This window comes from Brachyspira innocens ATCC 29796 (genome assembly GCF_000384655.1).
Classification (GTDB): domain Bacteria; phylum Spirochaetota; class Brachyspiria; order Brachyspirales; family Brachyspiraceae; genus Brachyspira; species Brachyspira innocens.
The window spans coordinates 1-57,671 of record NZ_ARQI01000126.1 but is presented as its reverse complement, the minus strand read 5'-3'; the positions used below and the strand labels follow the sequence as shown (position 1 = coordinate 57,671).

Annotated in this window: 57 protein-coding genes and 1 pseudogene (1 of these 58 running past the window's edge); 29 read left to right on the top strand and 29 right to left on the bottom strand. The window is 27.2% G+C overall.

Annotated features, from left to right (window positions below; genetic code table 11):
* Both pnp and F811_RS0112845 read left to right on the top strand, forming a co-directional pair.
* Positions 1-157, top strand: the 3' end of a protein-coding gene (gene pnp, locus F811_RS0112855) for a polyribonucleotide nucleotidyltransferase (protein WP_020005644.1). It extends 1,994 nt beyond the left edge of the window; 157 of the gene's 2,151 nt are visible here — the last part of the coding sequence; the start codon falls outside the window, past its left edge; it ends in the stop codon at positions 155-157.
* 121 nt (positions 158-278) lie between these two features.
* Positions 279-1,208, top strand: coding sequence for an Rpn family recombination-promoting nuclease/putative transposase (locus F811_RS0112845; RefSeq protein ID WP_020005642.1), 930 nt, complete (start codon positions 279-281; stop codon positions 1,206-1,208).
* A 145-nt stretch (positions 1,209-1,353) separates the two neighbouring features.
* Here the strand turns inward: F811_RS0112845 and F811_RS0112840 are convergent, their stop codons facing one another.
* From F811_RS0112840 to F811_RS0112825, 4 genes are all read right to left on the bottom strand, one after another.
* Positions 1,354-2,280, bottom strand: a complete 927-nt coding sequence (locus F811_RS0112840) for a pseudouridine-5'-phosphate glycosidase (RefSeq protein ID WP_020005641.1) — start codon at positions 2,278-2,280, stop codon at positions 1,354-1,356.
* Between the two features lie 23 nt (positions 2,281-2,303).
* Positions 2,304-3,251: a carbohydrate kinase family protein gene (locus tag F811_RS0112835; RefSeq protein WP_020005640.1), complete on the bottom strand. Its 948-nt coding sequence runs from the start codon at positions 3,249-3,251 to the stop codon at positions 2,304-2,306.
* Between the two features lie 277 nt (positions 3,252-3,528).
* Entirely contained in the window at positions 3,529-4,134 is a 606-nt protein-coding gene (gene recR, locus F811_RS0112830; protein ID WP_020005639.1) for a recombination mediator RecR, read from the bottom strand.
* Between the two features lie 5 nt (positions 4,135-4,139).
* On the bottom strand, positions 4,140-4,571 hold the full coding sequence (locus F811_RS0112825; protein ID WP_020005638.1) for a YbaB/EbfC family nucleoid-associated protein: 432 nt from the start codon (positions 4,569-4,571) through the stop codon (positions 4,140-4,142).
* A 296-nt stretch (positions 4,572-4,867) separates the two neighbouring features.
* Between F811_RS0112825 and F811_RS0112820 the strand changes: the two genes are divergently transcribed.
* Both F811_RS0112820 and F811_RS0112815 read left to right on the top strand, forming a co-directional pair.
* Positions 4,868-6,340 carry a CsgG/HfaB family protein gene (locus tag F811_RS0112820; RefSeq protein WP_020005637.1) on the top strand — a complete coding sequence of 491 codons (1,473 nt, stop codon included), beginning with the start codon at positions 4,868-4,870 and terminating at the stop codon, positions 6,338-6,340.
* A complete protein-coding gene (locus tag F811_RS0112815) occupies positions 6,340-6,936 on the top strand; it encodes a hypothetical protein (RefSeq protein WP_020005636.1) in 597 nt (198 codons plus the stop codon). The genes F811_RS0112820 and F811_RS0112815 overlap by 1 nt, the downstream gene beginning before the upstream one ends.
* On the opposite strand, the gene F811_RS0112810 is transcribed toward F811_RS0112815, so the two are convergent.
* A complete protein-coding gene (locus F811_RS0112810) occupies positions 6,924-7,418 on the bottom strand; it encodes an FtsB family cell division protein (RefSeq protein WP_020005635.1) in 495 nt (164 codons plus the stop codon). The genes F811_RS0112815 and F811_RS0112810 overlap by 13 nt on opposite strands.
* Before the next feature lie 324 nt (positions 7,419-7,742).
* Between F811_RS0112810 and F811_RS0112805 the strand changes: the two genes are divergently transcribed.
* The 3 genes from F811_RS0112805 (at position 7,743) to csrA (ending at position 9,779) form a co-directional block, all read left to right on the top strand.
* Positions 7,743-8,996: a flagellar hook-associated protein 3 gene (locus F811_RS0112805; protein ID WP_020005634.1), complete on the top strand. Its 1,254-nt coding sequence runs from the start codon at positions 7,743-7,745 to the stop codon at positions 8,994-8,996.
* A 71-nt stretch (positions 8,997-9,067) separates the two neighbouring features.
* Positions 9,068-9,526, top strand: coding sequence for a flagellar assembly protein FliW (gene fliW / locus F811_RS0112800; protein WP_020005633.1), 459 nt, complete (start codon positions 9,068-9,070; stop codon positions 9,524-9,526).
* A 1-nt stretch (position 9,527) separates the two neighbouring features.
* Positions 9,528-9,779: a carbon storage regulator CsrA gene (csrA, locus tag F811_RS0112795; protein WP_013113141.1), complete on the top strand. Its 252-nt coding sequence runs from the start codon at positions 9,528-9,530 to the stop codon at positions 9,777-9,779.
* 454 nt (positions 9,780-10,233) lie between these two features.
* Here csrA and F811_RS0112790 read toward each other — a convergent pair whose 3' ends face one another.
* Positions 10,234-11,136 (bottom strand): hypothetical protein, encoded by a 903-nt coding sequence (locus tag F811_RS0112790; RefSeq protein ID WP_020005632.1) that lies wholly within the window; start codon positions 11,134-11,136, stop codon positions 10,234-10,236.
* Between the two features lie 211 nt (positions 11,137-11,347).
* Between F811_RS0112790 and F811_RS0112785 the strand changes: the two genes are divergently transcribed.
* The 6 genes from F811_RS0112785 (at position 11,348) to F811_RS0112755 (ending at position 18,228) form a co-directional block, all read left to right on the top strand.
* Positions 11,348-12,433, top strand: a complete 1,086-nt coding sequence (locus F811_RS0112785; RefSeq protein WP_020005631.1) for a hypothetical protein — start codon at positions 11,348-11,350, stop codon at positions 12,431-12,433.
* A 162-nt stretch (positions 12,434-12,595) separates the two neighbouring features.
* Positions 12,596-13,750: a double-cubane-cluster-containing anaerobic reductase gene (locus F811_RS0112775; RefSeq protein WP_020005629.1), complete on the top strand. Its 1,155-nt coding sequence runs from the start codon at positions 12,596-12,598 to the stop codon at positions 13,748-13,750.
* 204 nt (positions 13,751-13,954) lie between these two features.
* Positions 13,955-15,106 (top strand): double-cubane-cluster-containing anaerobic reductase, encoded by a 1,152-nt coding sequence (locus F811_RS0112770; protein ID WP_020005628.1) that lies wholly within the window; start codon positions 13,955-13,957, stop codon positions 15,104-15,106.
* 117 nt (positions 15,107-15,223) lie between these two features.
* Positions 15,224-16,369 (top strand): aminotransferase class V-fold PLP-dependent enzyme, encoded by a 1,146-nt coding sequence (locus tag F811_RS0112765; RefSeq protein ID WP_020005627.1) that lies wholly within the window; start codon positions 15,224-15,226, stop codon positions 16,367-16,369.
* Positions 16,370-16,423: 54 nt separating this feature from the next.
* A complete protein-coding gene (locus F811_RS0112760) occupies positions 16,424-17,494 on the top strand; it encodes an acyl-CoA dehydratase activase (RefSeq protein ID WP_020005626.1) in 1,071 nt (356 codons plus the stop codon).
* A gap of 293 nt (positions 17,495-17,787) precedes the next feature.
* Entirely contained in the window at positions 17,788-18,228 is a 441-nt protein-coding gene (locus F811_RS0112755; RefSeq protein ID WP_020005625.1) for a MarR family winged helix-turn-helix transcriptional regulator, read from the top strand.
* A gap of 14 nt (positions 18,229-18,242) precedes the next feature.
* On the opposite strand, the gene F811_RS0112750 is transcribed toward F811_RS0112755, so the two are convergent.
* Together F811_RS0112750 and F811_RS0112745 are read right to left on the bottom strand one after the other, a co-directional pair.
* On the bottom strand, positions 18,243-19,319 hold the full coding sequence (locus F811_RS0112750) for a tetratricopeptide repeat protein (RefSeq protein ID WP_020005624.1): 1,077 nt from the start codon (positions 19,317-19,319) through the stop codon (positions 18,243-18,245).
* A gap of 4 nt (positions 19,320-19,323) precedes the next feature.
* On the bottom strand, positions 19,324-19,983 hold the full coding sequence (locus F811_RS0112745) for an HAD family hydrolase (RefSeq protein ID WP_020005623.1): 660 nt from the start codon (positions 19,981-19,983) through the stop codon (positions 19,324-19,326).
* A 213-nt stretch (positions 19,984-20,196) separates the two neighbouring features.
* Here F811_RS0112745 and def point away from each other — a divergent pair, with 213 nt between their 5' ends.
* The 4 genes from def to F811_RS0112725 all read left to right on the top strand — a co-directional run bounded on the left by def (position 20,197) and on the right by F811_RS0112725 (position 23,743).
* A complete protein-coding gene (gene def, locus F811_RS0112740; RefSeq protein ID WP_020005622.1) occupies positions 20,197-20,766 on the top strand; it encodes a peptide deformylase in 570 nt (189 codons plus the stop codon).
* Between the two features lie 17 nt (positions 20,767-20,783).
* Positions 20,784-21,437, top strand: coding sequence for an HAD family hydrolase (locus F811_RS0112735; RefSeq protein ID WP_020005621.1), 654 nt, complete (start codon positions 20,784-20,786; stop codon positions 21,435-21,437).
* A 115-nt stretch (positions 21,438-21,552) separates the two neighbouring features.
* Positions 21,553-22,791, top strand: a complete 1,239-nt coding sequence (locus F811_RS0112730) for a M23 family metallopeptidase (protein WP_020005620.1) — start codon at positions 21,553-21,555, stop codon at positions 22,789-22,791.
* Positions 22,792-22,915: 124 nt separating this feature from the next.
* Positions 22,916-23,743 carry a GGDEF domain-containing protein gene (locus tag F811_RS0112725; RefSeq protein WP_020005619.1) on the top strand — a complete coding sequence of 276 codons (828 nt, stop codon included), beginning with the start codon at positions 22,916-22,918 and terminating at the stop codon, positions 23,741-23,743.
* On the opposite strand, the gene F811_RS0112720 is transcribed toward F811_RS0112725, so the two are convergent.
* Entirely contained in the window at positions 23,727-24,815 is a 1,089-nt protein-coding gene (locus tag F811_RS0112720) for a class I SAM-dependent methyltransferase (RefSeq protein ID WP_020005618.1), read from the bottom strand. The two genes, F811_RS0112725 and F811_RS0112720, sit on opposite strands and share 17 nt — an antisense overlap.
* A gap of 202 nt (positions 24,816-25,017) precedes the next feature.
* Positions 25,018-26,613 (bottom strand): potassium/proton antiporter, encoded by a 1,596-nt coding sequence (locus F811_RS0112715; RefSeq protein WP_020005617.1) that lies wholly within the window; start codon positions 26,611-26,613, stop codon positions 25,018-25,020.
* 321 nt (positions 26,614-26,934) lie between these two features.
* Between F811_RS0112715 and F811_RS0112710 the strand changes: the two genes are divergently transcribed.
* Positions 26,935-28,299, top strand: a complete 1,365-nt coding sequence (locus F811_RS0112710) for an NAD(P)H-dependent oxidoreductase (protein WP_020005616.1) — start codon at positions 26,935-26,937, stop codon at positions 28,297-28,299.
* A gap of 84 nt (positions 28,300-28,383) precedes the next feature.
* Here F811_RS0112710 and F811_RS0112705 read toward each other — a convergent pair whose 3' ends face one another.
* The 3 genes from F811_RS0112705 to F811_RS0112695 all read right to left on the bottom strand — a co-directional run bounded on the left by F811_RS0112705 (position 28,384) and on the right by F811_RS0112695 (position 30,761).
* The gene (locus F811_RS0112705) at positions 28,384-29,013 is read right to left on the bottom strand and encodes an NAD(P)-dependent oxidoreductase (RefSeq protein WP_020005615.1); all 630 of its coding nucleotides are present in this window, start codon (positions 29,011-29,013) and stop codon (positions 28,384-28,386) included.
* Between the two features lie 116 nt (positions 29,014-29,129).
* Entirely contained in the window at positions 29,130-29,972 is an 843-nt protein-coding gene (locus F811_RS0112700; RefSeq protein ID WP_020005614.1) for an SIR2 family NAD-dependent protein deacylase, read from the bottom strand.
* A 15-nt stretch (positions 29,973-29,987) separates the two neighbouring features.
* Positions 29,988-30,761, bottom strand: coding sequence for a protein-ADP-ribose hydrolase (locus tag F811_RS0112695; protein WP_020005613.1), 774 nt, complete (start codon positions 30,759-30,761; stop codon positions 29,988-29,990).
* Positions 30,762-30,918: 157 nt separating this feature from the next.
* Here F811_RS0112695 and F811_RS0112690 point away from each other — a divergent pair, with 157 nt between their 5' ends.
* The 7 genes and pseudogenes from F811_RS0112690 (at position 30,919) to F811_RS0112650 (ending at position 37,129) form a co-directional block, all read left to right on the top strand.
* Positions 30,919-31,332, top strand: coding sequence for an Rrf2 family transcriptional regulator (locus F811_RS0112690; RefSeq protein ID WP_020005612.1), 414 nt, complete (start codon positions 30,919-30,921; stop codon positions 31,330-31,332).
* 150 nt (positions 31,333-31,482) lie between these two features.
* On the top strand, positions 31,483-31,773 hold the full coding sequence (locus F811_RS0112685) for a hypothetical protein (RefSeq protein ID WP_020005611.1): 291 nt from the start codon (positions 31,483-31,485) through the stop codon (positions 31,771-31,773).
* Between the two features lie 30 nt (positions 31,774-31,803).
* Positions 31,804-33,066: a glycosyltransferase N-terminal domain-containing protein gene (locus tag F811_RS0112680; RefSeq protein WP_026364456.1), complete on the top strand. Its 1,263-nt coding sequence runs from the start codon at positions 31,804-31,806 to the stop codon at positions 33,064-33,066.
* Between the two features lie 237 nt (positions 33,067-33,303).
* Entirely contained in the window at positions 33,304-33,981 is a 678-nt protein-coding gene (locus F811_RS0112675; RefSeq protein WP_020005609.1) for a hypothetical protein, read from the top strand.
* A gap of 333 nt (positions 33,982-34,314) precedes the next feature.
* Positions 34,315-35,019, top strand: a pseudogene (locus tag F811_RS16125) (hypothetical protein).
* A gap of 547 nt (positions 35,020-35,566) precedes the next feature.
* Positions 35,567-36,253: a hypothetical protein gene (locus tag F811_RS0112655; RefSeq protein WP_020005605.1), complete on the top strand. Its 687-nt coding sequence runs from the start codon at positions 35,567-35,569 to the stop codon at positions 36,251-36,253.
* Between the two features lie 183 nt (positions 36,254-36,436).
* A complete protein-coding gene (locus F811_RS0112650) occupies positions 36,437-37,129 on the top strand; it encodes a hypothetical protein (RefSeq protein ID WP_020005604.1) in 693 nt (230 codons plus the stop codon).
* Positions 37,130-37,437: 308 nt separating this feature from the next.
* Here the strand turns inward: F811_RS0112650 and F811_RS0112645 are convergent, their stop codons facing one another.
* Positions 37,438-38,748 (bottom strand): bifunctional folylpolyglutamate synthase/dihydrofolate synthase, encoded by a 1,311-nt coding sequence (locus tag F811_RS0112645; RefSeq protein ID WP_020005603.1) that lies wholly within the window; start codon positions 38,746-38,748, stop codon positions 37,438-37,440.
* A 307-nt stretch (positions 38,749-39,055) separates the two neighbouring features.
* On the opposite strand from F811_RS0112645, the gene F811_RS0112640 reads away from it, so the two are divergent.
* On the top strand, positions 39,056-39,436 hold the full coding sequence (locus F811_RS0112640) for a PepSY-like domain-containing protein (RefSeq protein ID WP_020005602.1): 381 nt from the start codon (positions 39,056-39,058) through the stop codon (positions 39,434-39,436).
* A gap of 88 nt (positions 39,437-39,524) precedes the next feature.
* Here F811_RS0112640 and F811_RS0112635 read toward each other — a convergent pair whose 3' ends face one another.
* The 5 genes from F811_RS0112635 to F811_RS0112615 all read right to left on the bottom strand — a co-directional run bounded on the left by F811_RS0112635 (position 39,525) and on the right by F811_RS0112615 (position 44,272).
* Complete coding sequence (locus tag F811_RS0112635) at positions 39,525-39,854, bottom strand: PTS lactose/cellobiose transporter subunit IIA (protein WP_013113207.1); 330 nt, start codon at positions 39,852-39,854, stop codon at positions 39,525-39,527.
* Between the two features lie 94 nt (positions 39,855-39,948).
* Complete coding sequence (locus F811_RS0112630) at positions 39,949-41,334, bottom strand: glycoside hydrolase family 1 protein (protein ID WP_020005601.1); 1,386 nt, start codon at positions 41,332-41,334, stop codon at positions 39,949-39,951.
* Between the two features lie 22 nt (positions 41,335-41,356).
* Entirely contained in the window at positions 41,357-42,694 is a 1,338-nt protein-coding gene (gene celB / locus F811_RS0112625) for a PTS cellobiose transporter subunit IIC (RefSeq protein ID WP_020005600.1), read from the bottom strand.
* Between the two features lie 128 nt (positions 42,695-42,822).
* Entirely contained in the window at positions 42,823-43,905 is a 1,083-nt protein-coding gene (locus F811_RS0112620; RefSeq protein ID WP_020005599.1) for a DUF871 domain-containing protein, read from the bottom strand.
* 58 nt (positions 43,906-43,963) lie between these two features.
* Positions 43,964-44,272 (bottom strand): PTS sugar transporter subunit IIB, encoded by a 309-nt coding sequence (locus F811_RS0112615; RefSeq protein ID WP_020005598.1) that lies wholly within the window; start codon positions 44,270-44,272, stop codon positions 43,964-43,966.
* A 109-nt stretch (positions 44,273-44,381) separates the two neighbouring features.
* Here F811_RS0112615 and F811_RS0112610 point away from each other — a divergent pair, with 109 nt between their 5' ends.
* Positions 44,382-46,274, top strand: coding sequence for a BglG family transcription antiterminator (locus F811_RS0112610; RefSeq protein WP_281167087.1), 1,893 nt, complete (start codon positions 44,382-44,384; stop codon positions 46,272-46,274).
* 4 nt (positions 46,275-46,278) lie between these two features.
* Complete coding sequence (locus tag F811_RS0112605; RefSeq protein WP_020005596.1) at positions 46,279-46,548, top strand: HPr family phosphocarrier protein; 270 nt, start codon at positions 46,279-46,281, stop codon at positions 46,546-46,548.
* A 410-nt stretch (positions 46,549-46,958) separates the two neighbouring features.
* Here the strand turns inward: F811_RS0112605 and nifS are convergent, their stop codons facing one another.
* The 10 genes from nifS to galT all read right to left on the bottom strand — a co-directional run bounded on the left by nifS (position 46,959) and on the right by galT (position 56,401).
* A complete protein-coding gene (gene nifS, locus F811_RS0112590; RefSeq protein ID WP_020005593.1) occupies positions 46,959-48,125 on the bottom strand; it encodes a cysteine desulfurase NifS in 1,167 nt (388 codons plus the stop codon).
* Between the two features lie 15 nt (positions 48,126-48,140).
* Complete coding sequence (gene nifU / locus F811_RS0112585; RefSeq protein WP_020005592.1) at positions 48,141-48,974, bottom strand: Fe-S cluster assembly protein NifU; 834 nt, start codon at positions 48,972-48,974, stop codon at positions 48,141-48,143.
* Positions 48,975-49,072: 98 nt separating this feature from the next.
* On the bottom strand, positions 49,073-49,249 hold the full coding sequence (locus F811_RS0112580; RefSeq protein ID WP_020005591.1) for a (2Fe-2S)-binding protein: 177 nt from the start codon (positions 49,247-49,249) through the stop codon (positions 49,073-49,075).
* A 237-nt stretch (positions 49,250-49,486) separates the two neighbouring features.
* The gene (locus tag F811_RS0112575) at positions 49,487-49,933 is read right to left on the bottom strand and encodes a hypothetical protein (protein WP_020005590.1); all 447 of its coding nucleotides are present in this window, start codon (positions 49,931-49,933) and stop codon (positions 49,487-49,489) included.
* Positions 49,934-49,980: 47 nt separating this feature from the next.
* The gene (locus F811_RS0112570) at positions 49,981-51,108 is read right to left on the bottom strand and encodes an MGDG synthase family glycosyltransferase (RefSeq protein ID WP_020005589.1); all 1,128 of its coding nucleotides are present in this window, start codon (positions 51,106-51,108) and stop codon (positions 49,981-49,983) included.
* Positions 51,109-51,317: 209 nt separating this feature from the next.
* On the bottom strand, positions 51,318-52,982 hold the full coding sequence (locus F811_RS0112565) for a S1 RNA-binding domain-containing protein (RefSeq protein ID WP_020005588.1): 1,665 nt from the start codon (positions 52,980-52,982) through the stop codon (positions 51,318-51,320).
* Between the two features lie 49 nt (positions 52,983-53,031).
* Positions 53,032-53,703 carry a (d)CMP kinase gene (gene cmk, locus F811_RS0112560; protein WP_020005587.1) on the bottom strand — a complete coding sequence of 224 codons (672 nt, stop codon included), beginning with the start codon at positions 53,701-53,703 and terminating at the stop codon, positions 53,032-53,034.
* A 139-nt stretch (positions 53,704-53,842) separates the two neighbouring features.
* A complete protein-coding gene (locus F811_RS0112555; protein WP_245555870.1) occupies positions 53,843-54,274 on the bottom strand; it encodes a hypothetical protein in 432 nt (143 codons plus the stop codon).
* A 156-nt stretch (positions 54,275-54,430) separates the two neighbouring features.
* The gene (locus F811_RS0112550; RefSeq protein ID WP_020005585.1) at positions 54,431-55,426 is read right to left on the bottom strand and encodes a glycosyltransferase; all 996 of its coding nucleotides are present in this window, start codon (positions 55,424-55,426) and stop codon (positions 54,431-54,433) included.
* Positions 55,427-56,401 carry a galactose-1-phosphate uridylyltransferase gene (gene galT / locus F811_RS0112545; RefSeq protein ID WP_020005584.1) on the bottom strand — a complete coding sequence of 325 codons (975 nt, stop codon included), beginning with the start codon at positions 56,399-56,401 and terminating at the stop codon, positions 55,427-55,429. It lies immediately after the preceding gene.
* Positions 56,402-56,600: 199 nt separating this feature from the next.
* Here galT and F811_RS0112540 point away from each other — a divergent pair, with 199 nt between their 5' ends.
* Complete coding sequence (locus F811_RS0112540; RefSeq protein WP_020005583.1) at positions 56,601-57,512, top strand: glycosyltransferase; 912 nt, start codon at positions 56,601-56,603, stop codon at positions 57,510-57,512.
* The last annotated feature ends 159 nt before the right edge of the window (positions 57,513-57,671 follow it).

Genomic DNA, 57,671 nt, shown 5'->3' with positions numbered 1-57,671 from the left:
AGGTGATGAAGTAAAAGTAAAAATCATAGATATAAAAGGCGGAAAATATTCTTTAAGCAGAAGAGCTTTGCTTGAAAAACCTGCCGATTATGTAGAAGAAGAGCATGCAAGAAAAGAAAGAAAGCATGATAAACATGACAGAAAAAAAAGATTTTAATAATTTTTAATTGATAATTAAGGCTGCCATTAAATAATGACAGCCTTTTATTTTATTAACTATATAAATAACAGTTTTATAAAACTTTACTTTTATAATTATTTTTTGTATAATAAATATTATGAAAGATTTAGAAAAATTAAAACAGATATTAAATGAACCTATTACTGTTAATAATTTAAATAGAATTAATGACTATTTTATACGTTACTTATTTTCGCATACAGGTAATGAAAATATAGCTTTAAATTTTATTAATGCCGTATTTAAAGATTTAAACTTTGAAACTTTTAATAAAATAGAAATATTAAACCCATTTAATATAGCTGAAAACTACGATGAAAAAGAAAGTATTGTAGATATAAAAGCAACAACAGAAACAGGTATAACCGTTTTAATAGAAATACAGTCAAGAGGAAATGAAGATTTTATAAAAAGGGCTTTATACTATTGGGCCTATAATTATAGTTCTAGTTTAAATAGAGGTTCTTTTTATGATGAATTAAAACCTACTGTAAGTATTAATATCACAAACTTTATACTTACAGATGAAGATAAAATTCATAGCTGTTATGTATTAAAAGAGTTAAACAATAATAAAATTCTAACAGAGCATTGTCAATTGCATTTCATTGAACTTCCTAAATTCAGTTTAAAAAATATTTCTACAATAGAAAGTTTAGATAATATACATAAAGAATTCATTTCTTGGGTAAAATTTTTCAAGGGGGAAGATATGTCTATTTTAATGAAAGAAAATACAATATTTGAGGAAGTAGAAAAGAAATGCCGTACATTTATTAATGATAGTCCAGTAATGGATAAGTACAAAAAGCGTGAAGTGGATACTTATTTTTTCAATAAAAGTATTGAGTTAGATATAAAGAAAGCTAAAGAAGAAGGTAGAGAAGAAGGTAGAGAAGAAGGCATAGAACAAGGTAAAAGGCAACAGCAAATATCTATAGCTAAAAGTTTCAAAAATGCAGGTATAGATATAAAAATTATAAGCGAGAATACAGGCTTAAGTATAGAAGAAATAGAAAATTTATAATATACTTGTTTAAAAACTATTTTTGTAATGATTTATAATAATTTGAAATCTGCTAATTTATAACTGGTATTTAATATGCAGTTCTCTTATTATACCTAAAGCATTATAAAACTGTAAAACAAAAGAACTGCATTTTGAAATAAAATTATCTAATCAAATTAGAATACTCATATGCAATATTAGCAGCTGTTCTGCAATTATTATAAACCAACTCTTTATTAGCTTTCAAACTTTTATTTTCTGTTACACTATGAAGTTTGGCAAGTATAAAAGGAGTTACATCTTTTCCTGATATTTTTTTATCTTTAGCCTCTTTTACAGTATCATCTATTATTTTATTAATATAATCTTTATCCATTTCATATTCTTCAGGTATAGGATTGCATACCAATACTCCGCCTTCTAAACCTAAAGACCATTTTGTATTAAGAATATTAGCTATATCTTTGGCAGTATCTACTTTATAATCAACATTATAACCGCTGTCTCTAGTATAAAATGCAGGAAATTTATCTGTTTTATACCCAAGCACTGGAACCCCGAAAGTTTCAAGATATTCTATAGTAAGTGCCAAATCCAGTATAGATTTTGCTCCAGCACATACAACAGCAACATTTGTTTTGCTTAATTCCTGTAAATCTGCTGATATATCAAAAGTCTCCTGAGCATATCTATGAACACCTCCTATACCTCCAGTGGCAAAAACATTTATGCCTGCAAGAGAAGCTCCTATCATAGTAGTTGTTACAGTAGTGGCCCCATCTTTTTTTAAGGCTAGCATGGCTGCTAAATCTCTTCTGCTTGATTTTGCTATACTGCTGTTAGAACCCATATACTCAAGTTCTTCTTTATTCAGTCCTACTTTTATTTTGCCTTTTATAATTGCTATTGTGGCAGGAACTGCATTATTATCACGTATATTTTTTTCAGAGTTCAAAGCACTTTCAACATTTTCTGGATAAGGCATGCCATGTGATATTATGGTGCTTTCTAATGCAACAACTGCCCTCTTTTCATATAATGCCTCTTTTACCTCTTCACTAATATCTAAAAATTCATTTAAATTATTCATTAAATACCCCTTTATTTTAATAATTAATTATTAATACTTGTACCAAATATATCTTTTATTCTTTTTTCTACTGTATACAAAGTTATATTATCATTAACAGTGTATTCACTCTCTAATGCAAGCATTGACATAATAGCAGCAAATTTTACCTTATAATCTAAACTATAATTATGAAATAGGCAATAAGCAATACCAGCCATAAAAGCATCTCCAGCACCAGAAGCATTAACAATATTAACCTTTGGAGCTTCTAAATGATACGCTTTATAATCTTTGTTTATACCGTAACATATTCCTAAAGCCCCAAATGTTATGTATATCTCCTTAACTCCCCTATCAAGAAATATTTTTACAGCTTCTTTTCCTTCATCTATAGTGTTTATATCTCTGTCAAGCAGAAATGACGCTTCATTTGAATTGATTTTTAAGGCATAAATATTATTTTCAAGCCCCTTTATATGCTCTGCCTTTTTTATCGATACCGCATCGCTTATCAATTTTTTATTAGGAAAATTATTTATTAAATACTCAAATATATCCCTTCCCATAACGGCATCTATAGTGATTAATTTTGCATTCTCTATTGTTTGATAAATACTTTCTAAATATTTGATATCAATATTTTTATCAAGAGAATCCATATCTGATACGGCTATCTCCATATCTTTATCATTATTCATAATAGCTATATATGAAGTAGAGCTTCCTTTTCTTACAATATACGAAGTATCTATTCCTAGTGATTTTATATTATCAAAAAGAATATCTCCGAAAATATCATCGCCAATAGAAGTAACAAATTTTATATTTTTAAGCCCAATATTTGATAAATTATTAACAATATTTCTTTCAACTCCGCCTGCACATACATTTATCTTACCCGGATTTGATTCTTTTAAAAGTATTCTTCCTTTAGAAAAGCCTTGTATATCAATATTTGACCCGCCAATAGATAATATATAATCTTCCATTCAATGCCCTTATATTAATATATACTTAAACAATTATAATTTGTCAAAAATTAATTTTTTTAATTAAAAATATTTGCAGGGCTTTGCCCCGCACCCCACTTCTTTTGGTGACCCAAAGAAGCAAAAGGACTGCATATTTATATACTAAAACAACAAATTACACAACATATAAAACATATAATTTATATAATAATTAATATTATATAAATTAGCATAAAATAATAAACTATTAAAATTATTTGTCAAGTACTTTTGAAACAAGTCTATTTTATTATTATTAACTCATTTCCACTCTGTCTAAAATACTTCTAGCCAAAGACCTAGAATCGGCATTTTCTATATCACTTGATAAAGATATTCCATAAGTAATTCTTGTCACTCTGCCTGTATAATTATTATCTTTTAATAATTTGAATATATATCCAGCAGTGGTATCTGCTTCTAATGAGGCACTGAAAGCTATCATTATTTCATCAATATTTTCAGTATTAACTCTCTCAATAAGTTCTTTTATTCTTATATCACTTATACCTATACCTTTAAGAGGTGCTATAAGACCGCCTAATACATGATACACTCCGTTATACTCTTCTGTTTTTTCTATTGCAAGCATATCTGGATAAGTCTCTACAACACATATTTTATTATGCTCTCTTTTATCATTAGAACATATATAACAAATATCATTATCACTCAAACTATAGCATTTACTGCATAATTTTATATTGTCATGAAGCGTATATAATGTATCTGCAAACTCTTTTAAATACTCTTCATCGCAGTCAAATAAATATAAAGCAAGACGCATAGCGGTTCTGCCCCCTATTCCCGGAAGCCTTGATATAATTTGAGTAAGTTTATCCAATGACTGTATATTATTCAAATTGATTATTCCTTATTATTATTTTCATCGTCTTTATCATTCATCTTATTCATCATATCATTCATTTTTGAAATCATATCTGGTGTTATTGAATCTAAAGATATATTTAATTTACCGTCTTTATATTCTACAGATGTCATTTTACTGATATCATTAAACATTTGACCCATATCTCCCCAATTCATATTAAAAGGATTAGCATGTTTAGGTTTTTCTTCTATACTATTATCTTCTTCTTCATCTAATTTTTTATTTAATTCTTTTACTTTATGAGAAGCCTCATTAATACTTGAAACTATCATCTCTTCCAATAATTCTTTTTGGTCTTTTGAAAGAAGGCTCTCATCTATATTAAAATTAGATATTTTATATGATTTGTCCATATTAAAAGAAACCAAATTTCCAGCTGAGCTGTATTTTATAGTATTTTCATTCATAATTTATACTCCATTAAAATAAAATCATTACTATAATATATATTCTTTTTAATAATTTATCAATAAAAATTAAATATAGTGCTTATTGATAATTAATTATTATTTTTTATATTATTCACAGTTATTTTATAATTCAATGTTCAAATCAATTTATGCATAATAATATAACAAAAATATAACAAATATTAATATTTAATCATTGTAAATAAGTATATCATATAAATTTGACTTTTTTAGTTTATAATATATTATTTTAAAGAGGTTTACAAAAATTGTATTAAAGGATATACATATTAATGAAAAAGATTATATTTACTGTATTTTTTCTTATATGTTCATTTTCATTATTCTCACAGCAAATGAATAGAGAAATAGGTGAAACTTATACTAAAGAAAATATTGCCGTTTTTGAAATAGAAGATAGTTCAAGCGGATATTCTCAAGGCTTAGGCAAACAGATAACAGCGTTAATAGAAGATTCATTAACCAAAATGAATAGATTTAATATTGTAGACAGGAAAAATTTAGATAAATACCTAAAAGAAATGGAGCTTCAATTAACAGGCATAACAGAAAGTCAGGTTATTGAAGTGGGAAAGATATACGGATATTCAAAAGCTATAAAAGGAAATATAGTAAATGCTGATGTAAGTTATAATTATGACAGCGATACTGGAAGCGGAAGTATTTACGGACAAGTAGAAATGGTGCTTCAGATAGTTGATGTAGAGACTACTAAAATTATGTATTCTTCAAAACTTCAGGGAATAAGCTACTACTCTACTACTTCATATCCTTCATATTCTTTGAGAAAAACTGCTATTAATGATGCCTGCAATGATTTGGCGGCTAAAGTAGAAGATAAAATGAGAGAGATATTTAAGATAACATTGACAATATCTGATATTATTGGAAAAGATGTTATAATATTAGCAGGGCGAAATCAGGGAATTGATTCAAAAACTAGATTTAAAGTATATTCAAAAAAAGATAATATAACTTTACCTTCTGGAAATGTTATAAACGGAGGATATGATTATAAAGGAACTTTAAGAGTAAAAGAGTTAGGAAGTGATTATTCGGTATTAAAAATATCGAGAGGAAGAAATATACAGGCAGGTGATATTGCAAGAGAAACTATTATAGGAGATTTTATAGCTGGCATATCATTAAATTATGCTTCATATAATATTAACGCTTTTAACACTACATATGAAAGTACAGTAAGACCAAGTAACGGAAAATTAAAAATATCATTAAATGAAAATAAATATGCTTTGGGGCTTCATTTAAAAATTGGATATAACGGTATTAGATTTTCTCCAAATATTAGTATCGGATTATTATTTGGTGATTTTTTTAAGTCTAGTTATGCTGTAGATACTAGATTTAATTTTGATATTAATATAAATTTATATCAGGAAGTTTTGAGATTGGTTATTACACCATATGTTGGTATGGGCATATCTTTTACAACTATAGGAGAAGTTTACGGCGGAAATTATTTTATAGACAACTATACTTATCTTAAAAATGGTGCTAAAATAGATTCAAGAGATATTATGTTTGGTATAGGGGCTATAGCTTCAATACAATATAATATTACCGATACTATAGGTGTTAATTTAGGAGTTGGATACAGATTTTACACCAATCCTATAAACTTAGGTGTATTTAGCGATAAGACGGAAGTTACTTTGCCTGAAAAAATCAAAACGGTTAATCTTACGGGATTAGAATTTACACTAGGAGCATATTTGTTACTATAATGGGAATAAAAATTATTACTATACTGCTTATTATTTCAAACACATTCTTCGGAGCTTTTTATTTTTCTGACATTTCAAAGGAATATAATACCAATGATAATACAGCAAAAAAAGAAATAACAGAAACTAATGAACAATTAAAGTCTGAATATAATATTGATACTAACAGTATTAATTCTATATTCACAATGGAAGGCGATAAAATTATAAATCAAAAAGGCGTAAGCAGTTCTCCCGTTATGATAGATGAACCATATAAAAGCAATCCTTTCAGATATACAGAAGTTACATTTTTACTTACAGCATTTTTCTCATATACATATGCAACATATTTGGTATTTGGATTAGATTCTTTAGAAACTGCCAATGTTGCCCCTTCTACCACTGGAAGGAACAGGTACAAAAGTCTATGGATATCGGCTACAATATTTGAAATAACAGCTGCTGTATTTTGCGGGGCTGCAGTTGCTTATGACAGTTATCAAAGAGTTTATGGTAAAAAGAAAAATGAGGGATTTAGTTTTAATTTTATGCCTTATTATGAACCTTTCTATAAAGATGCAGGATTTGTATTTTCTTTAAGTCACCCTTTATAAAAAGCAGCTTTTTTTCTTTTTAGTTTTGGAAGTATGTTCTTATTTAAAAGTATTAAATAAAATATAAAGCATAATACAATCATTAATGCAAGTATTAAAGCACCTTTTATATTAATATAATTATCATTGTCATATGATTTTTTAATATTATTGTCTGAAACAGAGGAGTCTGATGCGTCCTCTTCATCTTTTATTATCTTAATAATTTTTTCATTTTTAGTGCCGTCTAAATAACCGAAAGTTTTGGCATATGATAAAATATATTCTCTATCTGTTTTTAATCTAACTATATTATTAGAAATTTGGCTTTTTCTTCTATTAAGTTCTTCCACTTTCTCTTTTTTATTCTCTATAAGAACTTTTTGAGCATCTAATGTAAGAAAACCTTTAGAACTAAAAACAAATACATATACCGTAAAAGCAATACCTGCTAATATGATACAATAAAATATTTTAGAACTTATTCTTACATTAAAATACATAAACTATAACCTTATTAAGATACAAATTATTATCGGGAAGTAGTCTATTAAAATTAATATAGTTTTTATACAATAGGCGGTTTTATGTTTTTACTATGCATAATAATATTATATAAATAATTTTCATTAATTAGTCATCATAATCTAATAATACAATTTTTAATAATCATAATATTTTTTATAATTGCAGTTTCCGATAATAAATAAAGAATACAAACTGGTATACAAAAAACTATATCATAAAAAAATAATAAAAGAATTTATAATTATTACGAGAATAGAAACGATATAATCACTTCTATATAAAAACAGGAGATATAAATTATGAGAGTTACTGAACAAGCCCAATTTAATAGAACAGTTAGTACAATAAAAAGAAACTACAGCGAGATGGAAGCTTCTCAGACTAGATTATCTACTGGTCAAAGGGTTCAGTACCCTCACCAGAATGTTACTGCCACTATCAATTCTATATACTATAAAACTAGAATGTCATCAGTAGACAGATATCAGAATAATATAGTTGACGGTAAAGAAAGATTAAGCGTAGCACATGATTCTATGTCAGCAATAACAGAAGCATTAAACAGAGCTAGAGATTTAGCAGTACAGGGAGCAAACAGTACATACGGTGCTGATGACAGAGCAAAAATGGCTATGGAAGTTGAGGAGATGATAGAAAGAATATACGATATATCAAAAACTCAAAGCAAAGGCGAATTTGTATTTTCTGGTACAAGTATAAAGACTGCACCGTTCAGAGCATTTTACGGACATGATGAAAAAGCAGGACGCTCTATCATAAAATCAGTTATGTATGAAGGCGATGGAAATCCTCAAAACAGAGAAATAGAAAATGGTCAGCTTATAAATGTTGCTACACCTGGTAATTATGCATTTTGGGGTACTGATATGGAAATAATATCTACAACTGATGCTTCTACTTATGTAGTTGCTGAAAATCAAGATATTATGATAGATGATATGGTTATTAATATTAAACAAGGTGATAATATAGAAGCCATTGTTCAAAGAATAAATGATGCTAACGGCAATGTAAGTGCAAGTATTGGAGATTTAAAAGGCGGACAAAAAGTTATACAATTAAAAACAGGAACACCTCATAAAATATTATTACAGGATTTGGCAGGCGGTACTGTTTTACAGGATATAGGCTTGGTAAGAGTGGGAGCTGCTAATACCCCAGAAAATAACTATGAACCTAGTGCTTTGGTAACAGGAAAAAGTGTATTTGAAAGTTTAATATACTTAAGAGATGCTATGCTTAATGATGATGTAAGAGCTATAGGAAGTGAGGCTTTAGGTTATATTGACAGTTCATTAGATAATGTTGCTACTGTTCAGGCTAATGCTTCATCTAAAGTAACAAGACTTGATATGGGATATACTAGCTTTGAAGATCAAAAATTAGCTATTGAAGAGGCTTTGGCTAAAAATGAAAATATTGACTATGCTGAAGAAATAATAAACTTCAATATGTGGCAGTACGCTCATAATGCTTCACTTCAAACAGCTGGAAGATTATTGGGAAGAACTTTGATGGATTATTTAAGATAATTAAAATATAAAATGCTTACAATTGTAAAAGTTTATTCTTTATTAAAGAAAGTATAAAAGGAAATTATTTTATGCCAGAAATAGAATCTAGGATATTAGGAAAAATAGAGGTTTCTGATAACTCATTATATCATCTTAATGGTACTATACTAGCATTTGAAGATTATGATGAGTTCTATCTCGTTAATATGGACGAAGAGGGGACTTTTAAGATACTTCAGTCTAAAGATGATAAAAATGTATGCTTTATACTTATAGATCCATTCTTAGTATTCAAAAATTACGAACCTGATGTTCATGATGATGACATAAAATATTTAGGTATAGAAAATAAAGAGGATTTATATCTTCTTACAATAGTCAGCATTCCAAACAGTGATTTAAAAACTATGAGTGCTAACTTAGTAGCACCTGTAGTTTTTAATATAAGAAATCATAAAGCTAAACAATGCACTGTTTCTGGAGATAAATACACTACCAGACACTCTATCCTATTAGAAGATAATGATTCTTCAGAAAGGAGTTCATAATATGCTTGTACTTTCTAGGAAAATCAATCAAAGCATAGTCATAGGCGACAATATAGAAATAATGCTGGTAGATATAAGAGGCGATCAAATAAAATTAGGAATTAATGCCCCTAAAAATGTAAAAATATTCAGAAAAGAAGTTTATGAAGAAATAGAAAGCCAAAACTTAGAAGCTTCTAAAGAGGCTACAGCTGATAAATTAAATATATTAAGTAATTTTGTTAAAAATAAATTCGGAAATAACAAAAAATAACTTTTATTTATCATACAATAAACTTATTTCATAATTAATTTTTTATATTTATATCTGTAGTTTTCTTCATATAAAATATATTGTTATAATTAATTCAATATATAAAACAAATATAATTTGTCAAAATTAGTTTTTATGTTTTTATTATTTTCGGGGACTAGCCCCCGAACCCCCACTTCTTTTGCGACCGTAGGAAGTCCTGTGGATTGCCACAAAGAAGCAGGCACAGCCCGCAGTCGCGAAAGGCTAAATTTCAGTCTGAATTTAGTAATTTATTCTACATGTAAAACATAAATTAGTACTATTTAGTATTATTTTTATACTTGCACTTTCGCGAAGCGTATCCGAGCTTGTCGAGGATATAAGGTTCTTTTGGCGAAGCCCGCAGAGCTAAGGCGGGAAAAAGAACAATAAAAAAAATTGACAAACTTAAAAATTTTCAGTATATACCCTATTAAAAAGGGTTAATTAATTTTCCATTTCTTATAAGATTAATAGGTGTCAAAATGATATATGATATTATAAAATTAAATAATGATATTATAGCTGAAAATATTAAAAGCATATTATAAGTTTCAAGTATTCTATTTATAAAAATATAAACAGAATCTGGAATTTCTAATTTCAAAAATACTTTTATTAAAATCAAAAACGTATTTATAATCAAAGACAATGCAAATATAACAATAATACCCTTCCAAGCATGTGAAATATCGGCAGGACTTAATTCCATATGAGAAGCTATAGAAATAGATAAATACAAAAATATCCAAAATGTTATACTTTTAAAAGGAGAATAAATAGCAAAATTTCTTATTATATTCATAAAAATATTGTATGTATAAATAAATATATTAGAAACACTATAATATATGATAGATAAAATTTCTGAATTAAACATCTGCTTATATTTTAAATTAGGCATTTCAAATATATTATTTTTAAGTTCTGGAGCCAATAGCATAAAAAGCAAATATACTATAAAAGTGCCAATTATAATTGGGGCAACACCTATAAAAAAATTACCCATCTGCTGATACCAGCTTCTTGAATCGTAACTATGAAGAACATATCCTATAGTATCCGACTTACTATTAAAAAGTTTTATATCATTTATTTTATGTCTGAAAATAATACAGAATAAAGCATGAGAAAGCTCATGTATAGGCGTTCCTATCCACCCTGTTATATAAACTTCTGTTTTAGAGCCTAATGTTTTAGCAAATATTCTTCTTGTTACAGATGATAGAACATACAGTATAAATCCGAATATTATAATGCTTCCAAATAATCTGAATAAGTCTATTATAGTTTTGGATAAAATAATAACTACAAAATAAATAAAATCTCTTATCATAACTAAATACTCATATATTTAGAAATATATCGGAAGAAAACAGCATTTAATTTAATAGTCTATATAACTATATTTTATATAAAATCGGTACTTGAAAAAATAAGATTTCTGCTATACACTATTGGATAATATTATAAAAAAATTGTAAAACTATTACATTATTGAATAATATCTGTTTTTAAGAACATAAAATATGATAAGTGGAGAAAAAATGAAAAAAATTGTATTTATGCTGTTATTACTGAGTTCTTTTGCATTTGCTATAGATGATATAGTAGACAAAGACAATATGCATAATTTGATAGAAGGAGTAACATCAACAAGATTCGGTTCTGATAGGGTGAGTACAATATACGATTTTGCTCCGCTTATGAACAGCAATACGCCTTTAAAATTGGGAGTATCTATATTAGATTTATCACATATAGTTGATAACAGCTACAGAGATCAGGACGGAAAAAGAAAATTAGCATTTCTGCCTAAAGCATTTGTCGGTTTAAGTTACGGAATGTTTGCTTTCGGATATCAGTTTAATTTATATAATGATCTTACAGATAAAAACAGACCTATCGCTCACAGCCATTCATTTTCATTCGGACTTGCTAATGACAGATACAGGCTCTCTCTTCCTATATCATTTTCTTTCGGAGATAAGAACTATTACGGCGGAAAAGTATCTATAAGTACAACTCCGAAATTTAGTTTTATGTTCAGAGGCGGATTATTAGATGAGTTTACAATATCTCTTCATTATGGTATTCAATTATCTTCAGTTACAAATACTACTGTAACAGGAACTAATATAGCACCTATGGTTATAGGAGGTTCTTTATACGGAAATATTATGCTTACAAGATTTGATAATTTCCCAGTACAGATAAGCATGCCTTTAAAGGTAGCATTTTACTATGGTATAGGAGCCAGATGGGCTACAATAGATGCTGGATATGCTGAAGATGCTTTAAACAATTATTTATATGATGATGATGGGAAACGTGCCACTGACAGTATGAGATTCTATGTATTAGTACCTGCCAAATTTGAAACAAAACTTGGTGCTTTTTATGCCTATATTATGCCTAGACTTATGTTTGAAGGAAATATATTTAAAACAGACGGGCATTATAATATGCATTATGGTATAGAAGGTGAAATGAGAATGACGCTTATAGAAAACCTCACATTCGGTCTTACTGCATATGCTGAAGGTCAGGGAATCATGAGAAAAAGTACTGACTTTGAAATTAATAATGCATTCGCAGGCGGTATAGATGTATGGGGAATTTGGAGATACTAAAAATAATTATAAAGTAATTATATAATGATAAGCAATTTTTCTAAATCAAAAATAATAGCTGCTGTAGGTTATTTATCAAAAAAATATACCAGACATAATATATTCTTTCTATAGTATATAGAATAATAATTAATTTTTAATTTTATTTTAAAGGATATAATTATGTCTAATAATAACGATTTACCAGAAATTTTTGAAACATTTGCAGATGCCCGCAAAAAAGGCTTTCTTACTATGAAAGAAGAAAAAGATAAAGGAAGAAAAGTAGTAGGAACATTCTGTACATATACCCCTAAAGAAGTAATATATGCTGCTGATGCTATAAGCGTATCATTATGCTCTACAAATGATGAAACTATACCTGAAGCCGAAAAGTATCTGCCTAAAAATTTATGTCCGCTAATAAAATCAAGCTACGGATTTGCTATTAGTGATAAATGCCCTTATATGTATTTTTCTGATATTATAATAGGCGAGACTACCTGTGACGGTAAAAAGAAAATGTATGAGCTTTTAGGTGAAATAAAAGATACTCATATTATGCAGCTTCCGCATTCTCAAAATAAGTTATCATTAGAAATTTGGAAAAATGAGATAAAAGAACTTATAAAAAGATTGGAAGAAAAATTTAATATAAAAATTACAGAAGAAAAATTAAGAGAAGCAATAAAATCATGCAATGAAGAGAGAAAAATAATAAAAGAGTTTTTTGATTTGGGAAAATTAGTACCCTCCCCTATTAAAGGAAGTGAAATGCATGAAGCTTTGCAGTCATCTAATTATAAATTTGACAGAAAACTTTATGTAAAAGAAATAAAAAAACTAGTAGACAATTTAAAAGAAAAATACAATAACGGAGAATATCCTTTTGATGAAAATACTCCTAGAATTTTAATAACAGGCTGCCCTACTGGAGGACTTGTTGAAAAAATAATAAAGCAAATAGAAGAAGCAGGTGCAAGCGTAGTATGTTTTGAAAATTGTGTGGGTACAAAAAGTTTTGAAATGCTTGTTGATGAAGAAAATAAAGATACTATAGAAGCTATAGCAGAGAGATACTTAAATATACCATGCTCTGTAATGACGCCTAATGATGAAAGAATAAACAGAATAAAACAATATATAGACGAATATAAAATAGATGGTGTTGTAGATGTTACACTTACAGCATGCCACACCTATGCTGTAGAAACGGAAAAAGTAAGAAGAGCTACAGAAGAACTAGGAAAATCATACCTTCAGATAGAAACTAACTACTCAAACAGCGATGCTCCTCAGTTAAGAACTAGATTAGAAGCATTTGTTGAAATGTTATAAATTATTTGTATATTTTAATTGACAAACAAAGTTATTTTGATTATAATTTTAATTATGATTACTGATTTTGCTGTAAACAAATTGATAGTAGCCATTTCTTACCTATCCAATAAATATACAAAACATACATTATAATCTTTTAATTCTATAGGATATAGAATCCATTTCTATTTTTATAAACAAATATATTTAGGGAGTAATAATATGTCTAACAACAATTTACCAGAAATTTTTGAAACATTTGCAGATGCACGCAAAAAAGGCTTTCTTACTATGAAAGCTGAAAAAGACAAAGGAAGAAATGTAGTAGGTATTTTCTGTACTTATACGCCTAGAGAAATAATATATGCTGCTGATGCTTTAAGCGTATCATTATGCTCTACAAGCGAAGAGACTATACCTGAAGCAGAAAAACGTCTGCCTAAAAATTTATGTCCTCTTATAAAATCAAGTTACGGATTTGCTATTACAGATAAATGTCCTTATATGTATTTTTCTGATTTAATAGTTGGAGAAACTACCTGTGATGGTAAAAAGAAAATGTATGAACTTTTGGGAGAGGTAAAAGATACTCATGTTATGCAGCTGCCTCATACAAGAAACAGCTATTCCTTTGAACTTTGGAAAAATGAAATAAAAGAACTTATAAAAAAATTAGAAGAAAAGTTTAATGTAGAAATAACAGAAGAAAAATTGAAAGACGCTATAAAATTATGTAATGAAGAGAGAAATGTTATGAAAGAATTTTTCTCGCTTGCAAAATTAGTACCTTCTCCTGTTAAAGGAACTGAAATGCATGATGTTATGAACTCTTCTAATTTCAAATTTGATAAAAAAGAATTCTTTGAAGAAATCAGAAAAACTACACAAAATATGAAAGAAAGATATGATAAAGGCGAAACTCCTTTTACCAAAGATACTCCTAGAATACTTATAACAGGCTGCCCTACTGGAGGCGTTGTTGATAAAGTAATAAAACAGATAGAAGAAATTGGCGGAAGTGTTGTATGTATTGAAAACTGTGTGGGTACTAAAAACTTTGAAATGCTTGTTGATGAAGAAAATAAAGACCCTATAGAAGCTATAGCAGAAAGATACATAAATATACCTTGTTCTATTATGACTCCTAATGACGGCAGAATGGAGAGAATAAAACAGTATATAGAAGACTATAAAGTTGACGGTGTTGTAGATGTTACACTTACAGCATGCCACACATATGCTATAGAAACTGAAAAAGTAAGAAGGACAGTAGAAGGATTAGGAAAATCATATTTGGCTATAGAAACTAACTACTCAAACAGCGATGCTCCTCAATTAAGAACTAGATTAGAAGCGTTTGTTGAAATGCTTTGATTATATTATTAAACATTTAAATAATATTAAATAATAAAAAACATTTTTTAAAATAGGTAAACTAGTATTAATTAATATATTAGTTTACCTAGAATAAAAAATCTATCGGATACTTTTATGATTTATTTTGATAATGCTGCAACCACATTAAAAAAACCTGATACTGTTGCAAAAGCGGTTTTTGAAGCTATAAATAGTTTTGCTAATGCATCAAGAGGTTCTTATGAAGCATCATTAAGCAGCGAGAGAATAATACTTGAAACAAGAGAAAGAATTGTAAAACTTTTTAACGGATACACTCCAAACTATACAGCATTTACAAGTAATTCTACAGAAGCATTAAATACTGCAATTAAAGGTATAATACAAAATCATAAAGATACTCATATTATAACAACATCATTAGAACATAACAGCGTTTTGAGACCTCTTTATGAAATGCAGGAACTTGGGACTGAACTTACAATAATAAATGCTGATATCAAAGGCCAAATAAATTATAATGATATAGAAAAAAATATAAAACAAAATACAAAAGCAATTATATGTACTCATGCCTCTAATGTTATAGGCGATGTTTTGGATATAGATTTTATAGGCAGTTTATGCAAAAAACATAATATACTTTTTATATTGGATGCTTCTCAAAGTGCAGGAAGTATAGATATAGATATGAAAAAAAGTAATATTGATATTGTATGCTTCACTGGTCATAAGGGGCTTATGGGACCTCAGGGAACTGGCGGGCTATGTATAAAAAAAGGCATAGATATAAAACCTCTAAAAACTGGTGGTTCTGGAATTAAAACTTATTCAAAAACTCAGCCTGAAAATATGCCAGTAAGACTTGAAGCAGGTACTTTAAATAGTCATTCTATAGCGGGACTTAATGCTGCATTAAAGTTTATAGAAGAAGAGGGCGTAGAAAAAATAAGAAATCATGAAAGACAATTAGCAAAATATTTTTATGATGAGATAAAAAATATAGAAAATATAAAGTTTTACGGTAATTATGACACTGATAAAAGAACATCAATAGTATCTTTAAATATTGCAGATATTGATTCTGCTAAAATATCTGATATACTTTCATCTGAATACGATATAGCTACTAGGTCTGGAGGACATTGTGCACCTCTTATGCATACTTCTCTTAATACTGTTAATCAGGGTATTGTAAGATTTAGTTTTTCTTACTTTAATACAATAGAAGAAATAGAAAAAGGTATTAATGCTGTAAAAGAAATAAGCAGGCGTTTTTAAACTTTTTAATAAAAATATTAATAAATGATAAATAAAATATAAAGGAAAAATAAAATGTATTATATTGGTATAGATATAGGCTCAACTGCTTCAAAGGTGGCAGTTTTTGATGATGAAAAAAATGATTTGACAGAATTATTTATGATTCCTACAGGCTGGTCTGGTGTAGAAGCGGCTTCAAAAATATTAGAAATGCTTAAAGAAAAAAATATAAATAAAGAAAACTCATATTTTACAGGTACAGGTTATGGAAGAGTATCAATAGAATATGCAAATAAAACTGTAACTGAAATTACTTGTCATGCCAAAGGTGCTAATTTTTTATTCAATAATTTAAACGGAACTTTAATTGATATAGGCGGACAGGATACAAAAATAATAAGCATAAAAAATGGTAAAGTAGACAATTTTATTATGAATGATAAATGCTCTGCTGGTACTGGAAGATTTATAGAATTAATGGCAAACTCTTTGGGCTGTTCTATACCTACTCTTCTTGAAGAGGCAGAAAAATGTAATGATACTGATGTTGTTATAAGCTCTATGTGTACAGTATTTGCAGAAACAGAAGTTATAAGTCTTAAAGCAAGCGGAAAACAAAAAAATGAAATAGCATATGCAATAGTAAACTCTGTTGCAAATAAAGTAGCATCTCTTTGCGGAAAGTTTAAAGATGATACATACTTCCTTACTGGAGGATTATGTGTATTTGATTATTTAATAAAAACTTTAGAAAAAACATTAGGCGGAAAAGTTATTACAGACAGCAGAGGACAATATGCAGGTGCTATAGGAGCTGCTATCATTGGTTTTGAAAAAAATGCATCTAATAAAAATAAAATAAAACAAAACTCTTCAAATACAGAAAAAAAAGAAGAAATCAAAGATAAAAGATTAATAATAACTTTTAATACCACAACAGATGTTATGAGAGCCGAAAAATCATTTAAAAATATTATGTCAGAAACGAATGAGCTTCTTGGCAAAATAATATCAATACCTAGCGAAATATCTGCAGGATGCGGAATGTCTTGGGAAAGCGAAATACATTTAAAAGATAAATTAACTAATATATTAAAAGAAAATGATATAGAATACGACAATTTTTATGAAATATACAAATAGTTTTATTATATACCTAAATAAATATAGTTTTTTAAAAAACTAGTTTTTTTAATTTTGATATTTGTGCGTCTTCGCCAAAATAACCTTAATATCATTGACAAGCATAGAATATGATTCGCTAAAGTATAAGTGTAAAACTATTAAAGCTGTTGCAATTTTTCATTTTAATACAGTTAATATTAAAAATACAAAATTACAACAGTTATATTAAATTATTTTTATATTCTTGTTTTTTGTATAAAAATTCATATATTATATTATTATAATACAATTTGTACAGAGGTAATATTTATATGGAAGATGTGTTTATAGGAAAATTAATAAAAGAACTTCATACTGCTTTAGATAACAGATTCAATAAATTTTTGGATAAACATAAATTAACATCTTCACAAATGGATATATTAATGTTTCTTTATCATAATGAGCAGAAAATTATTAATCAAAGAGATATAGAAAATTTTTTAGGTTTAAGTAATCCTACAATAGCTGGAACTCTATACAGATTGGAAAAAAAAGGATTTATAAAAAGAAAAATAAGCAGTGAAGATAAAAGATATAAAGAAATATATTTAACTCCTAAAAGCAAAAAGGTTAAAGAAATTGTATTTGAAGATATTAAAAAAAATAATGAAATAATGTTTCACAATATGTCATCTAAAGAAAAAGAAACTTTGGTATTATTAGTAGAAAAATTATTAAGCAATATACAAAATAAAGATATTGATTTTTAAATAATACCAAAAAATCATTTAAAATATAAACTATTCATAACATCGTATGCAAATGATATTAAACTATTGCTTATAGTAACAGTAGAGGAAATTGTAAGTATTATAGATTCATTTCCTTTACTTACTACAGCTATAGCATTAAAAAAGTCATTTTTATTTATCTTTGATGTAAAAACGAACTCTGCAAATAAATCATTATAATTTTCTCTGTTTTTTATAGATATTGGCTTAATAATAGAATAAAGCTCCCCTCTTCTATCTCTAAAGCTGTCAAATAACTCTTTTATAGCCTTTTCATCATATTTTTCATTGCTGTAACTTATTATAATTGATATTCTATTGTCTGGGCTTTCTATTTTTAGTAAGGAACCCTCTATATATGCATTAAAATTCTCTGGTACAAGCAAATGAAATCTGTCTGGATTTGCTTCAATTGATGTGAATTTATCTATATCAAATTTAGAATTATCTATTAAATATTTAATATTATTAATTCTGTTTATAATATTAACATCATTTTTATTTATAGTTAATGCTCTTTCTAAAATATCAAAAGCTTCATCGTATTTATACATAGCTCTGTATGCTACCGACATATTAATCATAGATAAAACATCATCATTATCTATAGATACAGCCTTTTTATACTTTTCTATAGCTTCATTATGCTTTCCTTCCATTGATAATATAATCCCATACTGACCGTAAATACTAGAATTAATATCTCCAATAGATATAAGTTTTTCTATTACATCTTTAGCTTTATCATATTGATAAGTATTTATAAGTGCTTCAATCTTATTTTCAAGCAAATCCTTATCATCTTTTATAAAACTAAGCCCATTATCCATTAATTCTATTACAGCATTAAAATCATTTTCTTCGTAGTATATATCTGCTAAAACCAAATATCCATATTTATATTTATTATCTTTTTTTATTAATTCTAAAGCTAGTTTTTTAGCATAAGAAATATTATTTATGTCTATTAAATTGTTTATCTTTTCTATAACAATATCATTACTTTCTTTTATAACCTCTTTGATATCATCATCCACATTAATATTATTTACACTTTCACTAGCTAACATAATTTTATCTCCAATTAACTATAATAAAGCCTTTATTTTTGTTATTTAAAGCATGCTCTTTTAATCTTTTATCAGGATTAACGCATATTTTAGTGTCGGCAAATTCAAAAAGAGGTAAATCACTTATAGAGTCGCTGTATGCTATATTTTTATCTTTATGTTTAGGAAAAAAATGCTCTGTAAATAGCCTGTATCTTTTAGCAGTACCATAGCAGTTTCTTCCGTACATATAACCAGTATACTTTCCTCTAAAAGTCCAAAGTTCAGTACCCATACATCTATCAAACCCCAAATTTTCTGCTATATATTTAGCGTAAATCTCAAAACTAGCTGTAACTAAAACCAGTGTATAGCCTTTGCTTTTTAATTTCTTTATTTCTTCCAAAGCGTCCCTATAATAAAGAGATGGCACTACAGTATCTGCAAACTCTTTTCCTATTTTATTTCCAAACTCTATATCTATATTTCTAAATATATGTGCTATTCTATACTTTACACTCTCATTATTTATTATTTTTAGACAAAATAAAATAAAATAAGGAAGCAAAGCTATATAATATATGAAACTAGAAGGATTCTTTCTTAAATAGAATTTCATAAAAGGAACTATTGAATCTTTTTTTAAGATAGTTTTATCCAAATCAAAATATGCCACTTTCATCATAATAATGTTATTCTACTACAAAATAATCATTTGTCAAAGGAATTTAATCAATTTATACAAAAAAATTATGTAAACCTAATATAAAAAATGTCTTGACTATAAGCAAAAAATTTAATATTATATAGGAAATTTAATATTAATTGATAATGAGTATTACTTTATAATAATAAATATATAATTTTTACAGATAATTTTTTAGGAGAAAATAAAAATATGCTTAGAGAGTTAGTTATATATGGAGATGAAAGACTTCAGCAGGTATCAGAAAAAATAGAAAAAATAGATGATGAAATACTTGCATTAATAGATGATATGTTTGAAACTATGTATAAAGAGAGAGGTGTAGGACTTGCAGCTGTTCAAATAGGAGTATTAAAAAGACTTATAGTTATATCAGTACCTGATTTTGATGATGAAACAAAACCAGACTTCAAACTAGCACTTATAAACCCAGAAATAATATGGCATGGAGAAGAAAAAGAAATATTAGAAGAAGGTTGTTTATCATTTCCAGAAATAAGAGATGATGTGGCAAGATATAAAGAGATAAAAGTAAAATATTTAGATAAAGAAGGAAATGAACAAATACTTGAAGCCGAAGGATATATAGCAAAAGTACTTCAGCATGAAATAGATCATACAAATGGAATATCATTTATAGATAGATTGGAATCATATCAAAAAAGAAGATTAAAAAGAGAATTAAAAGAACTTAGAAATAATACTGTAAGAGGAATAAAAAAAGTACAAAACAGGGAAAAACTACAAAATACTAACAATTAATTAAAAACGGACAAAAAATGATTAAAAATATAATATTCGATTTGGACGGTACTTTAGTAGATTCTATAGATGATATTTACCATTGCGTAAATACAACGCTTACACATTTTAACTTAAAAAACATCACAATTGAAGATGCCCATAAATTTGTGGGCAATGGTGCTAGAGTACTTATAAAACGTGCTATAAATAAATACAATAATAATGAAAATATTGAAGAGGAAGTATACAGCTTTTATATGAAATATTATGAAGAGCATTGTGTTGATAATACCAAATTATACAGCGGAGTTTATGATACATTAGAGCTATTATACAAACATAGTATTAATATGTTTATAATAAGCAATAAGCCAAATAAAATGGTTAAAAAAACAACAGAAAAATTAAATATAATCAAATTTTTTAAGTCTTTGATAGGAGATGGTGTTTATCCGTACAGGAAACCTGATGTTAATATATGGTATGGTATAAAAAATGATTATAATTTGAAAGAAGATGAAACTATTATGGTTGGAGATGGTGTGCCTGATTATAAATTTGCTGTTAATTCCAAAATAAAATGCATATTGGCATTGTATGGTATAACTGATAAAAATATTTTGATAAATTTAAATAATAATGATTATTATTTAAATTCATTTAAAGAAATTGCCGATTATGTATTATAAGTAAGAAACTAAATTTAAAAAAAGAATATTAAACTATTGACAATACTAAAAAATGTTTGTATATTAGAAGAAATTATTTCTTAATAAAAACATTTAGTATTAATTTAACAGAGACATGAAAAATAACAAATTTAAGTACACAAAAATCAGAAAAAGCAAAGGTATATTTCTGCATATAGAAAATATACTCGAAGGTATCAAGTCAAAATTTCAAAATAATTCGCCTAGAATAAGAACCACTTTTGTACATTCTACAAGGTATAATGAAAATAAACCAAACAAAATGTTTTCAAGTTTAATTAAGAAATTCGTATTAACTGTTGTATCATTTTCACTATTTCTATTTCTTGCCAATTTCTTAATAATGAATATGCGTCAGACTTCTAATGCAGCAATACTTCCAAAGGATAAACTGCCTTCTAATGTAGCATATAATAAAGTATTAGATGAAATGTCGCCTGAACAATTATCCAGCAGCCCTGAATCTAGTTTATCTGATGTTCCAACTGTAACTTCTGCTGTAACAATAGAAAATGCCACAGATATATTTTATAATACTATAACTTCTGATAATACATTGGTAGGAGACGGAACTATAGGAATGAAATATGATGAGTATATAATAGAAGAAGGAGATAATCTCACTGTTATATCAAGAAAAATAGGTGCTAATTTGGATACTTTAGTGAGTGTTAATAAAATAAGCAATGCAAATAGATTAAGACCTGGACAAAAAATCATAGTGCCTAACAGAAATGGTCTATTATATACTATGAAAAAAGGCGAATCCATAGAAGATGTTACAGAAAGATATGATGTTTCATTAAAAAGAGTACTTACTTTCAATAAAATATCTGATGCTTCAAATATAGAAGAAGGAGACGATATATTCCTACCTGGTGCTAAATATACTTTAGATGAAAGAATAGATAAATTCGGACAGATGTTCAGTCTTCCTACAACTATAACTAGAATAAGCAGCGTATTCGGATACAGAGTACACCCTATTACTGGAGTAAGAACTAAACATATGGGTGTTGATATACCAGGAAGACTAAATACACCAGTATATGCCGCAAGAAAAGGTAAAGTTATATTTGCAGGATACAGCGGCGGATACGGAAATTTGGTAATAGTAAGACATGATAAAGGATACACTACATATTACGGACACCTTAATTCTATAACTACAAAAGCAGGAGCAAATGTAGGCGTTGGTGTTATGATAGGAAGAATGGGAAGCACTGGAAGATCTACTGGAAGCCATTTACACTTTGAAGTTAGAAGAAATGGTGTAGCTTTGAATCCTGCTGACTTTATACCTATTAAGAAGTTTTTAAGAGGAAGAAGATAATAATATAATTATTAAAAATATACATATAAAAAGGATTCATTTTTATGAGTCCTTTTTTATTTTTTAATATTTTTTATATATATTACTATTTACAATTATATCTATTTGAGTATAATACATCATTATGAATGACATTATAAAAATTATTAATACGTTAAATGAAATACCAGAGCCTTTCTCTGTAGACGGAATAATAAAAACATTTGAGGCTAGCTCAAAAAATGTAATAGAAAGTTTTGCTGTTTATTTTTATAAAGAAGGTAACGATGAAGCTAATTTATGGTATGTATCTGCAAATAAATCTGTAATAGATAATAAAGATAATAATAAAAAATATAAATTATTTGCAAGAGGAAATAATTTCGGCTTTATACTAATTAATAGCACAAAAGATAAAGAAAAAATTGAAATATTAATAAATTACTTATCTATAATACTTTACAGTGAAAAGTTATCATTTTTGGCAAACAGAGATAAACTTACTGGTCTCTATAATAGAGGATATATACTAAAATATCTTGAGGAAAAAGAAATTAGCGGACATATATATTCTATTGTAATAATAGACTTGGATAAATTCAAACATTATAATGACAGCTACGGACATAATATAGGCGATCATGTATTAAAGAATGCCTCAAAAGTGATGAAGGAAGCATTAAAAAGTATTGTACATAAATCTGTGCTTGGAAGATACGGCGGAGAAGAGTTTATTGTGGTTTTTGATATAAATAAAAGAGATGAACTTTATAATGCTATGGAAAAAATAAGAATAAATCTAATGGAAAGCGATTTCTCTACTGATGAATATTCACTGAAAGCTACTGCTTCTTTAGGCGGTGCTGTAAAAGAAGGAAATATAAGTTTAAGAACTTTTATACATCAGGCAGATCAATCATTATATAATGCCAAAGAAACTGGAAGAAACAAATCCGTTATACTAAAATTTTAAAATTAAGAAGCGAATGATATGTATTTCCTATTCTATGATATTCATTTACAAGTTTAAATCCCTCTTCTTCTATTGTGTCTTTCAGAAGTTTATACGGATACATTTTACTGCTTCCGTTAGCAATTGCTGTAAAATATAAGGAAGTTGCCTGTATAGAAAAAGCTGCAGATAAATGCTGCTGCTTATCCCAAAGCGGCTCTAAAATAAATATGTCTGTATCTTTATCTGATACAGATTTTACTTTTCTCATTATAAACTTAATCTGCTCTATAGAAAAACAATCCAAAAACTGACTCATCCATACCACATCGCAGTTATAAGGAAGCAGGGTTTCATTGCCTAATATATTCATAGGGAAATACTCTACCCTATCTGAAAAATGATTATCTTCTATATTTTTTTTGGCAAGCTCTATCTGTCCTTCTAAATCTATTAATGAACATTTTACATCATTATCATATTTAAGTGCTGATATAGAAAATTTTGCTGTATTAGTGCCTATATCCATTATATTTTTTCTTTTTTTCTCAAATATGATAGGAAGAGAACTATAATAGCAATTATCAGAATAATAATTATCAAAATCTATCCAACTCTTTCTACTTTTTTCAGGTATTGATGAAAGTCCTTTATATATGGTTTCATAATTTCCAAAAACTTTTAGTCCTTCTGGTTTGGAATTTATAAGACTGTCTTTTAAATAAAACATGCCGTTATAACATATATCATTAACAAAATTAATATTTACCTTTGTAAGATTATCATTGATAAGGAAAAAACCTATTTTACCCAAAACATATTTATAAGGATTAGAATTTTTAACTATTTTTATCAGACAAAGACCCAAACTTAATTCAAGCAAAACTGAAAGAGCATAAGGAGATAAACTTGTATTTTTTAATATATCTTCTTCAGTTATTCCATTTTCACCGCTATTTTCTATAATATTTAATATATTAAAATCTATCATACATTTTGCTGCTTGAAATACTATAGGTGCAAAAGCTATTTTCTGAGCTTCAAATCTGGCATCTATAGCTTTTATATCATCTGTATAAAAATCATCTAACATAAACAAGGTATCCAATAAATATTTATTTTGAGTATACTAACAAAATGTAAAAAAGTCAATTATAATGCGGATAGAAATAAAAAGTCACTTTTATTTAGCTTTAAAAGGGTAAAGCTAAATAAAAGTGGGAGATTATTTATGAAAAATACTTATTTATTATAACCATTTATAAAAGATATGGTAAAAAATAAATGTCAAAATATCATACATCTCTTAATAATACAATATCTTTATCTCTTATCACAGTATTTCCTCTTGGTATAACAGTTCCGCCATCTCTTTTTATCATAACTATCAAATTATTTTTAGGTAAATTTAAATCTTTCAATTCCTTATCTCTCCAAGGATGATGAAGATTTATATGTATCTCTCTTAAACTTATATCATAATACTTAGTTCTTTTAGCATTAAGTATAACAACATCTCCAGCCTCAATAACAGTTTTTCCATTAGGTATAATAGTTGTATTTCCCCTCTCTATAGTTACAATAATAGAATCCTCTGGAAGCTCTATCTCCATTATAGGTCTTCCAACCCAATGATGATGCGGCGGTATTGTTATCTGTATAAGCTCCATATCAGAATCATCAACAAAGTCGTTGAAAGTTTTAAGTACATTTTCATCGGAATCAACCAAATCCAGCTTTTTGGCTATAATAGGAAGCAGTGTACCTTGAAATAATACCGATATTATAGCTAGAAAAAATACTATGTGAAATATATCATAACTTATAGAATTATTATTAACTATTACAAATATAGCAAATACTATCGAAGCAGCACCTCTAAGTCCAGCCCACATAACAAGCAATTGTTTTTTTAATGATACCTTAAAAGGAGTTAGTATAGCAAATACGGCTATAGGTCTTGCCACAAAAGTTACAAAAAGTGCTACATATATAGCAGTAGGTGCCACATTAAATATTCTTGAAGGAAAAGATAAAAGTCCTAACAAGAAGAAAAGAACCATCTGCATAAGTCCAGTAACTCCGTCAAAGAAATGAACCAAAGTAACTTTATTTTTGATGCTGCTGTTTCCAAGCACTATTCCAACTATATAAACAGTTAAATATCCGTTTCCGCCTATTATAGAAGAAAGAGAATATGAAAGCAATGCCACAGCAAGTACAAATATTGTATCAAGGCCATTAACTGGGAATTTGAATCTCCTAAGCATATTATAGGCCATAAATGATACCAAAGCTGCCACTGCCAAAGCAAAAACTATCTGAGCAAAAACCATGTATATAATAGATAACGGACTAGTTAATGTTTTTCCTAAAAGCCCCAAAAATATAACAGTAAGCATATATGACATAGGGTCGTTACTTCCGCTCTCAAGCTCAAGCAATGAAGCTAAACCGTCTTTAAGGTTAAGACTTCTTGAACGTAATATAGAGAATACCGAAGCTGCATCCGTAGAACCTATAACAGAGCCTATTAAAAAACTTTCAAAAAGTCCGAATTTAAGTACAAAGTAGCATAATACCCCAGTAACCATGGACGTGATAAAAGTACCTATAAATGAAAGCAAAAATGCCTTGCTTGCAACAGGTTTTGCCGCTTTCCAATTAGTACCAAATCCTCCGTAAAACATAATGAATATCAATGTTATAGTACAAAGCTGTTCTGCTATTTTATAATCATCAAAACGTATTTTTAAAACTCCGTCTGTACCGAATATCATTCCCAAAACAAGGAAAAGCAAAAGAGAAGGAACTCCTACTTTTGTAGAAATTTTACTTACAATTATACAAAGAATAATTATTATAGATGATAATAATATTGAAAAATTCATAAAAATAAAAACCTTATTAAATAATAGAAGTATACTATTATAATACTATTTTAAAAAAATATAAATATTTTAACAAAAAATTAATCCTAAAATATATTTATTTAATATGGTCTAATTTGAAATAAAGCATTCTGTATGACATGCTAAATGTATAGGATTAAGTATCATAAAGTGTATAACATATGAATGATTTTATGTAAAACTTAAGCATATAAAAACTTTATTATCAGACAAATATCTTTAATAAATTATATTTTAATTTTTATATTGAGCTTTTATTATTATTAAATATAATAGTATTATTAATTAAAGGACTAAAAAATGAACATTCTAGTTATAAATGGAAGCCCCAAAGGCAATAACAGCATAACTTTACAAACTTTATTATTTTTAGAAAAACTATTTACAGAGCATAAATTTTCATTTTTAAACGTTGGGCAAAAAATAAAATATTATGAAAAAAACTTTAACGAGATAAAAGAAGAACTTGAAAAAACAGATCTAATTATATTTTCTTATCCTGTATACACTTTTTTAGTACCATATCAGCTGCATAGATTTATAGAATTATTAAAAGAAAATAATATTAACATAAAAAATAAATTTGCAACGCAGTTTTCTACTTCAAAGCATTTTTATGATATTACAGCACATAAGTTTATGGAAGAAAATTGTTTAGATTTAGGATTAAAATATATAAGAGGGCTTTCTGCTGACATGGAAGACCTCATGAAAAAAGAAGGTCAGGAAGATGCTATAAACTTTTTTAATTATTTAATTTTTTGTATAGAGAATAATTTAAATATTAATTCAGATATATCAGATAGAAAAGAAAAAATTATATATAAGAGAAAATATACTAACAATTCAAAAGAAAAAGATAATTCAAAAGATGTTTTAATACTAACTAACTGTACCAATAATGATGAAAGTTTAAGAAATATGATTGAAGATTTTAAGTCAGTATTTCCTTATAAAACTAGAGAAATAAATATAAGAGAATACAATTTTCATGGAGGCTGTCTTGGTTGTTTCGGCTGTGCTATTACTGGCAAATGTGTTTATAAAGATGGATTTGATGATTTTTTGAGAAATGAAATACAGAAGGCCGATTCGATTATATATGCTTTTACAATAGAAAATCATTATACGCATTCGAGTTTTAAAATTTATGATGACAGGCAATTCTGCAATGGGCATAGAACTGTTACAGAAGGTATGCCTATAGGATATATAATAAGTGGGGATTATGAAAGAGAATATAATTTGCAAACACTTATAGAATCACGTTCTGAAGTGGGAGGTAATTTTCTCACTCATATTGCATATGATTATAATGATGATGCCTGCAATGAACTTTCAAAGTTATCATCTATAATGAAATATGCTATGGATAATAAATGCACTCGTCCTAAAAACTTTTATGGTGTAGGAGGAATGAAGATATTCAGGGACTTGATATACATAATGCAGGGACTTATGAAAGAAGATCATAAATACTATAAAAAACATCATATCTATGACTTCCCTCAAAAACAAAGAATGAAAATGCTGCAGATGAAATTAGTAGGTGCTTTAATATCAATTCCTTCAATACAAAAGAAAATGAAAGACAAAATGAATGAATATATTTTAATGCCTTATAAAAAGATTATTAATAATGCCAATGTGAAAAATATTAAATAATATAAAAATTAAAATATTTATTATTCATAGAAGTTAATAGATAAAAAATAATATACTATTAACTTCTATATTTTTTAATAATTGTTATTTACAACAGAATGTTATTCTTTGATTTAAATGTTTTTTATTTTGTATCTCATCAACAAAAGCTACAGCATAATCAGCATAACTAATAGAACTTTCACCTTTTGAATTAAAAAGTAATTCATCAAATCCTATATTGTATTGTCCTGTTTTTTCTCCATCAGCTTGGAAATCAGCAGAAGGAGATACATAAGTCCATAAAACATCTTTTTTATTTTTTAATATATCAAATGATTTTGACATACTTTTTGCAAGAGGTTTGAATATATCAGGAAAAGTTTCACTATCCATTAATTTTTTGCCGCTATCTATATATAAACTTCCAGCTCCTCCAACTACCATAAGTCTTATGTTTGTATTTGCAAGTATATTACATAAATGCTCCATTGCAGACGAATGCTTATTGAGTTCTTTTTCTTCCCATACTCCGAATGCACTTACAACAGTATCAAATTCTTTCAAATCATCTTTTGTCAAATCGAATAAATCTTTTTCTATAACTTTTGCTTTTGAATTATTTATTTTTGTTTTATCTCTTACTATGGCTGTAACATCTAGCCCTCTTTCTAATGCCTCATTCATGATTAATTTTCCGGCTCTTCCGTTTGCTGCTATTATTGCAATTTTCATTTTAATTCTCCTTTTTTATATAAAATATTTTCTTTAAATTAAAGAGTTGTAATAGCTATTGTTACAATTATAATAACATGATTTAGTTGTAATGTCAAATATTACAACTAAAATTTTTAACTTTTTATATATTTTAAAACTTTAGATATATCATCATCTATACATATAGAGCGTTCTTTCAAATTATCAGGTGCATATGAATCATTTAAATTTACAGATGCATAAATTGAGTTTTCATTTTTTAAAGCCATATCCCAGAAAGAATATTTTATTATAGCAGGTGTATTATAACCTACCCCTAATTCTAAAAATAATATATTTTTATTTTCTGCTTCATTTAAGAATTTTTTATATCTATCCATAGAATGATACCAATTATCATCTTGCACAAAAGTATTATCGCATCTTAAGTTCATTGACATATTTCTGCTGCAATGAGGACATTTTGGTATAAGTTCTTTTGGTATTTTCAAATCTTTTCTTGACTTTACCATTTCTCTTATTTGTTTTTCATTATAAAAAGTTTCATTTCTGCATGGAAGAGAACATTGAAAAAGAGAATAGTCTCCTTGAACTTTAAATAATTTTTCTTTATCAAATTTTGCCTCTTCAAATCTTCCGTCAACATTTGTTGTTATAACAAAATAATTCTTATTTTTTATTATTTCTAATAGATTTAAATGAGTTTCATCTGCTGGTATATCATATCTATTAACATACACAAGAAGCGAAAAATATCCCCAAAAATCTTCAAAAGTAGGATAATTATAAAATCCTGCACTATACATGTCAGTTAAACCGTATCTATCTTTATATTCACTAAAATATTTATCGAATCTCTCACCGTCATAAGAAAATCCTGCAGAAACAGAAAGTCCTGCTCCTGCCCCTATTAATATATAATCTGATTTTTCTATACTTGATTTTAATTTTTTTATTAATTCTAATTGCTCATTCATTTATGATTCTCCTAATTATTTTAAAATATTATAATAAAGTTCATAATCCAAATCTTTAAATACATTAAATAATATCTTTATATCATATTTACTATTATTTAAAAAATCTTTTACAGCATTTACCGCTATCTGAGAAGCCTCCTTGTTTGGAAACTTAAACTCTCCTGTAGATATACAGCAAAATGCTATGCTTTTTATATTATTGTCTTTTGCAGTTTCTAAGCATGATTTATAACAGTTATATAAAAGCTCTTCATCTTTTTTTGAAACACTATTCTGTATTATAGGTCCTACTGTATGAAGTATATATTTACTTGGTAAATTAAATGCTTTAGTTATTATACATTTTCCAGTATCCTCAGTTTTTCCTTTCATTATGTTATTTAGGCATAATCTTAATCTAGTACCAGAAGCACTATGTATGGCATTATCTATGCATTTATGAAGCGGAATAAAACAGCCAAGCATAGAAGAATTGGCAGCATTAACTACAGCATCTATATTTAATGTTGTTATGTCTCCCTGCCATAAATATAAATTATCTCTTATAGGTTTTATATCTTCTATATTTGTTATTATTTTATTTTTTAATCTCTCTTGTAAATATTCATCTTCTATTTTAAGATATTCTTCGCTTATATTGTTTGGAAGTCTTATATTCATTAAATATCTGAAATAGTTATACAGTACTTCTTCATTATTTTCTTTTAATGCATTTTCTAATTCTTTATTATATTCATAATTACCTTCTTTAATAAGATAATCTATTAAAAATAATAATTTATTCATTGTTTATCCTTATTGTAACTATAATCATTACAATAATACTATACTACAATTGTAATGTCAAGTATTACAACAAAATTTAAATTTCTTTATTTAATTTTTTTGTTTGCATTAAGAAAATAAATATATTATAATTTTTAATAATTTTAAGGATAATTTAATGAAGATTAGTTCAAGATTTACAATAGCGGTTCATACATTGCTTTGCATATTAGAGTTTAAAGATGAAAAGATAACATCAAATTTTATATCAGAAAGTGTTCAAGTTAATCCTGTTATTATAAGAAATATATTAATACAGCTTCAAAAAGCAAATATTATCACTGTAAAAAGAGGAACTGGAGGAATAAGTCTGAATAAAAAAACAGAAAATATTACATTACTTGATATATTTAATGCTGTAGAAAGCCTAGATGAAGGAAAACTTTTCAGCTTTCATGAAAACCCAAATAAAAAATGTCCTGTGGGAAGTAAAATTAATGAAATACTTCAGCCAAAACTGGATAATATTCAAAATGCTATGGAAAAAGAACTTAAAAAAACTACTTTAAAAGATATTTATAAAAGTTTATAAACAAAGTAATATAAAATTATAAGAATTATTATTTAAATATCTTGATATATTATAAATCATTTCAAACATACTAATATTTTACTTAAAAAATTATTAAAATTGATTTAGCAATTAATTGACATAATATATTTATTTAGTATAATCTATGTTATGAATATTAATAAATATATTTTAATACATAAATTAGTTAATGCCTCTATACTTATGCTTTTTCCTATAGCAGCTTTTTATATTATAGAGCATAATAATATAAAAACAGGTATATATAGTGCCATTTTTATTATAATTAATGCTATAGAAATATTATTATTTGCTTTATTTATCATTGTATCTTTCAGATGCGAATGGGGTACTAGAAAGCAGCATGCTGTTGTAAAAGCCTTAATTTCTTTTTTTATGTATATGGTTATTATTATATTAACAATTATTGCTATTTTTTAATTAACATTTTTTAATTAATAGGTTTTTTTAATGCAGAAAATTTTAATGTGCATATATACTATTTTTGGATATATCCTATATCCTTTTATATTTATATCATTTTTTATTATGATGATATTTAATAAGCCTATTAGAAAAGGTGCTTTATCGAGACTGGGGTTTATATATCCTAAAGAAAATAATAAAAATGCTGTTTGGATACATGCTGTAAGTGTAGGAGAAATAGTAGCAGTAAGAGAGATAGTATTTACTTTAATAGAAAGAGGATATAATGTTTATTTGTCTACTACTACTGTAGGGGGATATGATATAGCAAGAAAAAATTATGGTGATAAAGTAGAGCTTTTTTATCTTACTCTAGATTATCCTCATATGATTAATAAACTTATTAATTTAATATCTCCAGAATATGTTATGATAGCAGAGATAGAAATATGGCCTACTCTTATATACACTCTTCATAAAAAACTTATACCATTATATATGATTAACGGAAGGATAGGCAAAAAAGAATTAAAAGGATATAAAAATTTTAAATTCTTTTTTAAACCATATTTTAATATGTACACAAAAATTTTGGCACAAAGCAGCATAGATAAAGAAAACATGATTACAATAGGAATGCCTGAAGGACTTATAACGGTTACAGGAAATTTAAAATACGACATAACATATCATGCAGACGAAAAAAAGATAGATGATCTAGAAAACACTATACCTGTAAATAAATTCGTAATAACAGCTGGAAGCACACATGCAGGAGAAGAAGAATTAATATTAAAAGCAATAGATAAACTAAATCTAAAAGATAAAGTATATATTGTAATAGTTCCAAGAGATATTAACAGAGGAGAAGATATACAAAAACTCGCAGAAAGATTAAATTACGACTTGCCTCTTTATACCGATTATGAAAAAAGTTCAGAAGACGGAATAATTATAAACACTATAGGAGAATTATTAAATTGGTATAAACTTTCTGACTTGGTTATAATGGGCGGAACATTTATGGGTACTATGGGCGGACACAATATACTGGAAGCAATTTATTTTAAAAAGGCTGTTATAGTTGGAAAGTATATGTATAACTTTATAGAAATTTACGAGTATATGAAAGAGGCTGTATTTACTTGTGGGGATAAAGAAAAACTAGCAGATATCATACAGGAAGCATATGAGAATGAAGAGCTTAGAAATAATCTGGCAGAAAAAGCGTATAATTTGCTTATACAAAATAACGGGGCTTCTAAAAAGACTCTTTCTATTATAGATAAGTACCAAGGTATAGTATAACAAAAATTTATATTTTCATATTGACTTTTATATATAAAACATTTATTATTAAACAAGGTTTATGAAAGTTTCAGTGGATTAATTTATGCAATATATAAATTTCTATTTTAATAATTCTATATTTTCAAAAACATTCGTTTATTCTTTCACTTTTTTATCCAAAGTCAATATTCTAAATTATTTCATGTTTCTATCATATTCCATAAACATCTTTTATAAATATTAAGGAGATAAAATATGAAAAAAAACATTATACTAATCAGTTTATTCCTGATGACATCGGCATTAGCCTACTCTCACTCTTTAGGTTTAGGTCTTTATATTCCATTAGGAGGAAGTATTCCTAGCCTATATCAAAACGATAATCTAAATCCAACTTCATCATTAAGTCCAAAATCAGCATTTGAAGTTGGAGTTATATTTAATCCTAGAGTTACTTTTGACGTAAATGATTATAATGATGTATCTATAGGTGTAGATATAGGTTGGTATAGAGATACATTTAAATTTCAAACTGATTCGCAAAACTTTACACATGAATTTGATACTGTTATGACAGGTATTAATTTTAGATGGAGTCCTTCTCTATTTGTATTAGGCATAGGCGGCGGTGTTAAATTTCCTTTTACAGGTAAATATAAGGAAGGAAATAATAAGATAGCATTAAGCGGAGGAAGTTTCTCAGCAAGATTTAATAATCCTGTTATACCTTATGTAAGACTTTATACAGGTATAGATTTAACTCTTGTAAGTTTAGCATTATATGTTAATTTTGATATACCAACTATGCAGATAAAAGATAACTTAGATTCATTAGGCAAAGGATATAGTTATCCTGGAAAATTAGGTTCTGTTGATATAGGTGCTCAAATAGGGCTGCATTTCGATATATTTAATTTTGGAGAAAATAATTAATAGATTAAATTTTATTACATAAATCAAGTATAATTGAAAAAAATTTTTGGGGGTATATTTTTATATATCCACATTTTTAATACTTTCATTATAAAAAGATAAAGTTTAAAAAATTATAAATACCAATATATGGTATAACTATATATTTTATATTGACTTTTATATCAAAAGCTTTATACTGATACTAGGTTTATAAAAGTTTTATGGAATTAATTTATGCAATATTTAAACAGTCATTTATTTGTATTTTCAATTCATTAAATCAGAATTTTTTAAAAATAAATATTCTAAATTATCCTATCTCACACAATTTTATCGGTTTTGAGGAAAAATATGAAAAAAAGTATTATACTAATCACCATATTTATAATGACAACAACTATAGCATACTCCAACTCTTTAGGATTAGGACTTTATATTCCATTAGGAGGAAGTATTCCTAGCCTTTATCAAAATGATAATGCTAATCCAAATATAACATTATCTCCGCATAGTGCATTCTAGATAGGTGTTATATTTCAGCCTAGAGTTAGTTTTCAGGCAGATAAAAAAGGCATTCATCATATTTCTATAGGTTTAGATGTAGGCTGGTATAGAGATACATTCAAATTTCAATATGATTATCAAGATTTTACACATGAATTTGACAGTCTTATGACTGGAATTAATTTTGAATGGCGTCCTTTAATATTCCAAGTAGGTATAGGAGGCGGTGTTAAATTTCCTTTTACAGGTAAATATTGGATTGGGGACAATGATACAGCATTAAATGGAGGAAATGTTTCAGCAAGATTTAAAAACCCTCTAATACCTTATATAAGACTTTATACAGGTATAAATTTGCTTGTTCTAAGTTTATCATTATATGCTAATTTCGATATATCAAATATGCAAATAAAAGATAATTTATCTTCATTGGGTGAAGGATATAAATATCCAGGTAAGTTATTTTCTATTGATATAGGTGTTCAGTTTGGCATACATTTAGATATATTCCAATTTGGAAAAAATGAAAGAGAAGAACTTATATTTATATAATTAAATCTTTATCAAAAAACATAATAATAGAAAATGTTTTCATATATACATATACTTTAATTATAAAAGAATAATTTCCAAAAACCATAAATACAAACATAGGCTATAATAAAAATCATATACTTTTATATTGACTTTTATATCAAAAACTTTATACTGATACTAGGTTTATAAAAGTTTTATGGAATTAATATATGCAATAGACTTGTTTCAAAAGTACTTGACAAGATTATATGTGAAATTTTGCTAATTTATAAATTATTAAAATAATGTTTTAAATGTTGTATAACTTATTATTTAAGTATATAAATATGCAGTCCTTCGCGTCTGCGGGCTGTGCCTGCTTCTCGCCGCAGGCGTACTTCGTATGGGTCACCACCGAGTAGGTGCCTAGGCGGCAAAAGAAGTGGGGGCTAGTCCCCACAATTAATAAATAAAATTAGTTTTGAAACAAGTCTAATATTTAAAAAGTCATTTATTAACTCCAATTTTTTCAAAAGAATTATTCTAAATTATTAAAAAATTTTATTTGTTTTAAGGCAAAAATATGAAAAAAATTATTATACTAATTAGCTTACTTGTGATGACATCGGCATTAGCCTACTCTCACTCTTTAGGTTTAGGTCTTTATATTCCATTAGGAGGAAGTATTCCTAGTCTATATCAAAACGATAATTTAAATACAACTTCATCATTAAGTCCAAAATCAGCATTTGAAATGGGAGTAATATTTCAGCCTAGAGTTAATTTTAAAATGAGTGCAATAAGCTACAATTATATATCTTTGGGATTAGATTTTGGCTGGTATAGAGATACTTTTCAATTTCAAACTGCTTCACAAAACTTTACACATCAATTTGACAGTATTATGACTGGAATTAATTTAGAATGGCGTCCTTTAATATTCCAATTAGGTATAGGAGGCGGTGTTAAATTTCCTCTTTCAGGCTCATACTTGGAAAATAACAATGGTACAAAATTAAGCGGAGGCGATTTATACAGCAGATTTAACAATACAATCATACCATATATAAGACTTTATACAGGTATAAATTTGGTTGTTTTAAGTTTATCATTCTATGTTAATTTTGACATACCATATTATCAGATAAAAGATAACTTATCATCATTAGGTGAAGGATATAAATATAGCGGAAAATTAGCTTCTGTTGATATAGGGGCTCAAATAGGTTTACATTTAGATATATTTGAATTTGGAGATAATGGAATATAATATATAGTTTGACTCTTCATTAGAGAAATCATATTAATTGAAAAGTTTTGTGAAATTAATTTATGCAATATTTAAACAGTAATTTATTTTGATTTTCAATTTATTCTTTTATTAATCCAACATTTTTTAAAAAATAAATATTCTATATTGTATGACAATTTTATTAGCATTTGAGGAAGGAATATGAAAAAAAGTATTATACTAATAACTATATTTATAACAACATCAGCATTAGCATATTCTCATAATTTCGTAATGAGTTTGTATGTTCCATTAGCTGGAAGCCGTCCTAGTTTTTATCAAACTGGTATCTTATCGGACTATTTAACAGAACAGGCAGAATCTGCATTTGAAGTAGGCGTTATATTTCAGCCATCAATATATTTTACAATAAACAAATTACATTATGTAGTATTAGGAGTAGATTTCGGCTGGTATAGAGATACATTTCAATTTCAAGACTTTACACATGAATTTGATAGTATTATTACTGGACTTAGTCTTGAATGGATGCCTTCAATATTCCAAATAGGTATAGGAGGCGGTGTTAAATTTCCTTTATCTGGAAAATATTCAATAGGAAACAATTATACATTATTGGATTACAAGGCTTTATCATCAAGATTTAATAATCTAGTTATACCTTATGTAAAACTTTATACTGGTGTAAATTTCTTTTTAGTAAGTTTATCATTCTATGTTAATTTTGACATACCATACTATCAGATAAAAGATAACTTAGCTTTATTAGGAGAAGGATATAAATATAGCGGAAAATTAGCTTCTGTTGATCTAGGTGTTCAGATTGGACTGCATTTACCTACTATAGGATTTGGTAAAAATAATGATTATTACGATATTAGAAATAGAATTTAAAAATTAATGCAGTCAGTTTAATATTTTTTTTGTTATTTAATAATTTTATTTATATATACCTAAACAAGTATAATTTGTCAAAATTAATTTTTTAAATTTAAAATATTTGCAGGGCTTTGCCCCGCACCCCACTTCTTTTGCCGCCTAGGCACCTACTCGGTGGTGACCCAAAGAAGCAAAAGGACTGCATATTTATATACTAAAACGATAAATTATACAACATTTAAAACATTATTTTAATAATTTATAAATCAGCAAAATTTTACATATAATCTTGTCAAGTAGTTTTGAAACAAGTCTAATATATTTTATATATCAGTATTTTTATATAAATTAATAAATTCACTTGCTGCATATAATGAACCTATTACAAGTACTGGTTTATTACTTTTATTAATTGATTTTATATTATCAATAGCATCATGAAAATTTGCTATATGCTTTACATTAGGTTTATCTTTTAAATATTGATAAGTTTTTAAACTATCAGTTTCTTTATATGCTATGTTGTCTGGAGAGCTTAATATTATTTCCGAATCATATCGTTTTAATATATCAGACATATTTTTTATATCTTTCTGACTTAAAGGAGCAAACAGTATTATGACATCATCATACCATTGATATATTGTATTTAATACTCTTTCTAATGATTTTGCATTGTGAGCACCGTCTACTATTATATCTGGATTTCTATGCATAAATGTAAGGCGTGCATTTATATGAAACTCTTTTAATGAATTAATTGCTTTATTAATATTTTTTTCATTATAGTTATTATCAGCCTTAAGAAGTATATTCAATGCCTTAAAAGAAAGCGATATATTTTCCGCCTGATGTTCTCCAAGAAGCGTAGTTGAAAAATTATACTCTTTGTCTTTTTCTCTATAAATAAACTCTAGTTTTTCATTGCTGTTTAATATTATATCGGCAGAAAAATCCTCTTTAAAAACATATAGATTACAATTATTTTCTTTTGCTATATCTCTTATTATTTTTATAGAATTGTCCTCTTGAAATGCTGATACAACAGAAGTGTTTGGCTTTATTATTCCAGCCTTTTGAGCCGTTATCTCTTCTATGGTGTAGCCTAATATCTCCATATGATCGTATGATATAGAAGTTAAAATACTTACAGATGAGTTTACTATATTAGTACAGTCTAATTTTCCTCCTATACCTACTTCTATGCAGGCATAATCAACTGCATTTATATAAAAATAATATAGTCCCATTATGGTAAAAATTTCAAATACTGTTATATTATTGTATATCTCATCACTCTCTATAATATTCTTTATCTTTAATGTAATATTAATAAAATCTTCTTCACTAATCCAATTTTCATTTATGGATATTCTCTCTCTCTCATTAACTATATGCGGGGAAGTAAATGCTCCAGCTTTATATCCCAAAGAAGAAAGCATTTTTGACAATGTTAATGTAGTTGAACCTTTACCCTTTGTACCTGTTATATGTATTACTTTAAATACCTGTTTATATCCTAATAATTTTAATATTTCTTTTACATTGTTTATGTGATTAAGATTGTTTTTATGAAGAGTCTTTTTTCCCATAAAAGAATATATATAATCCAAAGCCTCATTTATGTTTTTCATGTCTATGTTTCCAATAAAAATAATTAATTAAAAAATAATTAAGTAGGATATCATATTTTGCAAAAGACTGCAAGAAGTAATTTATTTATGTTTGTAGTAATCTATTATTTTATTACTACATAATATAAACTTTACATTAATTTTACAATAATGAGAATATATGTATTATATGTATAATAATATTATTAAAATAGCCGAATATTGTAAAAATAATGTAAAATATTTGTAAAATTATATTGCCTAAAATTTACAATTTGTTATAATATAAATGTAAAGAGATTTTACAATACCCAAAAGGAGAATAACTATGACTAATACATTAAACCTTTTTATAAAAATAACACCAAGTAAATTACCTGAAAATGCTAAAAGATTTATAGCTGCTAATTTTAATAAAGCAAAAATAGTATATATTGATAAAATAAAAGATGAATATGAAATAAAATTATCAAACGGAACTTATATTAATTTTGATAAAAACGGAGAATGGAATTACATAAGCAGTGATGACAATATAATAAGAGAAAATATACTGCCAAAAAATATAGCAGGCAGAGTAAAAAACGTTATGAAAAAATATAAAAGTGCTTATATATTTGAAATAAACAAAAGAATAAATTTTTACAGAATAAAATTAAGCAACTCATTAGATTTATGCATAAGCCATAAAGGAAACATATTAGCATAAATAAAAAGGAGATTTGCTTTATGAAAATAAGGTTTTAGGGACTTAAAAGAAATTTTAAGTCCCTTTATTGAATGGTTTAAAATATATGTTATTTATTATGATTTACTTCTAATATACTTATCATTTCTTTTATAAGATTTTTCTCGCTCATAGCAGTCATCAAATGATCCTGTGCATGAACAAAAAGCATAGTAATTTCTATTTTTTCACCGTCTGCTTCTCTAGTTATTAAATTAGTCTGAAACTCATGAGATTTTAATATTATCTCATCAGCCTCTTTCATTTTTTGAGCTGCCTCATCAAATTTTTTTTCTTTAGCAAGTCTTAAAGCCTCATAAGCTAAACTCTTACTCTCACCAGCCAAACTAATAATAGGAAATACATTCTCCTCCATAAATTTTTCTTGCTCTTCAGTCATAACTATAGCCTCCTAAATATAAATTATTTTTATTTTTTATATTATCAAGCAAATATTAATAAACATTTTTTATAATTTTAATTGATATAATATTTTATCCCTCAAAGCCTTTGTTTTTCACTAGCTCTTTAAACCAATAGCCAGATTTTTTTATTGTCTTTTTACCGCTTTCTAAATCAAACCTTATAAATCCGTATCTGTTTTTATAAGCATTAAGCCAAGACCAGCAGTCTATAGGTGTCCACATCAAATAACCTATACAATTAGAACCTTCTTCTATACCCTTATGAAGCCATTTCAAATGCTCACTTACAAACTCTATTCTGTAATCATCTTCTACAATACCATTTTTTATAAATCTTTCTTCGTTTTCCACACCCATACCGTTTTCGGTTATAAGCCATTTTATATTAGAATAGTTTTCCTGTATATTTTTAGCTATATCATAAATACCTTTATAATATATTTCCCAGCCTCTGTAAGGATTCATAAGTCTGTTAGGCATTTCATAAGGCTCAAAGAAATTTTCAGGCATTAAAATATCCGATTCAAACTTACTCTCTCTTGCCTTTACTCTTCTAGGCTGATAATAATTTATTCCTAAAAGCGATATAGTATTTTCTCTTAATATATCTTTATCTCCTTCTTCACATATAGGAGTAAGATTATTTTCATTTACAAAGTCTATTAAATCAGCTGGAAACTCACCCTTAACAGCTGGATCCAAAAAACTTCTATTAAAAATCAAATCACATATATGAGAAGCCTTTAAATCTTCTTTATTATTTTCATCTCTAGGATATGAAGGAGTAAGATTAAGTATTATACCTATATCACCTTTTTTTCCAGATTCTTTAAAAGCTTTTACAGCCTTTGCACTTGCCAAGTTCATATTATAAACAACCTGAGCTGCTCTTTTAAATGATACAACTTCTGGATAATGGAATTTATACAAATATCCGCCCTCAGCAACAACTATAGGCTCATTAAAAGTAAACCATTTATGAACTTTATCTCCATAAATCTCAAACATTTTAGCAGCATATCTTGCATAAAGCTCAACTACTTCTCTATTTTCAAATCCGCCTATTTCCTGAAGTTTTAAAGGCATATCAAAATGGTACAAACATATTATAGGCTCTATATCATTTTTTATAAGCTCATCTATAACATTACCATAAAACTCAGCAGCTGTTTCATCTAATTCTAAAGTATTAAAATCCTTTACTATTCTGCTCCATTGTATTGAAGTTCTAAAAACATTATGACCTGTTTCTTTTATTAACTTTATATCATCTTTATAATCTCTAAAAAAGTTAGATGTATATTCAGGTCCTACTTGATTATGGAATTTCTCTTTTGATATTTCAAACCAATAATCCCATATATTTTTATTAGCCTTATTATAAAAACCTTCGCTTTGAGGTCCTGAAGTAGAACTTCCAAATAAAAAATTATCACTGAATTTATATTGTTTCATATTATTAAAAACCTCATTAATTTTATTTATTATTTGCTTCTTCTCTTTCTAATGATATCTCATAAGCTCTAAGGAAAGGTATATAAGCCAAATATGATGTAAATATTAATACCAAACTCAATATCATAGAAGCAAAATTCAAATTAGTAGCAAGCAATGCTGCCAATGGTCCCGGAGTTGTCCAAGGTACTAATGATACAATATGACCTATAATATTTAATTTTGTAAATACCCAAGCTATAGTGGCATTTATTATAGGAATACATATAAAAGGTATAACAAGAATAGGATTCATTACAACAGGGGCTCCAAACATAATAGGTTCATTAATATTAAATATAGCTGGAACTATTGATAATTTTCCTATAGATTTTATATGTTCATTTTTACTTCTTACCATAGCTATTGCCAAACCTAAAGTAGTACCTACACCGCCTATAAATACATATGAATCAAAAAATCCGCCTGCAAATATCTTTGTTACTGGCTCTCCAGCCTGAAGTGCTGCCTGATTTACTGCTAAATTTGATAATGTAATAGCTTTTACTATAGCATCTACTATATTAGTACCATGAAGTCCTGCAAACCATAATATATGTATTACAAGAAGAATAATTATTATAGAAGGAAGAGAATCTGATACTTTAAGCAATGGTTCAAATATTTTCATTACCAATTCTGGTATCATCATCATTAAACTTTTCTGTATAATAATATTAATAGCTTGAAATATTACTATAACCACAACTACTGGTATTAAAAGTTCAAAAGACTTTGCTATGGCAGGGGGTACTGATTCTGGAAGTCTTATAATAAGTTTTTTATTTACCAAAAATCTGAATATTTCTATAGATATAATACCAAAAATTATAGCTACAAATAAACCTTTAGCGTCCATAAATCTAACGTCCATAACAGGTATAGAACTGTCAGCATCAACTAAAAATGATTTTGATACAGCCTCTGCTATAGGAGCATATTCTACTTTTGCAGATACCAATAAAAAACTAAATAATGATAAAAATCCTCCAGTAATAGAATTAAGCTGATAATGTCCTGATAATGAATAGCCTATACCATAAGCTACAAATAATGACATTATGCCCATACTTACATAAAAAGGCTGAACCAAATCGCCTTTAAAAGAATTCATCAAATTAGTATACCATTCCATATATAAAAAATTACTCTTATCTGTAAAAGGTAAATTCAATATCAAAAGTATAAAAGATCCCACTATTAAAAAAGGCATAGCAAATACAAATCCATCTCTTATTGCATTTAAATATCTATTGCCTGCTATTTTTGAAGCTATAGGAAGAAGCTTGCTTTCTATAAATGCCATTAATTTATCATTCATGATCTACTCTCCATTCTATTATTTTTATATTATTTTAATTATTTAATAAATATTATTTACACTACACCTGCATATATGATAATTAATATAATTACACAGCTGTAATTTGGTATTTGTATAGCAAAAGATTATTGAGTTATTTTAAATCTCTGAGCCATGTTTATATAATCTAATAAAAATAAATAATCTTCATCTATTTTACCTACAACATTGGTTCTTCCAGTATTTTTCATATCTTTTAATGCTATCTGAAGTTCTCCAGCATAAGTTCCATATTCAGAAGAATCAATAAGTATATCTCCGCGTTTAATGTCTGTAATAGGATTAAATATTTTAAAATTATTTCCTTTGTATTTCACTCTAGGATTTGATGACCTAATAAAATAACTGCTTGTATCCGCTCTGTTTTGATGCATCTCTTCAAGAATTATTTTTCTCTCTGTTTCTGGAATATTATCTAATAATTTTGCTTTTAGAGTGATAAGTCTTTTATCCAAACAAGCAAGTTTTTTAAAAGTCTCTTCATTAGCATAACAATTAGCAATAAACACAGCATCAGCACCTAAAAAGAATAATTCCATAGCCTGAATTTCTATAGGAAGATTTCTATGCTCTTCTAAAGTACATATGCCATCATCTACAGGCCAAGGTCCGAAACTAGCCTCTTTAGCATTAACAAAAGCTGATGATTTTATAGAATGTTTTTTAAAACGATTCATACTTTCAATAAACAGTTTTTTATCAAGTCCGCTATAGGCATGAGGATAGAAATTATAGCAGCCTATAAGATTTTCTCTGTTCGGATAATAATTCATTATAGTATCTAAATATGATGTAGAATTACTCATATTAATCTCTATTTTTAAATTATAATCATTATAGGTCATTAAACTCTCTTCGTTTCCGCTATATCCCAAATCAAGCCTTATAGCCCAAGCTCCTAGCTTATGAAAAAAATCAAGCTCCTCATATGAAATACCTAAATGCTTAAATACAGCTGGAGATATATCTAAAGTAGTATTTATGCCTCTGTCTTTAGCATAATTTATGATTTCTGAAAACTCTTTCATAATTTCATCTTTAGAATGCTCTACCGATAATAAACACATAAAACATCTGGTAAAGCCATATTTTGAAGCTAAATCTATATAAGACTTATTATCCTCCATTTTAGAATGAAAAGGATAAACAGAAATACCTAATTCTCTCATAAAAATAATCCTATAATAAATAATCCTATTACAAATTTATAAATTAACCCTATAAATATTATTGAACTTTTAAGTTTAAAGCAAAATCTAATATTTTGTCACCGTTCATAGTGCCGTAATCTTTGAAATCTATAACATCCAATGGTTTATTTTTTTCTTTAGCTTTAGCTTGGAACTCTGCTTTTTGGAATTTTACCTGCGGTCCAAGTAAAAATACATCATAACTGTCTAATAATTCATAAAATCTTGCTGTAGCTACTGCTTCTATTTCTACGTCTATATTTCTTTTAGCAGCTGCTTCTTTCATTTTTTTTACAACCATACTTGTTGACATTCCTGCTGAACATAATAATAAAATTTTTGTCATAATTTTAAACCTCTCTTTTTTATTTTTTATTAGCTTATCACTTTTTTATAATAACTCAAACAATAAAACTACTATATTAATCTGGTATTTTTTTGTTTTTTATTTCGTTATAATATATAATATTTACATGAAAAATAAATATATTAAAGAAATATTATCTATTTTATCTGCTGAATCCTATATAACAGCTGAAAAATTGGCAAAAGAATTAAATGTAAGCGAAAAAACTATACGGATAAAAATACAGGAATTAAATAATGATCTTGAAAAAACTGGAGTAAAAATAATATCAAAACCAAGATACGGATATACTCTTTTATGTGATGATAATAATAAAGATATTAAGGCTATTAATTTTAATACAGTTAATGATTTTGAATACAGAGTAAAATATATTTTTGAATATTTAATTAACAATAATGATGAATATATAAAATCTGATACTTTAAGCGAAGCTCTTGATATATCTAAAACAACATTGACAAATACTTTAAAAATTATAGAAGATAATATTAAATATTATAATATAAAAATAGAAAGAAGACCTAATTATGGAATAAGAATTATAGGGAATGAATTTGATATTAGAAACTGTATTATAGACTATTATTTGAAACAATATATTCATGATGAAAAATATATTAATAAATCAATAGAAAAATTGGTAATAGATTTTATTAAAGATAATGATATTAAATTATCTGAAATAAATTTGGAAAACTTTATATTATATATATTAGTTTCTATAGAAAGAATAAAAAGAAATAAAGTTATTAACTGCTATGATAAAAATATTTTAAAAGATATAAAAGAAGAAGAATTAAAATTAGCAAATAAATTGGCAGAAATATTAGAAAAAGAAACAAGTATAAAATTTAATGAAGCAGAAAAAATATTTATAGCAATACATATAGCTTCAAAAAGTTTATTGACATCTTCAGAAAATTCCAATTTTATAATACAAAATAAACTTGATAATATAGTTCAGAAAATGCTTGATTTAGTATACAGCAATTTAAAAATAGATTTAAGAAACAATCTTAATTTAAGGCTTTTACTAAATCATCATATGATACCGCTTGATATAAGAATAAGATATAATGTATTACAAAAAAATCCTATGCTATGCGATATAAAAAGTAATTACGGCCTTTCGTATTTAATAGCTTCTGAAGCAAATACAGTTTTGAAAAGTTATTATAAAAAAGAAATTTCCGATGACGAAATAGGATATTTAGCTTTACTATTTCAAATAGCTTTGGAAGAAAATAGCAATGAAGAAAAAAATAAAATAAATATATTAATAGTTTGCGGAAGCGGAAAAACAACTTCAAAACTTCTAATGTGCAAATATAAAAAAGAGTTTGCTGATTATATAGATAATATCTATACTACTGATTTAATAATGCTTAAAGATTTTGATTTTTCAAAGGTTAATTATATATTTTCAACAGTACCTATTAATTTTAGAGTTCCGCTTCCTATTGTGCAAATAGGATTATTTTTGGAAAATAGTGATATTATCAATGTAAAAAATGCTTTAGAATTATCAAAAAATGACTTCCTGAATGATTATTATAATAAAGACCTATTCTCGTTGGATATTAAAGGAAACAGCAGAGATGAAATAATAAAAAATATATGCATTAATATAAAGAAATATATAGATATACCTGATAATTTTTATGACTCTGTTATGAAAAGAGAAGATTTATCAGAAACAGATTTCGGGAATTTGGTAGCTATACCTCATCCTTTTGATATTCTAACAGAAAAAACTTTTGTATATGTAGCCGTACTGGAAAAGCCTATTATATGGTACAAAAATAATGTTCAGGTTATATTTTTAGTTTCAATATCAAATAAGAAAGATGATAATTTACAGAAATTTTATCAGTATACTGTAGATTTTCTGCTTAATGAAGAAAGCGTTATGAAACTGATAGAAAATAAAACATTTGACAATTTAATGTATCTACTAAAAAATAATGAAGGGAAATAATAAAATGATTAGCTTCAATTATACTATCAAAAATATTAATAATATACATGCAAGACCTTTAAGTGACCTTGCCAAAATAGCAAAAGACAGTAAATGCAGTGTTATTATAAGCGACAGTAAAAAAAATAAAAAAGATGTAAAAAAGATAATAGGAATAATGCAGCTCAATTTAAAAATAGGTGATGAAGTTACGGTATCAATAGAAGGCAATGATGAAATTTTAGAAAATAAAGCCAAAGAAAATATATATAATTTTTTCAGAATAAATTTTTGATTTTAATAATAGACTTGTTTTAAAAGTGCTTGATAAGATTATATATAAAATTTTCGTAATTTATAAATTATAAAACAATATTTTACATGTTAGTTATTATTTTAATATACAAGTATGCAGTCCTTCGCTGCCGATACCACAGGTGGACTTCGTCGGCACGCAGAGCGGCGGGCTGTGCCTGCTTCTTGCCTGACTACGGCACGCAGAGTGAGGCGTACTTCGTATGGGTCACCACCTAGTGGGAGCCTTGCCTATAGCACGCATAGCGGGCAGCAAAATAAGTGGGGTGCAGGTATATTTTAAATTTAAAAAATTAATTTTTTGACAACTGTATTTGTTTATGTATATATAAAAAATAAAGCCTATTATAATAATTATAATAGGCTTATATTTAATTTCAATATAAAATCTTAATCTTTATAAGGTGATATATCTCTAAGTCTAGCAACTATTTTTTCTATAGCATCAGCGGTATACATCATCTCTTCCATAGTATTATCCAAAGACATAGAAAATCTTGTAGAACTATGAGCATACTCAAAAGGTACTCCCATAGCCTGAAGTACTGGAGAAGGCTCTAATGTACCAGAAGAACATGCACTTCCGCTTGAAGTACAAATACCATATCCGTCCAATAAAAGAAGTACTGCCTCACCTTCTATGTTTTTAAAACTTATATTAGCAGTATTGCTTACTCTATTAGCACCTTTTCCGTTGATTTTTATATCAGTTATTCTTTTAGAAACTTCTGCCTCTAAAGCATCTCTAAGTTTAGAAGTATGTTCAATAAATCTTGGAAGCTCAGCTTTAACCATAGAAGCAGCTTTACCTAAACCAATAATATAAGGCACATTTTCAGTACCTGCACGGCGTCCTCTCTCCTGATGCCCGCCTGTCTGAACAGTTCTTAATTTAGTACCATTCTTTATATACAAAGCACCTATACCTTTAGGAGCATGTATTTTGTGCCCTGCTATGGTAAGCATATCAATATAAGGCTCATTTTTCATATTAAGAGGAAGTTTTCCAGCAGCCTGAACAGCATCCACATGAAATACTGCACCTGCATTTTTTACTATCTCTCCAATCTCTTTTATAGGAAAAATTACACCTGTTTCATTATTGGCATACATTATAGATACTATTGCAGTGTTTTCGTTAATAGCACTTTTTAATTCATTAATATCTATATTTCCATCATTATCTACTGAAAGATAAGTAACTCTGTATCCATGACGTTCTAAAGATTTGCAAGTCTCTATAACAGCAGGGTGTTCAACTTTTGTAGTAATAATATGATTTTTAGTAGGATACGCTTCTATAGTTCCTCTAATAGCCATATTATCACCTTCGCTTCCGCATGATACAAAACATACTTCAATAGGCTCGCAGCCTAAGAAATCAGCAACTTCTCCTCTTGCTCTCTCCATTTCTTTATGTACAGCACCAGCAGGTGTGTACATACTAGAAGGATTAAAATACTGATCTTTAAAATAAGGGAGCATAGCTTCTAATACTTCTTCATATACTCTAGTTGTAGCATTATTATCTAAATATATTATTTTTTTATCTGACATATATATACCCTCCAATCAAACGCCTACAACTTCCAAATCTTTAGAAACTAGTTCCTGCAATTTAGGCTCAACAAAACCTTTTAAAGTATTTTTAGAAGAAGCACAAGAAGAACAAGCACCTTTAAACTCTATCATTACTTTATTGCCGTCAACATCTACAAGTCTGCAGCTTCCGCCATCCATTTTAAGCATAGGATTAATAACTCTTTCCAAAGCCTCTTCTATTTTTTTTACTTTTTGTACTGTAGTAAGAGGGGCATTTTTAGCTTCTCTTTCCATCTCAGCAAGCTCTTCATTTAAGATATCTTCAAGTTTAACCTTACAAGCTCCGCATCCGCCGCCTGCTTTAGTATAAAAAGTTATTTCCTCTACAGTTTTTAATTTATTTTCTCTTATAGCTCTTTTTATTTTTGTATCCGTTATACCAAAACATTTACAAATAATAGCACCCTCGTCATGTTCATCTTCTTTGGTATCAATTCCTCTATAATTATTAATAGCTTTCTCCAAAGTTTCCATTCCCATAACAGAACAGTGCATTTTCTCTTCTGGAAGTCCGCCAAGCTCCATAGCTATATCTTTATTTGTAATTTTAGCAGCTTCATCAAGAGTTTTTCCTTTAATCATCTCTGTTAGAATACTGCTGCTTGCTATAGCCGAAGCACAGCCGAAAGTTTTGAATTTGGCATCCAATATTTTATCGGTGTCTTTGTCTATTTTTAATGTTAATTTCAATGCATCGCCGCAGACTATACTTCCAGTCATAGCCTCTGCATCTGGATTTTCTATTTCTCCTACATTTCTAGGATTAATAAAATGATCTCTTACTTTATCTGTATATTCCCACATGTTCCTACCTCCATCTAAGTTAATTATTAATATACATAAAATATATTAATTTATAATTGGGATATAAAATAAATATAATTTTTTTATTTTTTAGAAATTTATTTATTCATTTCATTTAAGATTTGTTTAATAGCTTCCTGACAGCCGCCGCAGCCTGTACCTGCTTTAGTAGCTTCAGAAACTTGTTCTACTGTTTTTAATTTTTTTGATTTGATAGCATCTCTAATCTGACTCTCAGTTACTGCCATACAGAAACATATTGTTTTATCTGCCATTTTGATTCTCCTATTATCTAATTTGCAATTTATTATAGAAAATAGAAAAATATGAACATTCACATTAATCTATTTTATAACCTTCAAAGTTAGATAATTATAACATTTTGCCAAATAAATATCAAGTGCATTTATTAATTTTTCAATATACATTACTATATAGTATTTTAACAATTGTTTATGAAAATGATTTAAATAAAAAATTATGGCAATTATTCATTTTGAAAAGCAATATATTTAATTATTATTAACAGTTTCTATTAAAACAGCATCTGATTTATAATTTTCAATATTTTCAATATCAATTATTCTAAAACCATCTCTTAAAGCATAAAACTTTATGTTAGCACTTGGAAGAGTATTATTCTCAGATATAGATAGTATCAAATCAAATACCTGATAAGGATAATTTTCTTCAAGAATCTTTTTCAAAGACATAAACATTTTTAAAGATAAATTTAAAACCTGCTTTATATCTCTGCTGTTTGCTATATATATTTCATTATTATCCCATTCAAAATTTGTTAGATTTATTTCTTTAGAAACAACACAGCACATACTGCAGTCTGATTCATTGCTTATAACCCAATACTTTTCATTGTTAGAATTTACCCTTTCAAATACAGAATAATAATTTTTTAATTCTATATTAGATAAATCTATATCTGAAAGTAATTCTTTCATCTTCTTATTACTAATCAATTTATTTCCTTTTATAATTTTAAATAATATTATTTTTCATCTTTAAGAAGTTCTTTAGCAATGAAATTAACTGTTTTTTCTCTTGCATCTCTTCCGTAATAATTAAACTGATTTTCTCTGGTTTTAAGAAGATTTTCTCTTCCATTTTCAAGAAGATAATCTATTTTATTAAATATATCATCAGTAGAAACAGTATTATATCCTAAACCATTTTCTTCCAAATATATAGGAGTACCTTCCTCCTGACCTTTTAATGCCCCCATAGACACTATTGGTATCAAACAATTTATACCTTCAACTACAGACAAAGAACCGCATCTTGTAATTAAAATATCATTCTCATGAAATAATTTAAATAATTCTCTTGAGTATCCTATTAATTTTACTTCTTTTTTGTAATTTCTTAATCTGTATTTCACTCTTCTATAATTATTTTTATTTCTTCCGCATACAACTGTAACATCACAGTCATATTTTTCATGCAGTTTTCTTATTATATAATATATTCTTTTAGATCTTTCTGAATTATTTAATAAAAGTACTCTTAACTTACCATTTAAATTTGTTGCTGCTCTAACTTCTTCTATAGTTTTACAAGGAGAATCAAAATTAATTCTTGTAGGTATACCAAAAGTCATAACCTTATCTTTATCTATACCATTTTCTACAATAAAATTTGTAGCTTCTATAGAAGGACTTATTACTTTGCTTACTCTATTATCGAGCCATATATGTGTTACACTTACTATATCTGTTATTAAAGTATATAATTTTAATTCTGGCTTATATTTTTGTAAAAGATTAAGAACGCTTCCATTAAACAAAGGATGCACACTTAAAATTAAATCTGGATTATATTGTTCTATTCTTTTTAAAAATCTTCGTTTTATTTTTCTAGATATCTTTTTATTAACAGAAGCACTGTCATTATTAGAAAGATTAAAAAACTTACCCCACATATTTGGAAAATACTTTATGCATACATTATAAAGTCTCTCTGTAGCCATAAGCTCCAAATCACCTAATTTAAATCCGTTAATAACTTTGCATTCTATTTTATCTTTATACAATTTTTCAAAACCCTGCACTATTGCTGTATGAACACTTTTATGTCCATGACCTGTGTATTCTGATGATATGATAAGCAGTCTTTTCATAACTTAGCCCTTTATAAAAAATTATGCAAAATGAAATTAAGCATTTTTATAATAATTATATATAAAAAAACATTGATGTCAATATTGCATCAAATTAGATAATATTAAAAACATGTTTAAAACAAAAAATGTAATAAAAAATCCTAACATCATAATAAAACTATTATAATATTAGGATTTTATAATTTATTTTTTATTTAACTTCTGTTTTAATTATTTATATTATCAAAAGGGTTATAAGTCAAAGAAGTAGGTTCTGCTTTAGAGATATAATTTTGAGTTTCTTTTTTGTTTTGAGCTTCCATATACTCTCTTCTTGAAAGCGATATTCTTCTTTTACTTTGATTAACTTCTCTTACAACAAAAGGATAAGTTTCACCAACTTTAACAACTTCTTCTAAAGTACTTCCTTTAGGAATTTCAACCTGAGAAACATGCATATATCCTTCCAAATCATCTTCCAAAGAAACAATAGCACCAGAATCAACTATAGCCTTAACAGTACCATCAACTATAGAACCTTGAGGATGAGCTTTTTCAAATAATCTCCAAGGACTCTCTTTAGTATGCTTATAGCTTAATTTGATTCTTTGTTTATCTCTGTCTATAGACATGATAACCATATTAACATCTTCGCCCTCTTTAACATAGTCTTTCATATTAACTATATTATTTCTCCAATCAAAATCGCTTATATCACATATTCCTTCTAGTCCGTTAGGAAGTTCAAATACAGCAAAGTTTTTGATTATTCTTTTTACTTTACATTTTACACTTGATTTTACAGGGAAATCCTTTTCAACAGTATCCCAAGGATTTTCTTTTACTTGTTTTAATCCCAAAGTAAGTTTTCTTTCAGCTGCATTCATATCAAGTATTTTACATTCTAAGAAAGCACCTTTTTTAACGAAATCATTAGGATTATTAACATGTGTATTCCAGCTTAAATCAGAAATATGCACTAAACCTTCTATACCGTCAGCAACTTTAACAAAAGCACCGAATTTTTTAACATTAGTAACTTCACCCTGAATAACATCGCCTATATGGTACTGCTCAACAAATTTACCCCAAGGATCTTCATCAAGCTGCTTAATACCCAAATCAACTTTTTTATTTTCTTTGTCAATATGGAGAACTTTAAACATTCTCTCTTCGCCTTTGGATATTATAGATTTAGGATTAATAACTTTATCCCAAGACATATTAGGTATAGCAAGGAAACCGTCAAATCCTGGTGTAATTTCTATAAAAGCACCGAATCTTTCTATATTTTTTACTTTACCATTAATAATATCATTTTCTTTAAGATTATTTAAGAAACTTTCTATACTTGCATTTTGAGTTTCTTCTAATAAAGCTCTTCTAGATACTACAACATCTCTGCCGTTTTTCTTAATTACTCTAAACTCATACTCATTGCCTATATAATCAGTTTCTTTAATTCCTCTGGCTATATCTATTTGAGAAAACGGACAAAAAGCCTGATGTCCCATTATAGATACTTTAAATCCGCCTTTAATAACCTCTTTAACAACACCTGTAACTGTACTATTATTTTTAACAGCATTATCTATTAATTCTTGAGATTTTCTCTTATCTATTTCGCTTTTAGATAAAATAACATAACCTTTATCATCTTCCCCTGAAACAATAGCTTCTATTTCTTCACCAATAATAGGTTCTTTATCAAATTCATTTCTCTTAATTTTACCTTCAGATTTAGATTCAAAATCTATAAAAACGTCTGTATCGTCAAATTGAACTACTTTGCCTTTAATGATTTTTCCTCGGCTCAAAGAAGTATTATCACTTCCTTCTAAAGCCTTACGAAATTCAATTTCATCATTTGATAGATTTTTATTATCTTCCATTGTTCCTTCTCCCTCCTGCACTTTCACAGGTTAAAAATATATCCAACTGTTAATTAGATTGTTTATTTAAAATCACATTTGTGATTTTTTCTGCAACTTCATCTATAGTCATACTCGTAGTATCAATAATATATGCATTATCTGGAACCACAAGCGGACTATCTTTTCTATTTGAGTCAAACTCATCTCTTTTTCTTATACTTTCCCTAACCTCTTCATAAGTAAGTGTTTTACCTTTGGATAATTCTTCATTGTATCTGCGTCTTGCTCTTTCATCTAAAGAAGCGTCCATATAAAACTTATATTTAGCATTAGGAAAAACTACGCTGCCTATATCTCTGCCATCTACCACATAATTACCACCTTCAGCTATTTTTCTCTGTAGAGATACCATATTTTGCCTTACAACACTGATAGATGATACTTTGGATACTAAATTAACTACTTCAGAACTTCTTATCTCTTCTGTTACATCTTCATTATCTAAATATATTCTTCCAGCATTATCAAAACTAATATTTAAATTATTAAGAGCGGATATGACTTCATCATTACTATCTGTATTAATATTATGTTTAATCATATATAAGGTTACAGCTCGGTACATAGCACCTGTGTCTAAATATTTAAAAGACAATTTCTTTGCTGTTAATTTTGCTATAGTACTTTTACCTGCCCCAGAAGGACCATCAAGAGTAATTATTTCATGTATATCTGACACATATAACCTTTTTTAATTAAAATAATTTTCTATACAATATATCATAAATAATTATAATTTGCAAATATTTATTTTAATAAAAAGCAAACTTTATTATAATTTTTAAACATTTTCTAATAAATAATATATACTATTAATATTATATATAAAAATTAACAGACAATAATATACTTGTACTTGAAGAGCGATCCGAATATGAAGCAGATAAATCTCTAAACATAGAATTATAATTAACATTCATTGTTGATGAGTATGAGAATGAAACTGACACATCTTTACTACCTTGTACAAAGAAATACTCTATAGTCTTTAATGTAGTAAAAAAAACTAAATGACTTACATGAGAAGCTACTTCCTTAGTATAGCCCATAAACTGATAAAGCTCTAGGAAAATACTTAATATAGGCAGTTTCTTTTCGGCTATTAAAAAACTGCTAAGCATAGGAAAACTCAAAATACTTAAATTAAGAGAATAGTCTTCAAAAGATATATTATTGATATCGGTAACATAATTATTTAACCTTATCATCTTTAATGGAATAAGATTTCCATTGTCATTGAAGTTATACATACAAAACAAGTTGCTTGTAAATACAGCAAAAATTAATAATATATATTTAATATTCATTATTTTTAACAAACCTAAAAAATTTATTTGTTAAAGATTATACATTTTTATAATTTTTACAATATGAAAATATCTTGTATATTGAAAAAAATTACAAATTTATCCGAAAGATTTATATTTTTTTACAGAAAATTTAGCAATTCTTCTAAATTTCGTTACAATCCTTAAAATGCCGTAAAAAAAACCAAATCCGTAAAAGAAATGTGTTATAAAAAACATAAAAGGATATATAAAAATTCCAATTATTTTATAGATAAATCCCTTATCATTAAAAGCATATATAATACCTGCAAATACAGTCAATATTATGTAAACATATAATGGAAGAAAATAAAATTTCATTATGTTTACTTGAAAAATACTATATACAGCAAAAATTATCGGACATAAAACTATATAAGCCGAAAACAAGGCTGGCAAAGTAAATATTAAATTTTTACTGTTAAAATCTCTAAAAAGCTGTTCCAGTCTTCCTCTGCCATAATTAAGAAGCATTTTTATATACAATTTTAAATTCGCTCTTGGAGGTCTTTCTACTATTATCTTTGGATTATATATTAGTTTATAACCAAGAGAAAGTATTTTATCTATCAAAGCATTTTCTTCATTCGGATACAAGCTCTCATCAAAAAGTCCAGCCTCAAATAATACATTACGTCTTATAAATAGATTGCAAAGAATAACATCTCGGTCTGTACCCTCTTTTATATCAGTATTATTAACTCTATATCTATTAGCTATAGGTCCGACCGCATAATAAGAACACATACATTTATCTATATATATTTCAACCAAAGAGTTTGCTTTATGAACCGCAGGCCCTCCCACTATAGCAACTTTTTCATCATTCTCAAATATAATACTTGCCTCTTTCATATTATCAGCACTTACTATAGAATCATTATCTATAAAGTATACTATATCACCTAAAGACTGCTTAATACACTCATTTCTCTGAACAGTAGGATGCGTACCCTCAGCCTGAAAAATTTCGATATCTTCCTTAGGGTAATTAGAATGATACACCCCTGCTAATGTTTTTTCTATATTTTCACCAATCCTATGAGGAATGACAACTGTAATTTTTAACGGCACCTACATTCCCATATATCTAATATATGCAGTTCTTAACTGAGCTGCCATCTCTTCGGGGCTTGTAGGATTGCAGGGAGCCCAAGCACCTGTTTCTGAAGAAGCATTAAATTTTTGTTTTTCTTTGCTTCTCATAGGAGGGAAAAACTCTATATGATAATTCCATATATCATTATAATTAAATCCGTCATTTACTGGTGCACTGTACATACACATCATATATGGAAACTTCATATCAAATAACAGATCTAGTGTAGAAGTGGCCTTTTTTAAGGCATCTGCAAGCGATAAACTCTCTTCTTTATCAAAATCAGTTATTGAAAGTGTTTTCTTTTTAGGCATTATCATTATACCATAAGGATATTCTGTAGCAAAAGGCAAAAAACATATGAAATGATCATTTTCAAAAACTATTCTTCTATTATCTTCTAATTCCTGTTCCATCATATCCATAAAAAGATTTCTGCAGTTTGTATTATAATAACTGGAAGCCATTTCTATTTTTCTTTTGATTCTTAAAGGTATCCAGCTGTAGCCGTATATCTGACCATGAGGATGCGGCATAGTAACACCTACAACTTCTCCTTTATTTTCAAAAGGCATGATATATTTTATTTTTTTATTTTCAGCTATAGCTTTCATTCTTTCCTGCCATAAAGCCACCAATTTGACAATATGCTCAACAGGAAGTTCAGGTAAAGTAGTATTATGGTCTGGAGAATACAAAATAACTTCGCATTTACCTATAGAAGGTGCTGTTTTAAACATTTTACCGTTATCTACTTCATCTGGATAAGGAGGTTCAAATGATAAGGCAGGAAAGTCATTATCATATTTATAAACATCATAATTATCTGGAACTTTTCCGCTTCCAGGACAAAACGGACAATAATCTTTAGGCATCTGCGGACGTGCCTGCCTATGACTAGCTATCATAACATAATCTCCAAGTAATGGGTTGTAACGCAATTCTGCCATATTTATTTCTCCTATTTATTAATTATATTCATTGATATTTGTTAATATCATTATTTCATTTTTTAATATAGATGTATTATATACCTTTTTTGATAATAAACAATACATAAAACATCTATAATTTAAAAATATAAAATTATTTACTTTTTTGCTTTTATACTGTATTATAAATATAACAATAAAATATGGATAAAAAATTATGAAAAAGAAAATAGCTCTGCTTCTATGCTCTACAGGAAATGAAGCATTTGCAGCTGGAAATGTTATAATAGGTGCTAAAAAATACTTGTTTCAAAACTTAAAAGATGAAGAATATGATATCATATTTTACACAGATAAATTAGAGCCTAATGATGAAAATGCCCTTAAAAAAATATTCCAAAGAATAATTATAAAAATATATCAATCACCATTCTCAAAGAAAATGATGGATTTAAAAGAATTGAACAATTTTAGTGTATTTGCTTATGCACGTTTTGAGGCTTTCAATTTACTTGACAATTATCAAAAAGTTTTCTATACAGATACAGATATAGTTATACAAAAAGATATTTCTCATTTGATAAATTTAGATTCTGAGCTATATGCAACAATATCAACAATATCAATACGTAATTCGGCACAAACAAATCAAACTATACCATTACTAGAAAAAACTAAATATAATATTGACTGCAATTCATTTTATGATGGAAATATAATAATATCAGATAGAATAAGAAACTATGAAAATATTACAGAATGGTGCTATAAGAAAACAGAAGAATATATAACAAATGACTTGGTAATATTAAATTTAATATGTCAGGAATTTGATATAAACATAACAGATGCAGGAGAAACATTCTGCTGTTTCCCAAAATCAGAGAATGCTGATAAAGCACATATAATACATGCTATAGGTCCTCAAAAATTTTGGCGTGGTACATACAATAAATATTGGGAAGAGAATAATAAAATATGGATAGAAGCAGGCGGAAATCAAACTTATAAAGAAAATAATGCCAAAAGAAAAGAAATAGATAAAATAGTTTGGTGGATACCTACATTCAAACTTCGTGACAAAGTAAGAAGATATCTACTTAAAAAAGCAGGACTTACAGGAAGATAAATATATTGACTTTTTTTATAAAGAAGTTAATATGAATAAAGGCTTTTAAAAGGTTTTTATATGAAACACAACACAACACAACACAACACAACACAACACAACACAACACAACACAACACAACACAACACAACACAACACAACACAACACAACACAACAC

What these genes read in the sequence shown, in the direction of transcription:
- F811_RS0112845 (WP_020005642.1), top strand. Translation starts at nt 279, where the DNA reads ATGAAAGATTTAGAAAAATTAAAACAGATATTAAATGAACCTATTACT.
- F811_RS0112840 (WP_020005641.1), bottom strand. Translation starts at nt 2,280, where the DNA reads ATGAATAATTTAAATGAATTTTTAGATATTAGTGAAGAGGTAAAAGAG.
- F811_RS0112835 (WP_020005640.1), bottom strand. Translation starts at nt 3,251, where the DNA reads ATGGAAGATTATATATTATCTATTGGCGGGTCAAATATTGATATACAA.
- F811_RS0112825 (WP_020005638.1), bottom strand. Translation starts at nt 4,571, where the DNA reads ATGAATGAAAATACTATAAAATACAGCTCAGCTGGAAATTTGGTTTCT.
- F811_RS0112820 (WP_020005637.1), top strand. Translation starts at nt 4,868, where the DNA reads ATGAAAAAGATTATATTTACTGTATTTTTTCTTATATGTTCATTTTCA.
- F811_RS0112815 (WP_020005636.1), top strand. Translation starts at nt 6,340, where the DNA reads ATGGGAATAAAAATTATTACTATACTGCTTATTATTTCAAACACATTC.
- F811_RS0112810 (WP_020005635.1), bottom strand. Translation starts at nt 7,418, where the DNA reads ATGTATTTTAATGTAAGAATAAGTTCTAAAATATTTTATTGTATCATA.
- F811_RS0112805 (WP_020005634.1), top strand. Translation starts at nt 7,743, where the DNA reads ATGAGAGTTACTGAACAAGCCCAATTTAATAGAACAGTTAGTACAATA.
- fliW (WP_020005633.1), top strand. Translation starts at nt 9,068, where the DNA reads ATGCCAGAAATAGAATCTAGGATATTAGGAAAAATAGAGGTTTCTGAT.
- csrA (WP_013113141.1), top strand. Translation starts at nt 9,528, where the DNA reads ATGCTTGTACTTTCTAGGAAAATCAATCAAAGCATAGTCATAGGCGAC.
- F811_RS0112790 (WP_020005632.1), bottom strand. Translation starts at nt 11,136, where the DNA reads ATGATAAGAGATTTTATTTATTTTGTAGTTATTATTTTATCCAAAACT.
- F811_RS0112785 (WP_020005631.1), top strand. Translation starts at nt 11,348, where the DNA reads ATGAAAAAAATTGTATTTATGCTGTTATTACTGAGTTCTTTTGCATTT.
- F811_RS0112775 (WP_020005629.1), top strand. Translation starts at nt 12,596, where the DNA reads ATGTCTAATAATAACGATTTACCAGAAATTTTTGAAACATTTGCAGAT.
- F811_RS0112770 (WP_020005628.1), top strand. Translation starts at nt 13,955, where the DNA reads ATGTCTAACAACAATTTACCAGAAATTTTTGAAACATTTGCAGATGCA.
- F811_RS0112765 (WP_020005627.1), top strand. Translation starts at nt 15,224, where the DNA reads ATGATTTATTTTGATAATGCTGCAACCACATTAAAAAAACCTGATACT.
- F811_RS0112760 (WP_020005626.1), top strand. Translation starts at nt 16,424, where the DNA reads ATGTATTATATTGGTATAGATATAGGCTCAACTGCTTCAAAGGTGGCA.
- F811_RS0112755 (WP_020005625.1), top strand. Translation starts at nt 17,788, where the DNA reads ATGGAAGATGTGTTTATAGGAAAATTAATAAAAGAACTTCATACTGCT.
- F811_RS0112750 (WP_020005624.1), bottom strand. Translation starts at nt 19,319, where the DNA reads ATGTTAGCTAGTGAAAGTGTAAATAATATTAATGTGGATGATGATATC.
- F811_RS0112745 (WP_020005623.1), bottom strand. Translation starts at nt 19,983, where the DNA reads ATGATGAAAGTGGCATATTTTGATTTGGATAAAACTATCTTAAAAAAA.
- def (WP_020005622.1), top strand. Translation starts at nt 20,197, where the DNA reads ATGCTTAGAGAGTTAGTTATATATGGAGATGAAAGACTTCAGCAGGTA.
- F811_RS0112735 (WP_020005621.1), top strand. Translation starts at nt 20,784, where the DNA reads ATGATTAAAAATATAATATTCGATTTGGACGGTACTTTAGTAGATTCT.
- F811_RS0112730 (WP_020005620.1), top strand. Translation starts at nt 21,553, where the DNA reads ATGAAAAATAACAAATTTAAGTACACAAAAATCAGAAAAAGCAAAGGT.
- F811_RS0112725 (WP_020005619.1), top strand. Translation starts at nt 22,916, where the DNA reads ATGAATGACATTATAAAAATTATTAATACGTTAAATGAAATACCAGAG.
- F811_RS0112720 (WP_020005618.1), bottom strand. Translation starts at nt 24,815, where the DNA reads ATGTTAGATGATTTTTATACAGATGATATAAAAGCTATAGATGCCAGA.
- F811_RS0112715 (WP_020005617.1), bottom strand. Translation starts at nt 26,613, where the DNA reads ATGAATTTTTCAATATTATTATCATCTATAATAATTATTCTTTGTATA.
- F811_RS0112710 (WP_020005616.1), top strand. Translation starts at nt 26,935, where the DNA reads ATGAACATTCTAGTTATAAATGGAAGCCCCAAAGGCAATAACAGCATA.
- F811_RS0112705 (WP_020005615.1), bottom strand. Translation starts at nt 29,013, where the DNA reads ATGAAAATTGCAATAATAGCAGCAAACGGAAGAGCCGGAAAATTAATC.
- F811_RS0112700 (WP_020005614.1), bottom strand. Translation starts at nt 29,972, where the DNA reads ATGAATGAGCAATTAGAATTAATAAAAAAATTAAAATCAAGTATAGAA.
- F811_RS0112695 (WP_020005613.1), bottom strand. Translation starts at nt 30,761, where the DNA reads ATGAATAAATTATTATTTTTAATAGATTATCTTATTAAAGAAGGTAAT.
- F811_RS0112690 (WP_020005612.1), top strand. Translation starts at nt 30,919, where the DNA reads ATGAAGATTAGTTCAAGATTTACAATAGCGGTTCATACATTGCTTTGC.
- F811_RS0112685 (WP_020005611.1), top strand. Translation starts at nt 31,483, where the DNA reads ATGAATATTAATAAATATATTTTAATACATAAATTAGTTAATGCCTCT.
- F811_RS0112680 (WP_026364456.1), top strand. Translation starts at nt 31,804, where the DNA reads ATGCAGAAAATTTTAATGTGCATATATACTATTTTTGGATATATCCTA.
- F811_RS0112675 (WP_020005609.1), top strand. Translation starts at nt 33,304, where the DNA reads ATGAAAAAAAACATTATACTAATCAGTTTATTCCTGATGACATCGGCA.
- F811_RS0112655 (WP_020005605.1), top strand. Translation starts at nt 35,567, where the DNA reads ATGAAAAAAATTATTATACTAATTAGCTTACTTGTGATGACATCGGCA.
- F811_RS0112650 (WP_020005604.1), top strand. Translation starts at nt 36,437, where the DNA reads ATGAAAAAAAGTATTATACTAATAACTATATTTATAACAACATCAGCA.
- F811_RS0112645 (WP_020005603.1), bottom strand. Translation starts at nt 38,748, where the DNA reads ATGAAAAACATAAATGAGGCTTTGGATTATATATATTCTTTTATGGGA.
- F811_RS0112640 (WP_020005602.1), top strand. Translation starts at nt 39,056, where the DNA reads ATGACTAATACATTAAACCTTTTTATAAAAATAACACCAAGTAAATTA.
- F811_RS0112635 (WP_013113207.1), bottom strand. Translation starts at nt 39,854, where the DNA reads ATGACTGAAGAGCAAGAAAAATTTATGGAGGAGAATGTATTTCCTATT.
- F811_RS0112630 (WP_020005601.1), bottom strand. Translation starts at nt 41,334, where the DNA reads ATGAAACAATATAAATTCAGTGATAATTTTTTATTTGGAAGTTCTACT.
- celB (WP_020005600.1), bottom strand. Translation starts at nt 42,694, where the DNA reads ATGAATGATAAATTAATGGCATTTATAGAAAGCAAGCTTCTTCCTATA.
- F811_RS0112620 (WP_020005599.1), bottom strand. Translation starts at nt 43,905, where the DNA reads ATGAGAGAATTAGGTATTTCTGTTTATCCTTTTCATTCTAAAATGGAG.
- F811_RS0112615 (WP_020005598.1), bottom strand. Translation starts at nt 44,272, where the DNA reads ATGACAAAAATTTTATTATTATGTTCAGCAGGAATGTCAACAAGTATG.
- F811_RS0112605 (WP_020005596.1), top strand. Translation starts at nt 46,279, where the DNA reads ATGATTAGCTTCAATTATACTATCAAAAATATTAATAATATACATGCA.
- nifS (WP_020005593.1), bottom strand. Translation starts at nt 48,125, where the DNA reads ATGTCAGATAAAAAAATAATATATTTAGATAATAATGCTACAACTAGA.
- nifU (WP_020005592.1), bottom strand. Translation starts at nt 48,974, where the DNA reads ATGTGGGAATATACAGATAAAGTAAGAGATCATTTTATTAATCCTAGA.
- F811_RS0112580 (WP_020005591.1), bottom strand. Translation starts at nt 49,249, where the DNA reads ATGGCAGATAAAACAATATGTTTCTGTATGGCAGTAACTGAGAGTCAG.
- F811_RS0112575 (WP_020005590.1), bottom strand. Translation starts at nt 49,933, where the DNA reads ATGAAAGAATTACTTTCAGATATAGATTTATCTAATATAGAATTAAAA.
- F811_RS0112570 (WP_020005589.1), bottom strand. Translation starts at nt 51,108, where the DNA reads ATGAAAAGACTGCTTATCATATCATCAGAATACACAGGTCATGGACAT.
- F811_RS0112565 (WP_020005588.1), bottom strand. Translation starts at nt 52,982, where the DNA reads ATGGAAGATAATAAAAATCTATCAAATGATGAAATTGAATTTCGTAAG.
- F811_RS0112555 (WP_245555870.1), bottom strand. Translation starts at nt 54,274, where the DNA reads ATGTATAACTTCAATGACAATGGAAATCTTATTCCATTAAAGATGATA.
- galT (WP_020005584.1), bottom strand. Translation starts at nt 56,401, where the DNA reads ATGGCAGAATTGCGTTACAACCCATTACTTGGAGATTATGTTATGATA.
- F811_RS0112540 (WP_020005583.1), top strand. Translation starts at nt 56,601, where the DNA reads ATGAAAAAGAAAATAGCTCTGCTTCTATGCTCTACAGGAAATGAAGCA.